This is a genomic window from Corallococcus sp. AB011P, from assembly GCF_003611605.1.
Taxonomy (GTDB): Bacteria; Myxococcota; Myxococcia; order Myxococcales; family Myxococcaceae; genus Corallococcus; species Corallococcus coralloides.
On record NZ_RAVX01000025.1, the window covers coordinates 57222 to 112455 of the forward strand.

Sequence of the window (55234 nt, forward strand, 5' to 3'; positions counted from 1 at the left end):
CGTCATCTGCTCGATGGCGCTGGTGGTCTCCTCCACGCTGGCGGCCATGGCCTGGACGTTCTCCGCCACCTCGTCGTTGGTGGCGGCCATCTCCATGATGGAGGAGCTGCTCTCCTCCGCGCTCTGGTAGAGGACCTCCACGTTCTCCGCGATGCCGCGCAGGGAGGCCATCATCTCCACCATGGAGGAGGACGTCTCCTCCACGCGCGACTGCACGGTGCCCGCGCCGGAGGACACGGTGGTGCCGGTGCGGTGGATCTGCTCGATGACGCCGGCCACCACGTCGGACACGCCGCGCACGCGGCCCAGCGTGTCGCGCCAGGACTGGGCCATGCGGTTGAGGGCTTCCGCCAGCTGGCCCAGCTCGTCCTTGTTGTTGCGCACCTCCGCGCGGCCGGTGAGGTCGGCCTCCGCCAGCTTGCGCGCCATGGTCATCATCGCGTCCAGCGGGTGGAGGATGAACGCGCGCGAGATGAGGAACGCCACCAGGAGGAAGAGCACCAGGCCCACGAGGAAGGCCAGCAGCACCGTGTGGCGCAGGGCCGTGAGCACTCCCTCCAGCCGGGCCCCGTCCACCACCACGACGACCTCGCCGGGAACTCCGCCCGAGAGCGTCACCGGGTCGGAGACCGCCCAGGCGTCGTTGGCGAACTCCATCTGCTCCAGAGGAGGAAGGGGACGCTGCTGGAGGCGGTCCTCCAGGCCCTTCGTGAACCAGGTGGGCGGCGACGCGGGGAAGGTGGCGCGGGGCACGCCCTGGGCATCCAGCACCGCCACGACGCTGAAGTCGTCATCCAGGCGGTAGAGCCCTTCCAGGTTGGGCACTGGCTGGGTGCCCGACTGCCTGTCGACCAGGGCAATGACCTCCTTGGCCTTGTTATGGGCGTGCAGCGCCAGGCGCTCCCTCAGGTGGTTGCCCACCTGGCGGGGAACGACGAAGTAGAGCGTCCCCAGGATGACGGCCAGCGCGAGGCCGAACGAACCCAGGAGGATGCCCCGGAGACCGGGTTTCTTGAGGCGACGTGGCAAGGCCCGCGCACTGTAGGGAGGGTGGCCCATCCAGGGCAAGGAACGGACTTCCCCGCCTGCCAGGGACGGACGCTGGGTTCCCGGGAGCAGGATGCGTAAGGTCCAGGAAATGACCGCGACGCTGCTGCTCACCGACCCGCTCTTCCTCCAGCACGACGCCGGCGAGGGCCACCCCGAGTCGCCCGCCCGCTTGCGGCGCATCCTCCAGATGCTGGCGCGAAACCCCGTCGCGGGCACGGTGATGAGCCATCCCCGCTCCGCCACGGACGCGGAGATCCTGGCGGTGCACACCCCGGCACACCTGGACGCGATGGAGAAGCTGGGAGGCCGCTTCGAGCGCATCGACGAGGACACGGCGGTGTCGCCGGACAGCATCGACGCGGCGAGGCTGGCGGCGGGCGCGGCGGTGCAGGCCGTGGAGGCGGTGATGGCGGGGACGGCGAAGAACGCGTTCGCGCTGGTGCGTCCGCCCGGCCACCACGCGGAGCCGGACCGGGCGATGGGCTTCTGCCTCTACAACAACGTCGCCATCGCGGCGGAGGCCGGACGGAGGCTGGGAGCCGAGCGAGTGCTGGTGCTGGACTGGGACGTGCACCACGGCAACGGCACGCAGGCGGCGTTCTGGGGGCGCAGGGACGTGCTCTACCAGTCGGTGCACCAGTTCCCCTACTACCCGGGCAGCGGCGCGGCGCCGGAGGTGGGGCGCGGAGAGGGCCAGGGCTTCACGGTCAACTGCGGCCTGCCGGGCGGCAACACGGACGCGGACTACGGGATGATCTTCGAGGAGCTGCTGCTCCCCGTGGCCCAGGCGTACCGGCCGGACCTGATGCTGGTGTCCGCGGGGTTCGACCCGCACCGCGCGGATCCGATTGGCGGCATGGACGTCACCGAGCGCGGCTTCGCGGCGATGTGCACCGCCGTGCGCAAGCTGGCGGAGGAGGTCTCTGGCGGGAAGCTGGCGCTGGTGCTGGAGGGTGGCTACTCGCTGGAGGGGCTGTCGAACTCCGTGCACGCGTGCATCGAGGTGCTGGCGGGGCGCGATGACAGCTTCGCGTCCGGCACCGTGAACGCGGACGCGCGGGCGGCGCTGGCGACGAGCCGCGAAGCGCTCAAGCCCTTCTGGGCCAGCGTGCGCTGAAGACCGCTGGCGCAGGGAATGCGCGACGCGGCGTCTTCACCCGCCGCCGGACTGACGGCCTTCAATCGCGCACAGGAGCACCGCCGCGGCGATGCCCAGACGCCGATCCAACCGGCGCTGCGTGTCCACGGAGAAGTCCAGGTCGATCTTCTGGATGAACGGGTTGAAGTGCTGCCGGAAGCTGAACACCTGCTCGCTGCCCAGGGTCCCGGTGAAGGTCTGCGGGATGAGGTTGGTGAGGAAGCGCCGCACGAGCGCCAGCAGCATGCTGTCCTCCTCCACCTTGCCCACCTCCTGCCCGTCCGCGTCCAGGATGAGCCAGGTGTCGCGCAGGATGGAGCTCAGGGCCTTGCGGCGCAGCGCGCCCAGGCGCTCTCCCGTCGCCGCGTCGGTGACATCGTAGGTGGCGCCGAAGTCCAGGATGCTGCGGGCCTGGATGGTGATCAGCTCCTCCTGCATGTCTTCCCCGCTGTAGACGCGCAGGTCCTCCTTCAGCTTGAAGGCCTTCATCTTCGAGTAGAAGGCGACGTTGCCCGCCTCGTCGTAGATGTGGAATGCGCCGCCGAAGATCTTGAAGAACTTCCGGCGGAGCATGTAGCGGGTCTGGCCGAAGCGCCCGGAGGCAAGCTCACTCCGGGGACGGGTCTGGAGGGCGGAGGACATGACTCCCTCCCTAGCGCGAAGCGGCGCGCGAGGCCAGGGACCTACGGAATGCCCTGCTGCTGCTTGCTCTTCGCCACGAGCTCCGCGGCCTTGGCGTGGATGTTGTCGAACTGCGTGCGGTAGACGTCCGAGTGGCTCTTGCCCGTCTTCGCGTCCGGGACGTTCTGGCGCGCCCAGTAGCTGTCGAAGCTGGGGTCCGCGCCCTCCAGCCGCTTGCCGAACCGGTCCATCTCCTTGGGCCAGCCCTGGTTCTGGATGCCGTCCTTCATCACCTCATGGTGGCGCTTGATGCCGTCGTACTCGATGCGCTCCATGCTCTTGGCGAAGTTCTCCCGCCGGGCGGGCATGTCGCCGCCCACGTGCTGCTTGCCCAGCGCCGCGTTGACCTCGTTCTGGAAGGCGTCGCCCGTGACCTTGCTGAACTTCTTCTGCTGGGCGGCGTTCGTCATCTCGAAGGCCATGACGCCAGCGCGCTTGGGGCCCGTAAGGTCCGGCCGCAGGCCAATCTGCTTCGGGCCCGCGTAGAACATGCCGCCCTGGACCTGGTCCTTGGTGACGACATTGAGGGTCTTGCCATCGGACGCCTGCGAGGCGTCATTCGCCAGCGCCGCGTACTTCGGATTCTTCAGCATCTCCTCATGCGCCATCTTGTCGTAGGCGGCGTGCATGGAGGGGTCCGTGGGCGGCTTCTGCACCTGCTGCTGCGGCAGCGTCTCCTGGGTCCGCTGCTTCTTCGCCTGGGGCCCCTCCGCCACCGGCTTGCGGATGGGCGAGGTGAGGTCGTCGTGCTTGCGCTTCGGCGGCAGCGAGGGGCCAGAGCCTGCTTTGAAGATGCCACGGGGCATGGGGGACGCTCCTGGGAGGGGAAACGCAGGATAGCGCGAAATCCCCCTCCCGGACACACCGCGTCATGCCCCGCGCGTCAGGCCTCGCGCCGCTCGTGCTGCTTGAAGACTTCCATCTGCGCGGCCAGCGCGCGCTGGAACGCGGGCCGCGCCTCGCAGCGTTCCTTGTAGGCCTTGAGCGTGGGATGCGCGTCGAGCACGTCGGTGTGCCGCAGGATGCGCAGCACCGTGGTCATCATCAGGTCGCCCGCGGTGAAGCGACCCTCCAGGTACTCGCGGTCTCCCAGCCACGTGGCCAGTTCGCCCAGGCGGTGGTGGATCTGCTTCTCCACGTCGGGCCGGTGGAGCTTCGCCCACTGGGCATCCGGCGAGAACAGGTCGATCTCCGCGAGCTGCTGGACGTAGATCTCCAGCGAGTTCAACGCCGCGAACACCCACGTGAGCGCGCGCGCCCGGCCCGCCTCGTCCGTGGGGAAGAGCACTTCGCTCTTCAACGCGATGTGGACCACGATGGCGCCCGACTCGAAGAGCGTCAGGCCGTCCTCCTGGAACACCGGCACCTGCCCGAAGGGCTGCTGCGCGCGGTAGTCCGCGGACTTCTGAACCTGGGGGTCGATGAGCCGCGCCTCGTAGGGCAGGCCCGCCTCCTCCAGCGCCCACCGCACCCGGAGGTCACGAACCACGCCCTGCGCGAACGGCGGCACCCACTTGAATGCACTGACGGTGATCATGCGCGGCAGCCTCGCGCCAGTCCGGCAGGCATGACCACCATCATGCATGACGCATGTCGCCGGAGTGACTGGACGGATGCGCCACTGCCGTCCCTCTCCACTGGACGATGCTCCTGTCGGGTCGGGTGGCCACCTCGTACGCATGGGCACCCCATGGCTCACCCGCGCCAGCTCCGTCGTCGCTTCGCCGCGGGGCTATGGCGGGACGCGCCTGAAGAAGGACCTGGGCGGGCGCGCTCACGGTGACGGTGCCGCACATCCCGGAGGGCATGGCCTACGCGCGGCTCGCGGGGATGCCTCCGCAGGCGGCTCTGTACTCCACCCCTGCGGCGCTGGCGTTGGATGCGCTGTTCGGCAGCTCATCATCACGGTGTCCGCCAGCGTGTCGGTGCTCTCCGCCGCCACGGAGGGCGCGATGGCGCAGCGGGGCACGCCGCGCTTCGTGGCGCTCACGTGCGCGGGGGCGGTGCTGGCGGGCGTGCTGAAGCTGGGGCGAGTGCCTGGGACGCTGGACCTGGCGGCCACGCAGCGCGAGTCCTCCGCCATCACCCTGCCCAGCCTGGACGTCTTCCGGCCGGAGGAAGGGCTGATCTTCGCCAACGCCACGTCGCTGCGGGACGAAGTGCTGAAGCGAGTGCCCGACGCGAAGGTGCCGGTGCGCGAGGTGTTGCTGGACCTGGAGCTGACGGATGACCTGGACGTGCCGGGCGCCGACATGCTGGCGGGGCTGCACGAGGATCTGTCGAACCGGGGCATCACGTTGTCACTGGCCCGGGTGCATGCGCCGACGCTGCGGCTGCTGGAGCGCACGGGCGTGCTGGCGATGGTGGGACGGGAGAATGTCCATCCGCACGTGCGTGGAGGCGTGGATGTCCTGTACCTGGTGCGCTCGCGCGTGGACGAAGCGGGCGCTGCTGCACGGCGAGGAGCGGCACAGACAGGAGGACCTGCTCATCCGGCTGGATGAAGCGGACACGCGTACGCGTGAGCTGCTGCGGAACCTGCCGCATCCACCGGCCGATGACGACTCGCGGGGGCCCGTGCACTGAAGGGCTCGGCTGGTACTGTTCGAGGGTCCCCTCCTCGAAAGAACGTGGCCATGCAGGGTCGAGCCGCCATCGCGCTTCTGCTTCTTCTCTCGGCGTGCGCGTCGTCAACGCCGGCTCTGCGCGGTTCCGCGGCCGGGAGCACGCGTATCACCAACCTTCAGCGGGCCGCGAAGCTGCCCTGGACGGATGAGGGACGGTGCGTCGTCCAGGAAGCATCCCGCCCCTGGGCCGAGGTGGTGGAGCGGTGCTTCACAGCGCTGGACACCGACCGGGTCCGGTTTCGCGACACGACGGGACAGTGCACCGTGGCCTCCGCGGACGCGGCGGCGCTGGGAATTGGGGTCTGCGTCCTGGCCGCGCCGGAAATCGTCGTGGGCGCGGTGATTGTCGTCGGCCTCGTGGTGGTCGCCGTCGCCATCAAGGAAGAGCTGGACGCGTATGAGTTCCGCCAGCTCTATCCGGAGGAGGTGAAGCCCGTGGTCGGAACGATGGTGGCGCCTCGGGAGACCGTGGCGAAACGAAAGCCGCAGCCAGAGCCCTCGGGCCAGGACCTGCTCCCGCCACTTCCGCCCAGGCACCGCAGGCGCCCCTCCCGCTGCGAGCCCATCCCCGTGCCGCACAGAGGCGGAGACGACGAGCACAACAAGTGCGCGGATCGCATCCCGCCGAACCGGTTTCCCGGCATGGATGCGCTCGTGGATGGGAAGCACTTCGATGCGTTGCAGGTCGGCGTGCCCGTGCTGTGGGAGATCAAGACCGACCAGTTCGACACGTACAGTGCTTTCCTCAAAGTAACGGTCGTTGAAGACCAGGTCAGGACGATGCGCGAAGAGAGGGACATCGCTAAAGCCTGTGGGTATGGCTTCGTCGTGGGAGTGAGCACCGAAGAGCACAAAGAGGCGCTGCTTAGGCAGGACGAACGCCTCCATATCGTTGTCACAGGATGCACCCGATGACCACGCATTCTCTCCTTGCCTTCACCATCTACGCCCCAGCACTGATGCACAACGACGGCCGTCCACTCACGGTTGTCCATGCAATGGAACGAGCGTTCCCAGGCCTGCGCATGGAATGGGAAATCTCCAAGGAAGGGCACCCCATTGCATTGCCGCAACGGGACTCATGGATCGAGGAAGCGGCATCACGCAGGAGACTTCCTCTCCTATGCAACGGCGACGAGAGCTATCCAGTAACGCTCAGCGGGCTGGAGACTCCTGCACGTCAAGCTCCAGGCGGACAGCCCCTTCTCGACATCCATGCACAGCTGCCCCTGGATGCAGTCGCCATCGAGAACGCCACGAACATGCTGGCGGGCATCGCAGAGAGTGCGAGGGGGTTCTGGGGGCATGCGTCTCAGGGGAGCTTCGGTGTGGAGATCTCCGAGCAACTGCGTCGCTCCGCGAATGCGCCGAAGCTGTCGCCTCGGGGACTCCCCATGCTGGAAATGCCATGGCACCTCCGCGCACCCACGATTCCGCATTACCTAGGGTGGCTGAACTACTGGTCCGAAGCCGCCGCGCAGGCCATCGGTTTCCCGGACGCTGCTCGCGACGCGGAGCTGCTGTCTCACTCACGGCGCACGCCTGCTGGCGGATGGGTGGTCCAGCTCACGGAAGCCCCGCTCGACTACGACAACCCCGAGCACATCGAAGCACTCCGGCGGGCCTACGAGCGGTTCCCCGCCATTGGTGGACGCGACTCACGCTGAGCCCTGGAGCTGCCTCCTGGGTGCCCGCCTGCCTCTGCCTCCTGGAACGATGCCCGGGCCGACTTCTGTGAACACCTCGTGCCCAGGAGGTCTCGCATGGCAAGCAAGGCAAAGCCCTCGGGCAACGGACATGGGAAGCAGACGAAGCAGAAGCCCAACATCCTGGTCATCTGGGGAGATGACATCGGCTTCTGGAACATCAGCGCCTACAACCAGGGGATGATGGGCTACCGCACGCCCAACATCGACCGCATCGCGAAGCAAGGCGCGATGATGACGGACTGCTACGGCCAGCAGAGCTGCACCGCGGGCCGCGCGGCGTTCATCACTGGCATGAACCCGCTTCGCACGGGGCTCACCACCATTGGCATGCCCGGCGCGAAGTACGGCCTGCAGGACTCCGACCCCACCATCGCGGAGATGCTCAAGCCGCTGGGCTACACCTGCGGCCAGTTCGGCAAGAACCACCTGGGCGACTCCAATCCCTACCTGCCCACCAACCACGGCTTTGACGAGTTCTTCGGCAACCTCTACCACCTCAACGCGGAGAACGAGCCGGAGTGCCCGGACTACCCCAAGGACCCGTCCTTCAAGGCCCACTTCGGGCCTCGCGGCGTGCTGCACAGCTGGGCCACGAACCGCAAGGACGTCACCGAGGAGCCGCGCTGGGGCATCGTGGGCAGCCAGCGCATCGAGGACACCGGTCCGCTCACCACGAAGCGCATGGAGACGGTGGACGGTGAGTTCCTGAAGGGGTCGCTGGACTTCATGGATCGCGCCGTGAAGGACGGCAAGCCGTTCTTCCTCTGGCACAACACCACGCGCACGCACGTCTGGACGTTCCTCCAGGAGAAGTACCGGAACGCCACGGGCTACGGCCTCTACGCGGACGCGATGCGGGAGCTGGATGACATCGTCGGGGTGCTCCTGGCCAAGCTGGATGAGCTGGGCATCGCGGACAACACCCTGGTGGTCTTCTCCACCGACAACGGCGTGGAGAAGATGGGCTGGCCGGACGGTGGCAACAGCCCGTTCCGCGGGGAGAAGGGCTCCACGTGGGAGGGCGGCGTGCGGGTGCCGTGCCTGGTGCGCTGGCCGGGCGTGGTGGAGCCGGGGCGCGTCATCAACGACATCTTCGCGCACGAGGACTGGATGCCCACGATGGTGGCGGCGGCGGGCGGCCCCACGGACCTGGTGGAGAAGTGCAAGCACGGCCACAAGGTGGGGCCCAAGACCTTCCGGGTCCACCTGGACGGGTATGACCAGAACGGGCTCCTGGCCGGTACGGAGGAGGGCCGCCGGAACGAGTTCATCTACGTGCTCGACAGCGGCGACCTGGCGGCGGTCCGGTACAAGGACTGGAAGATCATCTTCAGCTACCAGGACGGCGAAGGCCCGGACATGTGGTTCAGCGGCAAGCGCTTCAACCCATCGTGGCCCTACCTCATCAACCTGCGCTCGGACCCGTTCGAGTACGGGCCCCACTCCGGCCTGTACACATCCTGGTACGGCGAGCGCATGTTCACGTTCGTCCCCGCGCAGATGCTGGTGAAGCAGTTCGCGGAGAGCCTCATCGAGTTCCTGCCCAGCCAGGCCCCGGGCAGCCTGAGCATCGGGCCGATGAAGGCGCGCGTGAAACAGCAGATGGAGGAGGCGCGCAAGAAGAAGGAGGAGCCCAGCATCAGCGACCAGGTCATGTCCCTGGCCGATGACGTGGAGCACTTCATCCACCGCTTCCAGCAGTCGCACCACTAGCCGTCCGGGGCGTCGGGCCGTGGAGCGCCCAATCCTCCACTGCCCGACACCCGTCCTGTTCCCGGGTGCGAGTGTCATTCCGCCCACCGGGCCGGATGTTCTCCGTTGGAGGACTTCAAGCCATGCACCGGAATGACAGCCTCGACGCCACTGCCAACGCGGAGCCCACGGACACCGCCGCGCGCCCCGGCCGTGCTCCCTTCCCGGACATGGTTTGGATTCCCGGTGGCACGTACTGGATGGGCTCCGACCATCACTATCCGGAAGAGGCCCCTGCCCATCAGGTGACCGTCTCCGGCTTCTGGATGGACCGCTTCACCGTGACGAACGAACAGTTCGCCCGCTTTGTCGAAGCCACCGGCTACGTCACCGTCGCCCAGCGCCCGCTCAATCCCGCGGACTACCCCGGCGCGACACCGGAGACGCTCGTCCCCGGCTCGCTCGTCTTTCGAAAGGCCCAGGGCCCCGTGGACCTGGGCAACGTGGCCAACTGGTGGAGCTATGTCCCCGAGGCCTGCTGGAAACACCCCGAAGGCCGCCGCTCCTCCGTGAAACACCGCCGCGACCACCCCGTCGTCCACATCGCCTATGAAGACGCGGAGGCCTTTGCCACCTGGGCCGGCAAGACGCTCCCCACCGAGGCGGAGTGGGAGCGCGCTGCTCGCGGTGGACTGGACCGCAACGAGTTCTGCTGGGGCAATGAGCTCACCCCGAACGGCGAACACCTGGCCAACACCTGGCAGGGCTACTTCCCGTGGCAGAACCTCCGCGAAGACGGCCACGACGGCACCTGCTCCGTCGGCGCCTTCCCGCCCAATGGCTACGGCCTGCATGAGATGGCCGGCAACGTCTGGGAATGGACCACCGACTGGTACCAGGAGCGCCACCAGGGCAACAAAGGCAAGGCCTGCTGCATCCCCGTCAACCCACGAGGCCCCTCCACCGCGCAGGGCAGCCAGGACCCCTTCACGCCCGCCATCACCATCCCGCGCCGCGTCCTCAAGGGCGGCAGCCACCTGTGCGCGCCCAACTACTGCCGCCGCTACCGCCCCGCTGCGCGCTCGCCCCAGGCCGTGGACAGCGGCGCCAGCCACATCGGCTTCCGCTGCATCGTGCGCCCGTAGCCGCTACGCGTGGCCTGCGCTCGGAGGCACAGGCGAGCCTCGGTCCACCAGGTCGCGCGGCGGCACCACCACCGTGGCGAACACCAGCCCCAGCACCAGTTGGAGCGCCACCAGCAGCACGTTGAACAGCCGGGCGTCCTCCGCGCCCGCGCCGAGCAGCGCGACGATGGCTTCCGTGCCGATGAAGCCCGGCGTCAGCTGCAACATCCCCGGCATGATGACCGTCATGGGCATCCGGTCCCTCCCGCGCCCGTAGAGCAGCCCCGCCACGCCCAGCACGAACGCGGACAACAGCGGGCTGCCCCGGTCCCCGAGCAGCATCTTCGTCAGCACCTGCGTCCCGTAGGCGAGCAGCACCCCGCCTACAATCCACGCGACGTCGCGCGGCCGCCCGGACATGCACACCGACAGCGCCCCCCCGCCCACCGCCACCACGAAGAACGTCAGGAGCGGCGGCAGCGCGTGCTGCTCGAAGTGCGGCGGCAGCGGCCCGCCGAAGCGCCAGAGCGTCCCCGCCGCCGCGATGCCCACGCCCAGCATCAGGAAGCGCAGGAGGCCGTACATGAGCCGGGGCAGGCCTGCCTCCACCGCCCCCAGGGCCAGCTCCAGCGAGCCCAGCGTCACCACCATCGCGGGCACCAGCAGCGTCACCCCGCCGAACAGCGCCCGCACGGCGTTGAAGGGCGGCAGGAGGAGCGTGAGCCCCAACGCCACCAGCGCCCCCAGGAACGCGGCGAGGAAGCTCTTCTGCAGATCCACTCGATGCGAGTTCAGCGTGCCGAAGTGGATGAGGCCCGCGATGAGGCCCACGAAGAAGGCCACGAGCATCTCCCACCACGCCCCGCCCACTCGCGCCGCCACCGCCGCGCCGTAGACGCCGTAGGCCGCGAACACGAGCCACTCGGGGTACGGCGCGTGCGTGGCCACGATGCGGTCCAGCTCCGGGCGAGCCTCGGGCAGCCGCATGCGACCTTCGGCGATGGCGTCCGCCAGCCGCAAGAGCGCCGCGGCCCGGCCCAGGTTCCAGTGCGGGTTGAAGGGCAGCCTCTCGAAGGCCACGTGCGGGCCCCGCGATGACATCACCTGCGTCATCGCCAGGCTCTGGAGCGTGAAGACCTCCACGTCCAGCCCCCACGCCTTCGCGGCCCGGCGCACGCGCGTCTCCACCAGCAGCGACGGCTGGTAGGCCAGGTGCAACGCCTTCGCCAGGTCCAGCAGGAAGGCGGAGGCCTCCTCCTCGTCCACCGCGCCGTCGCGCTCCCGCGTCATGGAGCGTCCGCCTTGGGGACTTCTTCCACCGCGCCCTTTCCGCTCGTGCTCCGCGTGTCCTTGAACGAGAAGCTGGCGCCCACCAGCAGCGTGGCCTGGAAGAAGTGGACGTCCTGGGTTCGCATGGGAGTGGACAGGCCCAGTTGCTGGAGCGTCTCCGCGAAGCGAGCGGTCTGCTTGCTTCCCCACGCCAGGTCGCCGCCCAGCGTGAAGCGGGAGCGGCCCAGCACGAAGTGGATGCCCGAGGCGACGTGGTACAGGTCCCAGCCCCCGACCAGCGCGTTCGTCGCGTGCGTCTGATCCAACGCGCTGAAGTCCGTGTGCCCGCTCAGGTACGCACGCACCCGGTCCCCCAGCGCCTGCTCCACGCCCAGCGCCCCGTTGAGCAGCGGCTTGAGCGCGAAGGCGTAGTCCCCGTCGATGGGCTCGGTGGTGCCGCGCGGCACGATGGGCGCGGCGTCCACCAGGGTGAGGGACGAGACGCGCGCGTAGCCCTCCAGGGACGCGTACACCGCGGTCGACTCGCCGAAGCTCCGGCTGACGCCGAGCGCCGCGGACCAGGAGTTGCGGAAGTGCGCCGGCAGGTCCTCCTGGAAGTTGAACACCGGCGCGGGCGCGTTCGTGTCCAGCCCCTGGGATTGGACGGCGCGCTCGAACCCCACCGAGCCCCGGCCCCAGAGCGCCAGGCTCGGCGTCGTCACGGCGAGCCCCACGGCCCAGGGGCCGTGCTGGTAGCTGGCGCCCACCTTCAACAACACCCGGACGTGGTCGAACTCCAGGTCGCGCCCCAGGGTCGCCAGCAGCCGCTCGCCGGCGGCACCGGAGCCCTGCGCCTGCGTCTGGAAGCGCAGCTCGTGATGCCGGGTCGCGACGAACGGCGTCAGGCCCAGGCCCAGGTGCTCCGTGATGGGGTAGGCCCAGGAGAGGCCCGTCCAGAACTCGCTCACGGTCTGGTCCAGGCGCACGTCCGTGGACAGCATGTCCAGGCCCCGCACGCCGGCCAGGTCCGTGCCCAGCCGCGTGCCGCGCGACTGCAGGCTGTAGGAGAAGCCCTGGCGCGTGAGCAGCGAGTAGGCCATCCGGGACTTCCCCAGGAACCCGAAGCGCAGCGAGCCGGCGATGAGTGACGGCAGCACGTCCACGTTGGAGTCGGACAGGTCAATCCCCTGGCCCTGCCCGTCCTTCACCTTCAGGCGCGTGTATTCGTACACGCTGCCGGTGAGCTCCAGCTCCGGCGCGCCCAGGAGCGCGAGCGCGCCGGGGTTGTAATAGACGGCGCTGATGTCGTTCGGGTTGCCCACGAAGGAGCCTCCCAACAGCCACGCCCGGTTGCCGAACTGCCGCGTGGTGTAGTGCGCGTCCTGCGCCAGCGCCGTCACGGACACGAGCAGTCCCAGCACCGCGCCCGTGACCGCGCCAACTCGGGCCTTGGATTGGATTGGCGTCATGGCGTCAGTGCACCTGTGGCGAGGAGACGGGCTCGCCGCTCCAGGCGGTCCGCGCGTCGTCTCGCGATTCGAGGTAGGCGCGAACGGCCGCGCCCACGGTGGGAAAGAGCCGGTCCTCGCCGATCCGCGCGGCCAGCCCCGAGCGCTTCAACGTCCGGCGCATCGGCGCGCGCGCCTGGGCCACGGCGAAGACGAGGCCTTCGTCCGTGAGCTCGTGGCGCACCTGCTCCAGGCTCTCCGCGGCGGTGATGTCCAGGTCGAACACGGAGGACGCGTCCAGCACGAACCACTGCACCGGGTGGCGCGAGTCAGCCACCAGCCGGCGCACCTGTTCGCGCAGGAAGCGGGCGTTGGCGAAGAAGAGGGGCGCGTCGAAGCGGTAGACGACGAGGCCGGGAATCGTCTCCGCGTCCGCGTGGCCCTCCACGTCGTGCCAGCCGGGCATGCCCTCGCGCTCGCCCAGCACGGCGTCGTGCGGGTGCGCCGCGCGGCGGATGAGGTCCACCAGCGCCAGCGCCACCGCGATGAGGATGCCCTGGAGGATGCCCAGGAAGAGCACGCCCAGCGTCGTCACCACCGCGAGCACCGCCTCCACCGGCCGCACGCGCCAGAGCCGGAGGAGGGGCTTCACCTCCAGCAGGTACACCGCCGCGACGATGACGATGGCCCCCAGCGTCACCAGGGGCAGCTTCGCCAGCAGCGGCGTGAGGAACAGCGAGAACACCAGCACCACCCCGGCCGCGCCCACGCCGACCAGCTGCGTGCGTCCCTTCATGGACACGTTGACCGCCGTGCGTGAGTCGCTGCCCGTCACCGGGAAGCCCTGGGTGAGGCCGGTGAGCAGGTTGGCCGCCGCCTGGCCGAAGAACTCCTGATGGGTGTCCAGCCGGTAGCCGAAGCGGTCCGCGTAGATGCGGCCCGCGAGCACGGAGCTGGCGTAGTTCACCAGCGCGATGCTGAAGGCCGCCGGAAGGAGCGTGCGCACGTCCTCGAAGCGCCACGAGGGCAGGCCGAAGGCGGGCGCCGCCGCGGCGATGGGCCCCACCACCTTCACGCCGCCGTGCTCCAGTTGGAACGCCCAGGTCACCAGCGTGGTGAGCACCACCATCACCAGCGGCGCGGGCCACCGAGGCAGGAAGCTGCGCATGGCCACCAGCGCCGCGACGATGGCCAGCCCCAACAGCAGCGTGGGCACGTGCGTGCGGCCCACGTTCGCCGCGACCTCATGCAACTGCCCCGCGAACTGGTTCGCCCTGCGCTCCAGCCCGAACATCCGGGCCAATTGGCTGCCAATGATGATGAGCGCCGCGCCGTTGACGTAGCCGATGAGGATGGGCCGCGACAGGAAGTCCGCCAGCGCCCCCGCGCGGCACAGCCCGCCCAAGAGGCTCACCCCGCCCACCATCAAAGCGAGGAGCGCCGCCAGGGACGCCAGCCGCTCCGGTCCTCCGCCCGCCACCACCGGGCCCAGCGCCGTCGCGGTGAGGATGGCCGCGCCCGCCTCCGGCCCCAGCAGCAGGTGGCGCGACGGACCGAACAGCGCGTACGCCAGCATCGCGAAGACGCCCGCGTACAGCCCCGCCACGGGACGCACGCCGACAATCTGCGCGTAGGCCAGCCCCTGGGGAATGAGCATCGTGCCCACGGTGAGCGCGGCCAGGAGGTCCGCGCGCAGCCACCGCCGCTCATAGGTCCGCGCCTGCTCGACGCCCGGGAGGAACCGGCTCAGGTCATGGACGGCCGTGACCGCGGTGCGCTTCATGGCCCTTCCCCCGTGCTCCTGGCCTCCTGGACGCAAGGAAGGGTGGAGGCCCTCGGGCCTCACGGCATCACCCACGCGGGTGCGTTGCGCGCATCGGCTTCACGACAGGGAAGGGCTCACGTGCCCGCGGAGGCCCGCCTGCCCGGCGGCAGGGACGGCCCGCCGCCACGCTCGGACGCCTGGTGGCGCTGGTTCCAGAGCAGGTACGGCAGCATGGCCAAGGTGCGGATGAAGAGGTACAGCCCCATGACCCCCAGCAGGCTCTTCATGGGATAGGTGCTGCCTCCCAGGCAGAGGGCGAAGGCGGGGTTGCCGAAGACGGCGGAGATGGCCAGCGCCGTGCGGTCCTCGGGCCGGGGCCGGCCGGCGATGTGGCCCAGGGCCGTGGACCCCAGCGTCACCACCCCCATCGCGATGAACACCCAGACGTGGAGGCGCTTCAACAACGGGAAGCTGGCAACGACCAGCGCCAGCGCGGCCATGGCCACGGCGACGTTGAAGTAGAGCTTCACCGGCTTGTGCAGCCGGTGCGCCCAGGCGGGCGCCACCTTCTGGATTCCGATGCCGAGCGCGAAGGGCACGAGGAACGGGAGGATGACCCGCTCCAGGAGCACTCCATAGGGCGGCGACTGGATGGCCACGGGGAACAGCCGCTCCAACAGGTTCAAGGACAGCGGCATCAACAGGATGGCGATGAGCGACAGGGTGATGGACAGCGCCAGGGCCAGCGACAGGTTGCCCTTCTGCTGCGACACGACGTTGAGCGCCATGGGCAGCCCCGGGCAGAAGGCCATCAGCGCGATGACGCCCGCCGCGACGGGGGCGAGGGGCAGCACCTTCACCACGATGAGGGACAGCAGCGGCACGCCGACGAGGCACACCCCCAGCCCTCGCGCGAACGCCGGCTGCCTCACGCCGTGGCCCAGGTCCGCCAGGCGCCACGACAGGCCCTGCGACAGACCGAGCGCGAGGATGAAGGTCGAAATCATCAGCTTGATGAAGGCGTGCAGGGCGTCCATCAGCGTCCCTCCTCCGGGAAGATGTGCTTCCAGTCCTGGCGCATGCTGACCACGGTCCAGCCGCCCTCGCGCGCGGCCTTCAAGGACGCGTCGTTCTTCTCCTGGTAGGCGAACTCGCGCTCCGCGTCGTCGTGGTTGATGAGCAACGAGAAGCCGGGGCGGGGCTGCTCCTTCGTGTACTGGAGCATCTGGATGTCGCCGCCCGACCGGACATTGCCCGCCGCGAACACGGGCCGCCGCCCGATGTGCTGCTCGATTCCCACCGGCTTGCCGGCCTTGTCGTTGAGGTGGTCCAGGCGGGCCTCGCGCCGCAGCACCGGGTGGCCGTTCCCCTCGTCGAACTTCTCTTTCAGGCGGCTGCCGATGACCTGCTGGGGTGGGATGCCGTAGGTGTCCTCGGAGACGACGCGCATGAAGTCGGCACCGCCGCCCGAGGAGATCCACGTCTGGAAGCCATTGGCGCGCAGGTACTGGAGCAGCTCCAGCATGGGCGCGTAGGCAAGCTGCGTGTACGGCACGCCCAGCTTCGGGTGGCGTGCGGTCTGGAAGAAGGCGCGGGCCTCGCGGGCGAACTCGTCCTGCGTCTTGCCCGCCAGGGTGGCGGCGACCCGTTCCATCAACTGGGGCTCCTCCATGGACGACAGCAGGGCCACGTCCCCTTCCAGCACGGCCTTGAAGGGCTGCCGCTTCGCGAGCGACGCGTCCTCCTTCACGGCCGCCTTGACCTGCTCCAGCAGGAAGGCGCCCTGCACGACAGGCTGCTCCTGCCAGAGCGTGCCGTCGTTGTCGAAGGTGGCGATGCGCTCCTCCGGGGGGATGTAGCCAGGGCCGCCCTCGGTGGTGGCACGGGTGACGAAGTCGAGGATGGACTGCTTCACCGGACCGTCACTCCAGGACGGCAGCGGATCCGCCGCCAATGACTGGAGGGGAACGGCGGCCAGCAGTGCCAGCGCCCACGGCAGGCAGGTCGGGCCCTTCCACGTGCGTCGCATCACGGGCGCCTCCTGTCCGGTGCAATCCCAGACATGAGGTTGGGAACGCGGAAGTCATTCCACAACGCGGCATGGAGGGCGCGGGAGGAGGGCCCGCTGTGCCCGGCCGTCGGAGAGGAGGCGACGTCTGGCGAAGGGGGAAACGGCGCGGCACAGGCCCCCCATGAGTCCGAGCAGCAAGCAACGCGTTCGGACTCCCGCCATCAAGTCCTCCCCCTGCCTGTGCCGCGCCCGGGGATGAAGCTGGTGAGGAAGTGGAGGATGTCGCCACGGAACGCGGGTCGCACGGGGATGTCCTCTGACGCGGGACCGTGCCTGCTGTCACACGAGTTCGCGGCGGCGCAGGGCGCGCCACTCCGCGGCGGCGAGGACGACGAGCACGAGCACCAGCAGCAGGAATGAGCCACGCCAGTGCCTGCCTGGGATGCCGCCCACGTTGACGCCCAGCAGGCCGGTGATGAAGGACAGGGGCAGGAAGACGCCGGAGATGATGGTGAGCATGTAGAGGATGCGCTGGCTGCGGGCGTCCTGCCGGGACTTGACGTCCTCGTGGAGGATGCGGGCTCGCTCCACCAGGGCGTCCATCTCCTTGAGGGCGCCGCTGGCCCGCTCGGCCATCTGGCGCAGCTCCAGTTCCTGGGCGCGCACCCACTTCACGGTGAGCAGGCTGACGCGCAGGATGGCGTCGCGGACCAGGGAGACGAAGCGGCGCTGTTCCACGAGGGTGCGGCGCAGCCGGCGCAGGTCCGTCGGTATGTCGCCGGAGGCCTCGCGCCGCTCCTCGAAGCGGGTCTCCAGGCCAGACAGGGTGTCGTCCAGTTCGGTGGTGCGCAGCGCGGTCGTGGAGAGCGCGGTGGTGGCGAAGGCGAGGAAGAGGTCCGAGCCACGAGGCCCCCGGCCATGGGTGAGCTGGTCGCGGACGGTCACGATGGCGGGCAGGGCCGGAGGCGCCACGGTGACGCAGCGGTCCGCCGTCATCCAGGCGCGCAGCTGACGCGGGGACGACACGTTGGTGGGCGCGGAGTCCGGATGCAGCAGCAGCAGGACGAGCTCGTTCTCATTGAGCACGTCGATGCGCACGCGGCCCGTGTCGGCCAGGAGCGGATCACGCACCTGGGGAGGCAGATGGAAGACGGCTTCCAGCACACGGGGAAGGTCCGGCAGATCCGGAGGCAGGTGGACCCAGAGCATGCCATCCGAAGCCCGCCAGCTCCGCGTCTCCGCCAGGGTGAGCGAGCGTGCACCGCCGCTGCCGTCCAGGAGCAGCGCGAAGGCGTTCTCGAACCCGTCCATGGAAGGAAGGTGGCGATCGAGTGCCCCTGACGCAGCGTCAGAGAACAGCTCGCTCCTTACGCGTGGCGCCAGCGAGAGGACAACACTGTCAGCGCCACGAGCGCGCTGCCTGCTCCCGCGAGCGCCATCAGGGGCCTGCGCAGCCGCTCCCCCAGGGCCTCCAGCGCTCCGGCCGTGACCGCTCGGCTCGTGCGCCGCACGAGGTCCTGGTTGCGTGGAGCCGCTCGCCAGCGGAGCTCCTCCTGCGTGAGCGCGCTCCCCGCTCCCCGGACGGTCGCCGCCGCGGTGCGCTCGGCGAGCTTCGCCAGGGATGCGCCCAGCGCCTCCCCGGAGGCCACCGGATTCGTCGCCAGCTCCTCGTGGAGGCCCGCCGCCAGCCCCCGCACCAACCCCTGCCCTGCCTGCTCCACCAACCCCAACAGCCAGGCGGAGTCCTCGCGCAGCGTGGACTCGACGCCCAACACCAGGCCCCGGCCCACCTTCGAGGCCACCTCCTCCCCCAATGGCACCACGCCGCGCGCGTCCTCCAGGATGGCCGGAAGGCAGTCATGCAGCTGCTCCGTGGCCGCCTTCACCACGCCCCGGGCCATCACCTGGGAGCGCTCGCCCGGCGTGCGGATCTCATCCGTGCGGGAATGGGCGAACGTCACCACTTCGTCGAAGAGGTGGTTGAGCCTCACCATGAAGCCGTGGAGCGGCAGGCCCCCGTCATTCCACTCCTTCTCCAACGCCTTCAGCGCCCCCTCCATGGCCGCAGCCGCCAGCACCTCGGTCGCTCCCGCCGACGCTCCAGGTTCACGCTCGGCGGCCTCGTGTGCCATGCGGCTCAGCACCGTGAGCAGGTCCTGGAGCAAGGTGTGCAACTGACCGTCGCCGTCGGGTGCCTCCTCGCGGAGCCCTTCGGCCGTGCCACGCACCACGCCGGTCGCGATCTCGGTCGCCACCATGCGCTGCAGCGACAACGTCAGGTTGCGCAGCGCCTCGATGGGTCCCGCACGGCCCGCGATTCCCATCGGCACATCCGTCCTTCCACAGGGGGTTCCCCAGGAGGATGAGAACGCCTGTGCGCCGGGGCAATGACATCCAGCCACGCCCTCCGCACGCCACGCCGCTCCCCTGCTGGTTGTCCCCTGCCCGCCGCGTCCCGCTCATCTTCGACCTGCGCGCGGATCCGCTGGAGCGCTCCGAGGACTCCGTCGGCTACTTCTCCTGGATGATCGACCGCGCGTTCGTCCTGGTACCCGAGCAGGCGGTCGTGGGCCGGTTCCTGGCCACCTTCCGGGAGTTCCCGTCGCGCCAGCACCCGTCCAGCTTCTCCATCGATCAGGTGATGGCGACGATGGAGAACGGCGCCGCCCCCGTCCACTGAGGGCGGCCCGGCGCGAAGGTGCGGCCTACGCCTTCGCGCCGCGCGCGGGCTTGGGCATCAGGTCCTTCCAGAGGCCCGAGTACTTCTTGCGGTACTTCGGGTCCTCCTCCAGCTCGATGAGCGAGAAGGCCAGCGGAGGCAGCGCCGGGTCCGGCGTGGCGTCATGCGTCTTCCGCAGGACCTCCAGGATGTCGTAGCGGATGAGCGTCCCGTTCTTCTCCGTGGCGCACTCCTTGAAGCGCTTCTTCAGCTTGTCCGCCACCGCCTTGCGCAGGGCATCGCTCGCCGTGGCCACGCGCCAGAGGCACTGGAGCGAGTGCCGCGCGGTGACGAACTTCTCGTCCTTCGTCGCCGCGATGAGCCGGTCCAGGTCCTTGGGCATCCGCCCTTCGGTGTCGCTCTTGGCCAGGTTCGCCAGCACCTGCGCGGCGATGGCGCGCTGGTGGTTGTCGCCTTCCTTCAGCAGCGCCAGCAGCCCGTCCCAGACCTCGGCGGCCCAGGCCACCTTCGCCTGCGTCACCTCCATCACGTGCCGGAAGGAGGCATAGCGGGAGTCGGCGTCATCGCTGCTCAGGTTGGCGAAGTGGTCCCGGGTGGACTGGTCCATGGACGGTGTTTCTAATCCATCTTCGCGAGGAAACACGCCTTGTGCGTCCCGGGAGTATGAGTCATCCAGGGCCCCTTCCCGGAACCTCGCGACATGACCGTCTCCCCTTCCCCGGACGTGCAGGACGCAGCCCCTAGCGGCAGGCGCTGGCGTCGCGTCGCCCTGTGGGCCTTGGTGGCGGTGGCGGTGCTGGAGGTCGCCATCAACGTCGCGCTCAACACGGGCGTCACCCAGGCCATCATGGGCCGCGCGACGGACCGCACGCAGCTGACGTGGCAGCGCGCGTGGTGGCTGTGGCCCGTGGGCCGGCTCCACCTGCAGGGCTTCACCCTCACCCAGCAGGACTCGGATGTCTGGTGGAGGGTGGAGGTGGACGCGCTGGAGGCGGGCATGTCCCTCACGGGCCTGCTGCGCAAGCGCGTGGACGTGGACGGCATCGACGGGCACGGCGCCAGCTTCCACCTGGAGCCGTCCGGCGCGCCCGAACAACCGTCCGAATCGAGCAGCAAGCCCTGGGTCATCCACCTGAAGGACGTCACGCTGCACGAAGTGCGTGAGCTGGACTTCAGCCGCGTGCGCTTCGTGGGCGCGCTGGACGTCACCGGCACGCTGAACCTCCAGTCCCGCGAACGGCTCCAGGTGGACCTGCCCTCGGTGCGCGTGGCCGAGGGCTTCATCGAAGTGGACGGCAAGCGCGTGGCGCGGCTGGAGTCGCTCGACTCGCGCGCCCGGCTCGACGCGCCCTTCCGGACAGACAAGGGCTACGACCTCTCCCAGGCCCTTGGCGGCCAGGTGAAGACGCGCATCGACGTGCTGCCGCTGGACTGGATCAACGACCTGCTGGGCGAAAGCGCCCCCGTGTCGCTGCGCGGCGGCGCGGGACGGGTGGACCTGGACGTGCGCATGGAGCGCAACACGCTGGAGCCAGGCAGCCAGCTCAAGGCCTCCGGTGAGGCGCTGGATTTGAGAGCCGGGCCCATGCGCGTCCGGGCTCCGTGGAGCCTCCAGGCGTCCATGGACGCGGAGCCGAAGGGACAGCCGTCAGGCTCGCTGCGGCTGGCCTTCGCGCCCGTGCACGTGTCGGGCCCCAAGGGCCACGACCTGGACGTGCCGGAGGTCGCCCTCACTGTGCAGGCCCGGCGGCGTGAAGGTCAGCCCGGCCTGGACCTGAAGCCCGAGCTGCGCGTGGCGAAGAGCAAGCCCCTGGACCTGCGCGTGCTCAATCCGTGGCTGGGCCAGACACTGGAAATCGACTCCGGCCACGTGACGGTGCGCAGCGAGGAGCCGTCCAAGGGCGCGAAGGCGCGCAACGCCCTGGAGCTGCGCATGGACACGGACCTCGTCTCCGGACGCATGGGGCCCAACAAGGTCCTCCTGCGCGCGGAGGTGGAGGTGGATGCACGTCACCTGTCCTGGGACATGACGGAGCTGGGCCTGAGCGGGACGACGCTGCGGCTGAGAGACGTGTCCTCCAACGGCAACGTGCCCATCCGCGCCTGGAGCGGGAACTTCACCCTGCCGCGCGCCAGCCTCTCCCTGTCCCCCACGGTGCTGAAGGCGCGCTTCGCAAGCCAGCTCACCGACACGCAGCCCATCGTCGCGCTGATCACTTCGTCCAAGAAGCTGCCCGGCTTCCTCACGTCCCTGCTCAACATCCCGAAGGTGGAGGTGACGGGGCAGGTGCAGATCGACGAGCGCGGACTCCAGCTGCGCGAGCTGAAGGCGAAGGGCGAGAGCTTCTCGCTCGAAGGCCACCTGGACCTCGTGCAGGGCAACATCACGGGCGCCCTGCTGGCGTCGCTGGGCGCGGTGACGGGCGGCATCGAGCTGCGGCCCGGCGGCAAGCACGACCTGCACCTGCTGAACGCGACGGACTGGTTCAAGAGCCAGCCGGTGCCGCCGTTCCGCTGAGGCCCGTCACTGGGGAGGATGGGCCTGGGAGCCGGCCGGCCTGACGTAGGCCGCCACCGCGCCCAGCAGCACGTCCAGGTCCACGTAGGCCCGGAGCAGGTCCAGGTCGTCGTCCACCACCAGGATGCAGTTCCACCACGCCATGCGTCCCACACTCCCGAAGAGTCCCTTGCCCCAGGGTGTCAACGTGTCGGCGGCAGCACCTCGTCCTCGGGTGGGGGGCAGGTGTTTTGCGTGCCCTCGGACGCGCAACCGTGCGACAAGGCGGGCCGCTGCGACACCCTTCGGAGGACGGCATGGCGGAGATGACCTACCGGACGGCGCTGGTGACTGGCGCCTCGAGCGGCCTGGGACGTGGACTGGCCCTGTGGCTGGCGAAGCACGGCGTGCGCGTCTTCGCGACGGGCCGGCGGCTGACACACTTGCAGGCCCTCTCCGCGGAGGCCCAGGCCGCGGGCGCCGCGGTGGAGCCCGTCGTCATGGACGTCAGCGCCTCGGAGGCCTCCCAGGAGCGCATCCGCGCCATCGACGCGGAGTGCGGCGGGCTGGACCTGGTGGTGGCCAACGCCGGCATCGGCGGGCCCACGCACGGCAAGCGCATGGACTGGGAGCGCACGCGCTCCATCATCGACACCAACGTCACCGGCGCCGCCGCCACGCTGTGCGCGGTGCTGCCGCAGATGGTGGAGCGCCGCCGGGGCCACATCGTCGGCGTGTCCAGCCTCGCGGGGATGCGGGGGCTCGCGGGCCACGCCGCCTACTCCGCGTCCAAGGCCTTCCTCGCCACGTTCATGGAGAGCCTGCGCGTGGACCTGAAGGGCACCGGCGTCCAGGTGACGTGCGTCTACCCGGGCTTCGTGAAGAGCGAGCTCACCGCGAAGAACACCTTCCCCATGCCCTTCCTCATGGAGACCGAGGACGCCGTCGCGCGCATGGGCCGCGCCATCTTCGCGGGCGCCGCGGAGGTGAGCTTCCCCTGGCAGCTGTCCACGCCCATGCGCGTCCTGAAGGTCATGCCCAATCCGCTGTTCGACGCCACCGCGCGCCGGTTGAAGTGAGAGGAGACCCTCCCATGACGACCCCGTCCTTCGCACAGCGCTTCGCGAAGCTCGCCGACGAGCGCTCCCCCTTCTGCCTGGGCCTGGACCCGTCCCGCGACGTGCTCGCCCGCTGGGACCTGCCGGACACGGTGCAGGGCCTGTCCGACTTCTGCGACCGGCTGGCCGACGCGGCCGGTGAGACGCTCGCGGTGGTGAAGCCCCAGAGCGCCTTCTTCGAGCGCCACGGCCCCGAAGGGCTCGTCGTGCTCCAGCGCGTGCTCAAGCGCTTTTCCGCCGCCGGCACCCTCACGCTGCTGGACGTGAAGCGCGGCGACATCGGGTCCACCATGGACGCCTACGCGGAATCGCTGTTCGGCAAGGGCAGCGCGTACGACGTGGACGCCGCCACCTTCACCGCGTACCTGGGCCTGGGCGCGCTCGCGAAGACGGTGGAGCGCGCGCGGGCCCACGGGGCCTGCGCCTTCGTGGTGGTGCGCTCGTCCAACCCGGAGGGCGTGCCCGTGCAGAACGCCTTGGGCGGCGACGGCCGCACCGTGGCCCAGGCCGTGGCGGATGGCCTGCGCGAGCTGAACGAGAAGGCCGGCCCCGGCGTGCTGCCCGCGGGCGCGGTGATGGGCGCCACCCTGCCTCCGGCCGACCGCGACGTGGTGGAGCGGCTGGGCGGCGCGCTGCTGCTCACGCCGGGCATCGGGTCGCAGGGCGCGGGCTTCTCTGACTTGCCCAAGCTCTTCTCCGGCCGCGAGCGGCAGGTGCTGCCCACCGCCGCGCGCTCCGTGCTGGAAGCGGGGCCGGACGTGGCCGCGCTGAAGAAGGCCCTGGAAGCACATCAGGCGCCCTCGCGTGCGTTCCGCGAAGGCGCCTGAAGGGCACTGCGCTGACGATGCGGCGCGCGGCGGTTACTGCGCGCCCATCATGAACTGATCCACGCCGACCTGGTTCTTGTCGGGCACGGCCTCCTTCGGCTCGGTGCCCTTCTTGAAGAACATCAGCTCCGCGCCCTTGGCTCCGGGGCTGGACACCTTGCCCGTCTTCTTGTCGATGTAGAGCCGCGCCAGCTGCATGGACTGCCAGGGGTAGAACTCCGACTGAGGCCGGCCCTCCAGCGCGCGCTTCATGTAGTTGAGCCAGATGGGCAGCGCCGCGCGGCCACCCGTCTCATAGCGGCCCAGCGGGTGCGGGTTCAGGTCGTAGCCCACCCACGCCACCGTCACCAGGTCCTTGGTGTAGGCCGCGAACCACGCGTCGAAGGAGTCGTTCGTCGTGCCCGTCTTGCCCGCCGCCGGCTTGCCCAGCCGCTGCGCGGGACCGCCGGTGCCCTGGAGCACCACGCCTCGCAGGAGGTGCGTGAGGATGAAGCCCGTCTCCGCGCTCATCACCTGCTCGCCCGGCTCGAAGAGGCGCGCGTAGCCCGCGGCCACGCGGTCCTGCAGCGGGGCCCACGCGTCGTCGAATGCCGTATGGTCCTCCAGCGTGCGGCCGAAGCGGTCCTCCACCTTGCGGATGAAGTACGTGGGCTTCTTGCGGCCGTAGCGGTTGAAGGTCGCGTACGCGGAAGCGAGGTCGAACGGGTACACGCAGGACGAACCCAGCGCCGCGGAGAAGTCCATGTTCATGGGCGTCGTCAGGCCCAGCTTCTTGGACCAATCCGCCATGTTGTGCACGCCCACCGCGCCGAACGTCTTCACCGCGGGGATGTTCATGGAGTTCACCAGCGCCGTGCGCAGGAGCACGTCACCCACGAACTCCTCGCTGTAGTTGGCCGGCTTCCACGACACCTTGTTGTCCGGGTCGTGCTCCACGATGGGCGAGTCCACGATGACGGTGGCCTCCGTCCAGTTCAGCTGCTCCAGCGCCGCCGAGTACACGAAGGGCTTGAAGGACGAACCCGGCTGACGGCACGCCTGGAACGCGCGGTTGAACTCGTTGTCGTCGAAGTCGTAGCCGCCCACCATCGCGGTGAGGTACTGGCGATGCGGGTCGATGGAGACCAGCGCGCTCTGCGCCTCCGGCGTCTGCTCCAGCCGGAAGAGCTTCACGCCCTCCTCGGGGATGTCCTCCGCCAGCTTCTTGTCCCACTGCTCCTTGTCGTCCGTGAGCTCCTTCTTCACCACGTGACGAAGGACGACGACGTCACCTACCGCCACGGCCTTCTTGACGGAGGTGATCATGCTCGCCGGGTAGTAGCTCTCCGGGTTCACCTTGCGCGCCCAGCGCATGCCCAACAGCGGCAGGCGTCCCTGGTGCGGCCCCACCTGCACGTCCGAGCCCTTGCCGTCGTCGTCGATGCGGGTGACGACGCCCACGTAGAGGCGGTTCTCGACGAGCTCCTCCTTGCCCATGGCCTTCTTCGCCTTGGTGATGAAGGCGCTGCGCTCAGGCTCGGTGGCCAGCTGCATCACCGGGCCGCGCCAGCCCTGGCGCTTGTCCACGGACATCAGGCCGTCCAGCACGGAGTCCTGCGCCGCGCGCTGGCGCTCGCTGTCCATGGTGGTGAAGACCTTGAGGCCTTCCTTCAGCAGCACGGGGTTGCCGTAGCGGTCCACCACGTCCTTGCGCACCTGCTCCACGAAGTACGGGGCGAACTCGTGGAAGACGTCCTCCACCGGGTACACCTTCACCGGCTCCGCGTTGGCCTGGTCATGCTCGGCCTTGGAAATCATGCCCTCCGTCAGCATGCGGCCCAGCACGTACGAGCGGCGCTTCTTCGCGGCCTCCGGACGCAGGAAGGGCGAGTAGCGGCTGGGCGCCTGGGGCAGGCCCGCGATGAGCGTCATCTCCCCCAGCGTCAGGTCGCGCACGTCCTTGCGGTAGTAGTTCTCCGCCGCGCTCTGCACGCCGTAGCTGTGGTGCCCGAGGAAGACGTTGTTCAGGTAGAGATAGAGGATCTCTTCCTTCGTCAGCGCCTGCTCCAGCCGGAAGGCGAGGATGGCCTCGCGAATCTTGCGCTTGGGCGTCTTCGCGGTGGCCTCCTTGTAGCCCTCCGCGGAGATGAGGACCGCCTTCGCGGTCTGCTGCGTGAGCGTGGAGCCGCCCTGCACGCCGCCGGCGCGCAGGCCCAGCTTCGTCATCACCGTCTTGGAGACGGCGCGCGTGGTGCCCAGCACGTCCACGCCGAAGTGGTCGAAGAAGCTGGAGTCCTCGCTGGCGATGAACGCCTGGACGAGCCGCTTGGGGATGCGCTCGTAGGGCACCACCTTGCGCCGCTCGTTGTAGAACTCGCCCGCGAGCACCGCGTCGTCGGTGTAGACCTCCGTGACGATGGGCGGCCAGTACTCGTCCACCTTCGGGATGGCGGGCAGCCCGTCGGAGAAGACGTAGTAGGCGCCCACGACGGCGAGCACGCCCGCGGTGGCGCCCATGAGGCCCAGCACGGCGACGAGCTTCATCAAGCGCACGAGGATGTTCCGCTTGGGCGGAACGCCGTCGAGCACCAGCTTGGAGCGGCTGCGGTCAATCTTCGGGTCGGCCATGCGTGTTTGTGTCGAGTCCTGGGCTCAAGGCTTTAGAGGAGCGCCGCCCGCTTCAGCACGTCCTTCAATTCGGGTGGCATGGGGGTCTCAACGACGACCTTCCTGTCATCCTCGGGGTGCGGAAATTCGATGCGCTCGGCGTGCAGGAACAGACGTTTGAGCCCCCAGCGCGCCCGCACATCGCGGTTGAAGGCGAAGTCTCCGTACTTCTTGTCACCCGCCACCGGGTGGCCCACGGCGACCAGATGCCTTCTTATCTGATGCGTGCGCCCGGTCTCGATGGTGCAGGAGAGGAGGGCTGCCTCGCTCGACTGGCGCACGACCTTCCACCGGGTGACGGCCTCCTGCATGTTCACTCCCCGACGGGCCTTGGATTCGGCCGTCTGCTGGTGCTCGGCGAGCGGCAGGTCGATGACCCCGGAATCCTTGGGCATCTTTCCCTTCACCAGGGTCAGGTAGCGCTTCTTCGGGTGGCCGTGGGTGAAGATTTCCGTGAAATGCACCATCGCCGGGCGCCGCTTGGCCACCAGGATGACGCCGGAGGTCTCCCGGTCCAGGCGGTGGGCGGGTGAGGCGGTGAAGTCGTTCCGGGTGGCCTTGGGGCCCAGGTAGGCGCGCACGTAGTCCACCAGGGTGCCCCCGGTGATGCCGCTACCGGTATGGACGGCCATCCCGCTGGGCTTGTCCACGGCCATGAGCCAGTCGTCTTCCAACAGGATGACCAGCCGGGAGGGGTCTACCGGTGGCGGCGGGGGGGGCGGACGGTCCGATTTCGGACGCTCCGCGAGGGTGAGCTGCTCTTCGGTGCCGCGGATGGTGAGCACGTCTCCTTCGACAAGCAACTGCTCCGGCTGCGCGCGCTTGCCGTTCACCCGCACCTTCTTGGTGCGGATCATCTTGAAGAGGTGGCTGACGGGGACGTTGGGCATCCGCTTGCGCAGGTGCTTGTCCAGTCGCATCCCGACTGTGTCGGCTTCGATTCGGTACTCGATCATTTGTGCTGGCGCCTGGACCAGACCACACGAATAATTCGCGGTCCATGCCGAAAGCCCCAACTATCGAGAAGCTGCTGCAGAACGGTTCCGCCGAATGGAACAAGCTGCGCAAGTCCGGCCAGGCGCCCACCGGCCAGACGGGCGCCACGTTCACGCAGCTGTTCTCCGCCAACGCCGACCTCTCCGGACTGGAGCTGGTGGGCTCCGAGTGGGAGCGCTGTGACCTGTCGAAGATGAACTTCCGGGACACGGACCTCACCAACGCCTACTTCCACGGGGGCCGCCTACAGGACTGCGACTTCCGCGGCGCCAACCTGGAAGGCTGTGTCTTCGAGAAGCTCAAGCTCCTGCGCTGTGACTTCACGGGCGCCAAGGGTCTGGAAGACCTGGAGATGGACGACGTGGACATGGACCGCGTGACGGGCCTGGACGGAGAGGAAGCCCCGCCGCCCCCGCCCCCGCCGGTGCAGGGCATCACGGCGTTCACCCGTGAGCAGCGCGAGAAGATGCTCGGCCAGTCGCACCTGGGCGGCGCGATGGACGGCGCGGCGTCCCCGCACCCGGACGAGCTGCCCCCGTTCCGGCCGCAGGATCCGCCGGGCTCGCTCTTCTTCCGGGCGCTCAAGCACGTGGGCGCGCCCCCGCTCTGGGTGCTGGACGTGCCGGGCCTGCGTCCGCTCTTGCCGCAGCGGCTGCCCCCGGGCAGCTCCCTGGAGACGCTCTACCGCGAGGCGGTGAAGACGCGGCTGGAGAACAAGAAGCCCGCGGCGGACCCCGGCGCGGTGGAGCGCGCGCAGAAGGCGCTGCGCATGGGCGGCAAGGAGGCCAACGTCGCGGCGGTGTACCTGCGCGAGGTGGGCGTGCTGCCCCTGTTCCGCTTCGCCGCGGCGAAGCAGCTCAAGGCGGAGCTGCGCACCGAGGTGGAGGTGGACGACCTCACGGGCTCCGTGGATCCGCGCACCACGGGGGCGCTCTTGGAGCTGCGCCTGACGCACGAGGTGGTGGAGCACCTGCACGAGGTGCGTCGCCGGCTGGCGGCCGCGCAGCTATACACGTCGCTGCTGGAAGCGGGCTTCAACCCGGAGAACAACTGGGACGAGGCGCTGGAGTCGGCGGACGCGTCGCTGGAGCTGGCGAACGCGGCCACGGGCGAGGACCGGCAGGCGCTGCTGGAGGGCTTCCAGGTGTTCGCGGCCCTGCCGGAGGAGGCGCGGCTGCGCCGCCTGGCGTACCTGGCGGAGTCCGTGACCAACCTGGAGCTGCTCAGCCGGCTGCCGGAGGGCATGGAGCCGCAGTGGCTGTCCGGCCCGGAGGTGCGCGAGTGCCACGAGCGCGAGATGACCTACGTGCAGTCGCTCAAGGCGCAGGACATCCCGGCCAAGGTTCCGGCGCTGGGCAAGGCGGAGCTGGGCGTGCCCGAGGGCGAGGTGCCCGAGGAGAGCGACGACGACCTGTTCGTGCACGTGCGGTGCGACGTGTGCGGCAAGGAGAAGCTCATCGTCCAGTCGCCGGAGGCGTAGTGCCCCGCCTCCCGTGACGCGGGAGGCGAAAGCAGGAGAAGGCCCGGCCGGAGCGCCTCGCGCGCATCCCGCCGGGCTTTTTCATGTCGCGCGCCACCTGTGTGCAGCAAGCCGTGCCTCTCTCATCCCCGGGGGAGGCGGGGTTTCATCCCGCGCCCGGCTCCCTACCTTCAGGTCACGCGGCGTGGCACCGCGAGCGAGGGTGCGACGGGCGGGATATGGGGCGAGGCAGGCGCGGACGGAGGCACGGCCAGAGCAGAAGCCCGTGGCCTCTGGGGGGCGCGCTGTTCGCCTGCGGACTGCTGCTGGGCGGGCCGGCCTTCGCGCAGGAGGAGCGGTGCGAGGACACCCCTCCACCTCCCCCTGACGCTCCCGTGCGGGCCGGGCCGCCAGCGGATGCCCCGCTGAACGAGGAGACCGTCCGCGAGGACGCGTCCCGGGAGAAGGTCCACCCGTGGCTCGCGGTGGGGGAGATCACCGCCATCAACCTGTTCGTCTGGACGTGGGACCGGGTCCTCGCGAACAAGGAGTGGGCGCGGGTGGGCCCGGACTCGTGGAAGGAGAACCTGAGCACGGGCTTCGTCTGGGACGCGGACGGCTTCCTCACCAACCAGTTCGCGCACCCGTACCACGGCAGCCTCTACTACACGGCCGCGCGCGACAACGGCGTGCCCTACCTGGCCACCCTGCCCTTCACGCTGTTTGGCAGCGCGCAGTGGGAGCTGTTCGCGGAGAACGAGCACCCGTCCGCCAATGACTTCATCAACACGTCCGTGGGCGGCATGGCCATTGGCGAGGGGCTCTACCGGCTGTCCTCGCTGGTGCTGGACACGGAGTCCCGGGGCGGAGAGCGCTTCGTGCGCGAGCTCACCGCCGCCGCCATGAGCCCCGTGCGTGGCTTCAACCGCGTGGTGCGCGGCGACGTGACGCGCCAGGAACCCACGCCAGCGGAGTGGCGGCCGCGCGAGCTGTCCATCTGGGGGGCCGTGGGCTACCTCAAGCTGGGCGACGGCCAGCCCCTGATCTGGGGCGAGAACCAGTTCTTCCTCCAGCTCGACATGCGCTACGGCAACATGTACCAGGGCGACTTTCACCGCCCCTTCGACGCCTTCAACGCGCGGGTCCAGTTCACCACGGAGGAGAGCAGCCTCATCAGCCACTCGCGGCTCCAGGGGTTGATCGCCAGGTCGTCACTCTGGAGCACGGAGAAGGACGAGCTGCGCCTGGGCTTCCTCCAGCAGATCAGCCACGTGGACACGAACGCGTACGAGCTGGGCGGACAGTCCCTGCAGTTGGGCCTGCTGCACGAGCGCCATTTCAACGCGCGCTCGAAGCTGAGGACCGCGCTGCTCGTGGACGGGAGCCTGCTCACCGGCATCTCCTCCGAGCACAGCGGCAAGGCGAACCGCAATTACGACTACGGCCCCGGCGTGGGCTTGAACCTCCAGATGACGTACATGCGCGGCGCCTGGCAGGTCCTCACGCTGGAGGCGAGCACCTCCCACTTCGTGGTGCTGGACGGCTCCGACGGCTCCCACCAGGTGTTCACCGGCCAGCTCCAGGCGGACGTCCCGGTGTTCAAGCACGTGGGGCTGGGCTCGGAGCTGAACTGGTTCCGCCGCCACAGCCGCTTCGACACCTACCCGGACGTGCAGAAGGACGCGTACCAGTTGCGCCTCTTCGTCTCCGTGCACTACTAGCCCACCGCGTCGCCCGCGCGGATGAGACCCGGGGGCGCTTTCCAACACATGACTGCTTACCTTCCGGGTGCGCGGCATGGGGCCGTGCGCGGAGGGGCGGGCGGACCGGATGGGGCACGGCGGGCGGGGGCCATGGCGCGGCGGACTCCGGGAGCCGTGGCTGCCGCGAGGCGTGGCGCTGGCGTGCGCCCTGCGCGCCTTCGTCGCGTTCGCGGACGGTTCGCCACAGGACATGGTGCGCTTCGTTCCGGACAGCGTCATGGGCCTCTGCGCGGCGCGGTTTTCGCCCGGCCAGGAGACCCAGTGGGCCCCCTGCCCTCCCGCGACCGAGGAGAACCCCTCGCTGCCGGCGGATGCGCCGCTGACGGAGGACTCCATCCGGGACAACCCCGGGCCCCACCCGTGGATTGCGGTCGGGGAAGTGACCGCCATCAACCTGTTCGTCTGGACGTATGACCGATACATCGCGAACAAGGACTGGGCGCGGATAAGCCCTGCCGTATGGAAGGAGAACTTCCGCACGGGCTTCGTCTGGGACCAGGACGGCTTCTCCACCAACCAGTTCGCCCACCCGTATCACGGCAGCCTCTACTACACGGCCGCGCGCGACAACGGCCTGCCGTTCCAGGCCGCGGTGCCGCTCACCTTCCTGGGCAGCCTGCAGTGGGAGCTGTTCGCGGAGAACGAGCCGCCATCCGCCAATGACCTCATCAACACGACCGTGGGCGGCGTGGCCATGGGCGAAGCCCTCTACCGGCTGTCCTCGCTGGTGCTGGACACGGAGGCCCGGGGCCGCCAGCGCTTCGTCCGCGAGCTGACCGCCGGTGTCATCAGCCCCGTGCGCGGCTTCAACCGGGTGCTGCGCGGCGACGTTTCCCACCATGGCCCCTCGCCGACGGAGTGGTGGCCGGATGACATCGCGGGCTGGGCCTCGTTGGGCTACCTCAAGCTGGGTGACGGCAGGTCCCTGGCCTGGGGCGAGGATCAATTCTTCATCCAGGGCGCCCTGCGCTACGGCGACATGTACCGGGGCGCGCACCACCGCCCCTTCGACTCCTTCGACGCGCGCGTCCAGTTCACCTCGCGAGAGAACAGCCTCGTCACCAACGCGCGGCTGCAGGGGTTGCTCGTGAAGTCCACGCTCTTGCGCACCGAGCGCGACGAGCTGCGCCTGGGCCTGCTCCAGCAGCTCGATTATACGGACACGCTCGCGTACGAGGTGGGCGGCCAGTCCCTGGACGTGGGCCTGCTGCACGAGCACAAGTTCCTCAACCGCTCCCGGCTGAGGACCGCGCTGCTCGTGGACGGCAGCCTCCTCACCGGCGTCACCTCCGAGCACACCGACAGCGAGGGCAACGAGGGCCGCGACTACGACTACGGCCCCGGCCTGGGCTTCCAGCTCCAGATGGCGTACCTGCGCGAGGACTGGGAGGTCGTCACGCTGGAGGCGGGCGCCGAACACGTGGTGGTGGTGGATGGCTCGGGCGGCTCGCACCGGGTGCACCAGGCCCAGCTACAGGTGGACCTCCCCGTGCACAGGAACCTGGGGATGGGCTCGCAGCTGAATTTCTTCCGGCGCCACAGCCGCTTCGACGCCTTCCCGGCGGTGACGAAGGACACCTGGCAGCTGCGCATCTTCCTGTCCGTGCACTGAAGGCGGGGACGCTCAGCCCACCGCCTCCGATTCGGTGGGCGCGGAGGGCAGCGAGTACGTCACCGGCTGCGGCAGCATTACGCGCACGGCGTCGCCCGCGCGGATGAGGCCCGGGCGCTCCACCCAGCCCACCAGCCCGCGCTTCTGCCACGCGGCCTTCACGAAGCGGCCCGCGAGCCCCTTCAAGTCCGGGTGGTGCGCTTCAATCACGCGACCCGGCTGCACGCAGGGATGGTTCTCCCCTTCCATCACCAGCGTGGCCTCTTCCGGGAAGAACAGCCGTGTCCCCGGCGGCAGGTGCGTCAGCCGCGGCACGCCCACGAGCTCCAGGTTCGCGCCCAGCCACGACGCCAGCACGTGCGGCACGCCCAGCGTACGCGCCACCTCCACCAGCTCCTCGCGAGACACGATGGAGAGCTGCCGGGTGTTGCGGATGAGCGTGCCCTTGGGGAACCACGGCACCCGCACGTCCGCCTTGCGGGTGAGGCCCGCGTGCCGGTCCCCCACGATGCCCGCGAAGTCGACCGTCACCTCGGGGACCTCCCGGGTGACGAAGCGCTTGGGTTCAGCGTCCGTGCACAGCAGCACGTTGGCCAGGTGTCCAGTCAGCGAGGGAGCAGGAGTGGGCATAGCGGGCGCCCGTTCCAACACGCCAGCGCGGTGAAATCAAAACAGGGTCATCTGCTGTGGCTTGCCCAGCGGGCGGGCGTCCGTGCCCGCGTCGCGCAGCGCCTGGGCCAGCTCCTCCGCGAAGCCGTGGCAGGTGATGACGTCCCGCGCGCCGGTGTCCTTCACGTAGCGCAGGAGGGACGGGAAGTCCGCGTGGTCCGACAGCGGGAAGGCCACGTCCGCGCCGTAGCGCCGCGCGCCGCCCGGGTCCATGGCCCAGCCAGTGAGCACCGCCGTCGCCCGGGGCCAGTGCGGCGCCAGGGCCCCGCCCCGCGCCAGGTGCGGCGGGAAGAAGAGCACCTCGCCCGGCTCCACGCGGCCGTCGTAGCGGCGCAGGTTCTCGATGGGGACACCCAGCTCCGCGTACAGCTCCGCGACCTCGAAGATGGACGGATGCGCCACCAGGTGGAAGCCGCGCAGGGCCAGCTGCTTCATCGCCTCCTGGCTCTTGCCCAGCGGGTAGCCCAGCAGCACCGGCGTCACGCCCCGGTTGAGCTGCGCGCGCAGCCACGTCTCCACCTGCCCCAGCACCTCCGGGCGCGGCGGGAAGCGGTAGCGCGGGTGCCCGAAGGTGGACTCGATGACCAGCGTGTCGCAGGCCGCGACCTCCGTGGCCTCCGCGGTGAGCGACGGCGCGGTGTTCAGGTCCCCCGTGTAGACGATGCGCTTGCCATCCGCGCGGGTGACGCGCAGCTGCGCGCTGCCCAGGATGTGGCCCGCGGGCAACAGCTCCAGCAGCAGCGGGCCCAATTCGAACGGACGGCGGAAGGGAACGGACAGCGGGGACGCCACCGGCCCCAGCCGGTGCGCCATGAAGCGCAGCGTGGCGGCCGTGGCGATGGTGCTCTCGTGACGGGCGATGTGGTCCGAGTGCCCGTGACTGACGAAGGACAGCGGCGACTTGCGCTTCGCGTCCAGCGACAGGGGCGTGCCCGTCAGGTGCAGGCCGTTGCGTCTCAGCTCCACGCTCATGGGATGGGCGCTGTCTATAGCGCGGCCCGGGCGCTCGCGCTCCCGGCCGCGGCACCCCATCCCGCGCGCCGGATGCTCAGGCGGCGGGCGTGCGGCCCCGTGCCCGCCATCCGTCCCACACCGCCGTGCCCAGCTCCGACGCGAAGACACCCACGACGATGAGCGCGCCGCCCAGCCACTCCTTCGGGCCCAGCACCTCGCGGCCCACCGCCACGGAGTAGGCCGAGGCGAACACCGGCTCCAGCGCGAAGATGAGCGCCGCGCGCACCGCGCTGGTGCGCGCCTGGCCCCACGTCTGCACCAGGATGGCCACCGCGCTCGCGAGCACGCCACACGCGAGCACCGCCCCCACGAGCGGCGGGGTCCACTCCAGCTTGCGCTCCACGAAGGGCAGGCCCAGCGCGGACAGCACCGCCACGCCGACCAACTGCACCGCCACCAGCCCCACGGCGTTGTCCTTCGTGGCGAAGCGCTCGGTGAGCAGGATGTGCCCCGCGTACGCCACCGCGCACCCGATGGACAGCCAGTCCCCCAGGCGGAAGCCCCCCACGTCCCCCGGCAGGGCTTCCTCGGTGGGACGCGTCAGCCAGTACAGCCCCACCGCCGCCAGCACCACGCCCACGGTGGTGCCCCACCGGGGCATGCGCCTGAGCAGCACCATGGACATCAGCGGAACGAAGAGGACGTTGAGTCCGGTGAGGAACGCCGCGCGCGACGGCGTGGTGTCCGTCAGCCCCACCGTCTGGAGCGCGAAGCACAGGAACAGCACCACCGCCAGCAGCAGCCCCTTGGGGACGATGCCGGGCGCGAACATCCGCCCGCGCGCGATGAGCGCCATCACGGTCGCGCCCACCACGAAGCGCAGGGTGAGGAAGGTGAAGGGGTCCGCGAACGCGAGCGCGTCCTTCACCACCACGAACGTCAGTCCCCAGAAGACGGTGAGGAGCACCAGCGCCCCGTCCGCCTTCCACTGCGCACCCTCACGCCCTTCAGACACCGGATCCACCCTTCCCTGCCCACAGCAGAACGCCGCACCGTTTGGCCCAGCCACCGGAGAAGCGCAACCCCCGTCGGGAGTCAGGCCGGAAGCGGGCGGACCAGCACGACCAGCCGCTTGCTTCCGCCCGCCGCGTCCCACTGCTGGTTCGTGGCCACTGTCAGCGGATCCGGTGCGGGGCGGAACCCCAGGCCGGAGAAGGTCCGCAGGGAGGCGGTGTTGTCCTCGTCGATGTCCGCGTGGAGCCGGTCCGCGCCCTGCCGGTGGATCTCCTCCACCAGGCACCGCACCAGCGCGGTGGCCACGCCCATGCGCCGCACTTTGGGGGACACCACCAGCGAGCGCACCCAGAAGCCGTCCAGGGACAGCCCCTCCTGGTGGTAGTCGTCCGCCCAGGCGAAGCCGAGCAGGTGCCCCTGCGCGTCGAAGGCGCCCGCCGCCGCGCCCACGCGCTTGTCTTGCGGCAGGCCCCACCGGTCGCGCAGTTGGCGGCGCAGGAAGGTGCTGGACACCACCAGCCGCTCCGTGGCGAAGGCGAGCAGCGCGTCCAGGTCCTCCGGGCGCACCAGCCGGATTTCGAGCGGGCCCACGAACTGGCGGCGCAGCGGCTTCGTCCACCCGGAGAACAGGTCGCGCAGGTGGCGGAACACCGCCCGGGACGCGGGCTTCGTCCACACCCCGGACAGGGTGCGCTGCAGGACGAACAGCGCCGGCCGCGTGGGCCGGGGCAGCCGCATCACCCACCGCCCGCGCTTGAGCGCGATGATGCGCCCCACCAGCTCCCCGCCCGCCACGTCCGTGCCGCCCAACAGTGACTCCGTCACCCAGGGTTGTGTGGAGAGCACCACCTGCGCGGCCAGCCGGGGCCCGTGCCGCACCAGCGCCACGTCCCCGCGCGCCAGCCGCTCCGGCCCGCAGCGCAACAGCCGCACCGCGTCCCCGCTGCGCAACAGCGGATAGAGACACCGCCCCATGCCGCGCACCCACAGCCGGTGGCCGAAGGGCAGCGCCGCAAGCAGGTCCGCGAGCTCGGCCGTCGAGACGCCACCAGAGGGCATGACACCCACTCTGTCATGAAGGCGCCCCCGAAACCCGCCCCCGGTGCAGGCCCACCCCCGCTTCGTCCGGAACCGGCTATGACACGGCCCCAGGTCCAGGCCAGGAGGGCCCCATGCCGCCGACAATGCCCGAGGGTGACTACGCACCCGTGCCCCGCCAGGGGTGGTGGAGCCGCAACTGGAAGTGGGCGGTGCCCGTGGGCTGTCTGGGGATGCTGGGCTCGTGCTTCTGCTTCGCGGCCATCGCCGTGGGCTGGGGCTACTCGTCGTTCAAGGACATGGGCGCGTACACGGACGCCATCACGGAGGCCCAGGAGGATCCGCACGTGCAGCAGGCCCTGGGCGGCTCCTTCAAGCCGGGCTTCCCCAGCAACACCCAGGTGAGCACCCGCAACGGCCGCACCCACGCGGAGTTCACCGTCCCGCTGGACGGCCCCAAGGCGGACGGCAACCTCCACGCCGTGGCCGACAAGAACGGCGAGGCGTGGATCTTCCGCACCCTCTACGTCCAGGTGGAGGACGGACAGCGCATCAACCTGCTCGACACGGGCGAGCTGCCCCCGGAAGCACCGGAGCCGGAGGTGCCCCACGAGCTGGAGCCGGAAGTCCCCGAGCCGCCCGCGCAGAAGAAGCCCGGCAACGACACCGACATCGAGCTGTAGGCGCGGAAGCAGGCTCCCCCAAAGCCCCCAGACGCGACGAAGGGCGCGCCCCCGGGAAGGTTCCCGGTGACGCGCCCCACGGTGTCACGGCCCGCCGTCAGGACGGCGGAAGCGGACTACTTCAGCTTCTGGATGCCCTCGCGCAGCGCGGGCAGGACCTTGAAGAGGTCGTCCACGAGGCCGTAGTCGGCCACCTGGAAGATGGGCGCCTCCGGGTCCTTGTTGATGGCGACGATGGTCTTCGAGGACTTCATGCCGGCCAGGTGCTGGATGGCGCCGCTGATGCCCGCGGCGATGTACAGCTGCGGCGCGACGACCTTGCCCGTCTGACCGACCTGCAGGTCATTGGGAACCCAACCCGCGTCGCACACCGCGCGGGACGCGCCCACCGCGGCGCCCAGCAGGTCCGCCAGCGCTTCGACTTCCTTGAAGTCGCCCTTGGTGCCGCGACCGCCGGACACCACCACGCGGGCCTCGGTCAGCTCCGGACGGGCGCTCTTCACTTCGTTGAACGACACGAACTTCGTCTTGGAGGCCTCCAGCTTCGGCTGGAAGGACTTCACCTCCGCGGACGCGCCCGCGCCAGCGACCGGCGTGAACTCCGTGGCGCGGATGCTGATGACCTGCACCGGCGTGTTGAGCTTCACCTCGGCGAACACGTTGCCGGCCCACATGGGACGGGTGAACGTGATGTCCGCGCCACTGCCGTTGATGGCGGTGATGTCGGTGGCCATGGCGGCCTTCAGCCGGGCGGCGACGCGCGGCAGCAGGTCCTTGCCCTGCGCCGTGGAGGCCGCGCCCACGAAGGTGGCCTTCAGCTCCTGCGCCAGCCCGGCGACGACGGGGGCGTAGACCTCCGCCAGGTAGTGCTCGAACTCAGGAGCGGCGGCGGTGTGGATGGCCTTGGCGCCGGAGCCCTTGAGCTCCTCCGCCAGCTTGGACGGGTCCTTGGACAACAGGACGAGGTGCAGCTCGGCGCCGGCCTTGTCGGCCAGCTGCTTGCCGGCGGCGATGGCGTTGAGGGAGGCCTTGCGCAGGTTCCCGTCCGGCTGCTGCTCGGCGACGATGAGGACGATGGACATGGTGTCTGTCTCCGGAATCGTTGGAAGGGTTGGGAGCGCGGTCAGACGACCTTCGCCTCGTTGTGCAGCTTCTCCACCAGGGTGGCCACGTCCGGCACCTTGATGCCCGCCTTGCGCGCCGGGGGCGACGCCAGCTTGAGCACCTGGATCTTCGGGGCCACGTCCACGCCCAGCTTCTCCGGCGTCAGCTCCTCGATGGGCTTGCTCTTCGCCTTCATGATGCCCGGGAGGCTGGCGTAGCGCGGCTGGTTCAGGCGCAGGTCCGTGGTGACGATGGCGGGCAGCTGGACCTCCAGGGTCGCCAGCCCGTTGTCCACTTCACGCACCACCTGGACGCTCTTCTTGTCCGCGGACACCACCACCGCCGGGACCTTGTTCTTCTCCTGCTCGCTCTCCAGCGACTCCACCTTGGAGGCGAACGTGGCCTGACCCCAGCCCAGGAACTCGGCCAGGTACTGGCCCACCTGGTTCTGGTCGTCGTCGATGGACTGCTTGCCCAGCAGGACGATGTCCGGCTTCTCCTTCTCCGCGACCTTCTGGAGCAGACCCGCGATGCCCAGCTGATCCAGCGGGCCCGTGTGGTTCACCCAGATGGCCCGGTTGGCGCCCATGGCCAGCGCGTGGCGCAGCTGCTCCTGCACCTCCTTGCCGCCGATGGAGACCACCACCACCTCGCCGGTGTGCTTCGCCGCGAGGCGCAGGCCCTCTTCCACGCCGATTTCATCGAAGGGGTTGATCTTGTACTTCAACCCCTCCTTCACGATGTCCGAGCCGTCCGGCTTCACCTTGATCTTCGACTCGGGATCTTCCACGCGCTTGGCGGTGACGAGAATCTTCACGGCGGGCTCTCCTCAGTGGGGAGTGTTTGGAAATTCGGGCGGCTTGACGCGTCGCGCATCAAGGCCGGAGTAATAGACATCCGCACACGGCGGCGGCAACGGGAAAGCCCCGCCGGGCACAGTTTTGCTTTTCTACCTGAACAGTTCCTTCGCGATGACCAGGCGCTGCACCTGGCTCGTGCCCTCGTAGACCTGGATGAGCTTGGCGTCGCGCATCAGCTTCTCCACGGGGTATTCCTTCATGTAGCCGTAGCCACCGAACACCTGCACGGCGTCCGTGGCGACCTTCATGGCCATGTCCGCGGCGAAGCACTTCGCATAGCTGGACTGGAGGGTGTTGCGCTGTCCCTCATCCAGCACCTGCGCGCTCTCGTAGGTGAGCAGGCGCGCGGCGTGGGTGTTCATGGCCATCTCCGCCAGCATGAACTGGACGGCCTGGTGCTCACGGATGGGCTTGCCCATCGTCTGGCGCTGCGCGGAGTACTCCAGCGAGTGCTCCAGCGCCGCGCGGGCGATGCCAATGGAGATGCTCGCGGTGAGCGGGCGGCTGTTGTCCAGCGTGGCCATGGCGATCTTGAAGCCCTCGCCCTCCTCGCCGATGCGGTTGGCGACAGGGACACGCACCTCGTCGAATGTGACGGTGGTGGTGTTGCTGGCGCGCTGGCCCATCTTGTTCTCGTGCTTGCCGGTGGTCAGGCCCTGCGGACGGCCCTCCACGACGAAGCAGGTGATGCCCTTGTGCTTCTTGCCCTTGTCCAGCGTGGCGAACACGGTGAACTGATCCGCGTAGCCGGCGTTGGTGATGAAGCACTTGCTGCCGTTGAGGACGTACTCGTCACCCTCGCGGCGCGCGGTGGTGCCCATGGCCGCCACGTCCGAACCCGCGGCGGGCTCCGTGAGACAGAAGCAGCTGAGCTTGAGCTTCTCCCCAAAGGGGGCCAGCAGGCGCTTCTTCTGGTCGTCCGTGCCGTGGAGGATGATGGGCAGGTTGGCCAGGTCGTTGGCGATGAGGGACGTGGCCACGCCCGCGCAGCCCCACGCCAGCTCCTCGCACACGATGACCTGCTCCAGGTGCGTCAGGCCCACGCCGTTGTACTCGGACGGGATGGCCATGTTCAGCAGGCCCAGCTCGAAGGCCGCGGAGATGAGGTCCTTGGGGAAGTCGGAGGTCTCGTCGTAGTGGGGGGCCTTGGGGCGCACCACGTCACGGGCGTACTTGCGAGCGGCGTCCTGCAAGGCGCGCTGGTTTTCGCTGAGCTGGAAATCCATGGGCGGGGCTCCGAAAGGGTTGATTCAAATATCAATCCGCTTCCCCTGCCATACCGCTCCCGCCGTCCTGGCGCCAGCCCCCGCGAGGGCCCCCCCGTCGTTCCAGGGACACCGGAACGGCAGGGGGACGGCCGGGTGGCTACTTCCCGGCGGGCTTCGCCTGCTTGGGGACCTTCTCCCAGTCCGCGAGGAACTTCTGGATGCCCGCGTCGGTGAGGGGGTGGTTCGCCAGTTGGGTGATGACGTTGTAGGGCAGCGTGGCCACGTCCGCGCCCAGGCGCGCGGCCTGGAGGACGTGGACGGGGTTGCGCACGCTGGCCACCAGCACCTGCGTGGTGAAGTCGTAGTTCTGGTAGATCTCCAGGATGTGGGCGATGAGCTCCATGCCGTCCTGGGAGATGTCGTCCAGCCGGCCCACGAAGGGCGACACGTACGTGGCGCCGGCCTTGGCGCACAGCAGGGCCTGGTTGGCGGAGAAGCAGAGGGTGACGTTGGTGCGGATGCCGTCGGCGGTGAGCGCCTTGACGGCCTTCATGCCCTCCACGCCCATGGGGATCTTCACCACGACGTTGTCGTGGATCTTCGCCAGGCCCTGGCCTTCCTTGATGAGCTCCGGGGCCGTCAGCGAGACGCACTCGGCGCTGATGGGACCGTCCACGATGGAGCAGATCTCCCGGATGGTCTCCTCCAGGTTCCGGCCGACCTTGGCCAGCAGTGACGGGTTGGTGGTGACGCCGTCCACACAGCCCATCTCGTGGGCCTTGCGGATTTCGCCGACGTCCGCGCTGTCGATGAAGAACTTCATGCCGTCCCCTTGGTTTCCGGTGGTGAAGAAGATTCCCCCGACCACGGGCGGCCGGGCGAGCAGGCCGTAGCCCAGGCCCCCCCATGCGTCAAGGATGGCCGCCCACGCGGCGGCGGAGTAGAGGTAGCGCCCAGCCATGGCCCGCGCCCCCCGCTCCACCGCGAAGAAGCAGCCCCGCCTGCGCGCCCTCCCCGGCCGCGCGCCCTCCCCGGCCCCCGTGCGCGCGGAGTCCCGCAGTGCAGACGACGAGGCCGCGCTCACCTACGCGCGCGGCGTGCTGGAGGCGGAGGCCCGCGCCATCCTGGGTGTCACGGACCGGCTGGGGGACGCGTTCCTGCGCGCGCTGAAGCTCGTGCGCGACTGCCCGGGGCAGGTGGTGGTGACGGGCATGGGGAAGGCGGGCCACATCGGACAGAAGCTGTCCTCCACGCTGGCGTCCACCGGCATCCGCTCCGTGTTCCTCCACCCCGCGGAGGCCGTGCACGGTGACCTGGGCCGCGTGGGCTTGGGCGACGTCATCCTCGCGCTGTCCAACAGCGGCAGCACGGAGGAGCTCTTGCGCCTGCTGCCCCTCTTCAAGCGCATGGGCACGCCGGTGGTGGCGCTCACCGGAGACGCGGACAGCCCGCTGGCGAAGGGCGCGGAGGTGGTGCTGGACATCGGCCGGATTGAAGAGGCGTGCCCCATGGGCCTGGTCCCCACCGCGTCCACCGCCGCGCTGCACGCCGTGGGCGACGCGCTGGCGATGACGCTCTTGCGCTCACGCCCCTTCGGACGGGACGACTACGCGCTCTTGCACCCGGGCGGGAAGCTGGGGCGCTCCGTGCTGCGCGTCTTCGAATTGATGCGCACGGGCCCCGCGAACCCGCTGGTGCTGGACACCGCGCGGCTGTCCCTGGCGGTGGTGGTGATGACCAACACGCCGGGCCGGCCGGGCGCCGCGTGCGTGGTGGACCGCGACGGGAAGCTGGAGGGCATCTTCACGGACGGCGACCTGCGCCGGCTGGTGGAGAAGGGCCACACGAACTTCGAGGTGCCGGTGCGTGAGGTGATGGGCAAGCGCCCGCGCTGCATCACCCCGGACACGCTGGTGCTCACCGCCGCCACGCAGATGCGCGAGCTGAGGGTGGACCAGCTGCCCGTGGTGGACGTCGAGGGCCGCGCGGTGGGCCTGCTCGACGTCCAGGACCTGCTGGCGGCGAAGTTCGTCTAAGTAAGCCGAGGGCTACTGCGACAGCTTCGCCTGGAGCGCGGCCTTGTTGGGGTAGTTGGGCACGTCCTGGGCCAGCTTCTCCCAGAGGGCCTTGGCGCCCTTCGCGTCGCCCTTGGCGAGCAGCGTGTCGCCCAGCTTCTCCACCGCGCCCGCGTCGGACTCCAACGCCACGCTCCACACGCGCGCGCCCATGGGACGGCCCAGGCCCACCAGCGCCCAGGCCATGCCCGCCTTGGCGCGGCCGTTCTCCGGCTGGAAGGGCACCACGCGGGTGTAGTTGGCCAGGGCCTCCTGGTAGCGGCCGCGCGCCAGGTGCTCCTCGCCCTCCTCCACCAGCTTGGTGAGGCCCGCCTCCAGCTCCGGCGTGCGCTCCGTGTTCTTCACCGCGTCCACCATCTCCGGCGACAGCGGGCGCGGCGCGTCCGACGGCATCGCGGCGGCCTGCGCGGTGGACTGGGACAGGCGCACCTTGCGGTCCGCGGCGCGCGTGGCGAGCCACTTCTTCCGGCCGCCCGCCTTCGAAATCTCCGCGATGCGCACGCTCAGCTCGCGGGCCATGGGCGCGCGCTGGGATTGCGGGTACGCCGTCGCCAGCGCGTCGAAGCCCTGGCGCGCGGCCCCGAGCGCCTGGAGGTCCTCGCCCTGCGTCTCGAAGAGCAGCGCGGAGTGGGCGTAGAGCGCCTCCTCGTGGCGGGGCTCCACCTCCAGCACGCGCGCGTACGCCTTCAGCGCGTTGGCGGTGTCACCGCCCAGGTACAGCGCGTTGCCGCGCAGCGTGTCCACGTCCAGCGCGGGCACCAGCGCGGCCAGCGCGCACGCGGCGGCGCCGGCGGAGTCCCCGGACTTCGCGCGGGCCTGCGCCACGGCCTCCATGGAGTCCAGCGCCTGGCCCGGCGTGAAGCCGCAGTTGGCGGCCTCCGGGGTGGGGATGGCGGCCTTGCCCAGCTTCTTGCGGGACGCGAGGAACAGCGAGCGCACGCCGTCCGCCTTGGCCTGCGCCTGGCCCAGGTAGGCCAGCGCCTCCGCGTTGCGGCCGTTCATGTAATAGAGCCGGCCCAGCGACGAGGCGATCTCGAAGGTCTTCTCCCGCTCGCGCAGGCCCTCGGACGAGTCGAGCTGCTTCATCAGCTCCTCGGCGGAGGGCGGCAGCTTGTTCGTGTCCACCGTGGGGTGGCCCGACGGCAGCGGCGTGCCCGGCGCCACGGGAGAGCCCGCGGGCATCGTGGGGTGGCCGGGAGGCAACGCGCCGTTGGCGGCATTGGAGCCAGGGCCCGAGCCCGTGCCCATGGCGGGGGAGGCCTGGGTACCAGGGGGAATCGTGGGGTGGCCAGGAGGCAGGGAGGTGGGCTCGGCCGCGAGCAGCGCGGTCGTGGCCAGGACGAGGGACAGGCTCATAGTTCGTGGACGGGGAAACGGGCGCCCATGTCGGGCCAGAAGAGGGCCTCGCGCTTGCGGACGTCCTGGGGGGCGAGCTTCGCGAGCAGCTCCTGCACCGTCACGCCCAGCACTGGATGGCGGGCGTCGGGGGCCAGCTCCGCCAGGGGCTCCAGCGCGAAGCGGCGCTTGTGCAGTTCAAGGTGGGGCACCTGGAGGTTCGCGTCCGCGACGACGCAGTGGTCCTCCTCGTCCCACAGGAGGATGTCCAGGTCGATGGTGCGCGGGCCCCAGCGCTGCATCCGGCGGCGGCCCAGGTCCTGCTCGATCCGCTGGAGGATGCACAGCAGGCGCTGCGGCGTCAGGTCGCACTCCAGCGCCACCACGGCGTTGAGGAAGCGCGGCTGCGCGGGCCCCACCGGGGCCGTGTCATAGAGGGAGGAACAGCCCAGCACCGACACCGCGTCGATGCACGAAATCGCGGCGAGGGCGGCCACGAGGTGGGACTCGCGGTCGCCCTCGTTGGAACCCAGTCCTACATAGACGGTCGCACTCAAGGCTCCATCTCAACCGGGTTCACCAGGGTTCCGATTCCCTCCAGCTCCACCTCCACCGTGTCCCCGGCCTTCAGCGCGCCCACCCCGGACGGAGTGCCCGTGCTCACCAGGTCGCCGGGCAGCAGCGTCATGATGTGGGAGATGAAGGAGACCAGGCGGGCGGGGCTGAACACCATGTCGGACGTGCGGCCATCCTGGCGCACCTGTCCGTTCACCCGGCACACCACCCGCAGGTCCGCGGGGGACAGGCCCGTCACGGCCCAGGGGCCCGCGCAGGCGAAGGTGTCATAGCCCTTCGCGCGAGTGTGCTGGATTTCCTTGCGCTGGATGTCGCGCGCGGTGACGTCGTTGAAGCAGGTGAGGCCCCAGATGGCGCGCGCGGCGGTGGCCTCGTCGGCGTTCTTCAGGCGCTCACTGATGACGAGCGCCAGCTCCGCCTCGTAGTGGACCTCCTGGCTCGCCTTGGGGAGGCGGATGGGAGAGCCGGGGCCGTTGAGCGCGGTGGAGGGCTTGGTGAAGATGAGCGGCTCCGTGGGGATGGGCTTGCCCATCTCCTCCGCGTGCTTGCGGTAGTTCTGGCCAATACAGACGACCTTGGACGCGTCCGACGGCGTGAGCAGCGTGAGCCCCTGGAGCGAGCGGCGCAGGCCGGTCTCCTTGCCGCCGGCCCACGGCGCGGCGGTGAGCACCACCACCTCGTTGCCGTCGACGCGGCCGTAGCTGGCGCGGCCCTCGACCTGGAAGCGGCAGTAACGGGCGGTCATGTCTTCCCCTGGAGGCCGAGCACGTCGGCCATGTCATAGAGTCCCGGCGCGCGGCCCGCCACCCAGCGCGCGGCCCTCAGCGCACCTTGCGCGAACTGATCACGGTTCGTCGCGCGGTGGGTGAGCTCGATGCGCTCGCCCTCTCCGAAAAAGTAGACCGTGTGCTCGCCCACGACGTCCCCGCCGCGCAGCGCCTGCACGCCAATCTCACCCGGCGGGCGGGCCCCCGTCTGCCCCTCGCGCGCGAAGGTGAGGTCGTCCTTCGTGCGGCCCAGCGCGTCCACCAGCACCTCCGCCAGCTTGAGCGCGGTGCCGCTGGGCGCGTCCTTCTTCATGCGGTGGTGCGTCTCCAGCACCTCCACGTCGAACGATGGGCCCAGCACGCGCGCCAGCTCCGCCGCCATGCGGATGACCAGGTTCACGCCCACGGACATGTTGGGCGCCGCGACGATGGGAATGCGCTTCGCGTGCTCCTCCAACTGCGCACGCCCCTCCGGCGTGAAGCCCGTGGTGCCCACCACCAGCGCCACGCCGCGCTCGGCGCAGACGCGCGCGTGATGCAGCGTGGCCTCCGGGCCGGTGAAGTCCACGACGACGTCCGCCTTCGCGCCGTCCAGCGCGCGGCCCAGGTCGTCGTGAGCAATCACGTCCAGCGGCGCGCCCAGCCGGGCCACGAGCCCCGCGTCCTGCCCGGAGAGGGGATTGCCCGGGCGCACCGTGGCGCCCACCACCGGAAGGTCGCTGGCGGCCTTCGCCAGGCGCACCAGCGTGCTGCCCATGCGGCCGGAGATGCCGGTGATGACGGTGCGGGTCATGGCGCTCTTTTCCCTTCAGGCCTTCAGCAATCCCAGCCCGGACAGCTCGGCCTTGAGCTTCGCGGCGTTCGACTCGCCCATGGGCACGAGCGGCAGGCGGATTTCCGGACCGAACAGGCCCATCAGGTGCAGCGCCCACTTCACCGGGATGGGGTTGGACTCCACGAAGAGCAGCCGGTGCAGCGCGTTCATCCGCACCTGGAGGCCGCGCGCCTTCGCGATGTCGTTGCTCCGCGCCGCCGCCACCAGGTCCGCCATCATGCGGGGCGCGACGTTGGAGGACACGGAGATGACGCCCTTGCCGCCGCACGCGATGAAGGGCAGCACCGTGAAGTCGTCGCCGGACAGGAACGTCATCCGGTCGCCGCACTTCTCCACCAGGTCCACCGCGCGGATGAGGTTGCCCGTGGCCTCCTTCAGCGCCACGACCTCCGGGATGTCACACAGCTGGAGCACCGCCTCCGGCAGCAGGTCCACGCCCGTGCGGCCCGGCACGTTGTAGGCGATGAGCGGGAAGCCCGGGTGCGCCTTCGCGATGGCGCGGTAGTGCTCCACCAGGCCCGCCTGCGTGGGCTTGTTGTAGTAGGGCGTGACGATGAGCGCGCCGTCGGCGCCCACCTCGCGCGCGCGGCGCACGGACTCAATGGTTTCGCGCGTGCTGTTGCTGCCCGCGCCCGCCACCACCGGCACCCGGCCCTTCACCTCGTCCACGACGACGGCGATGGCGCGCGCGCGCTCGTCCGCGTCCATGGTGACCGCTTCGCCGGTGGTGCCCATGGGCAGCAGCACGTTCGTGCCGCCGTCCAGCTGGTAGCGCACCAGGGCTCGGAAGGCGCCCTCGTCCAGCGCGCCGTCGTGGAACGGAGTAGCCAGCGCCGTCATGGAGCCTTCGAAGGTCTTCATGCCGGCGCTTATACGTTCAGGCCCGCTCACCGCGCCAGAGGTCCTCGACGCGCTCGCGCTCCCGCACGACACGCCAGGCCGCTCCGTCCACCAGCACCTCCGCCGGCCGGGGCCGCGAGTTGTAGGTGGAAGCCATGCTCATCCCGTAAGCCCCGGCGCTCATGAAGGCGTACAGGTCGTCCTGGCGCGGCAGCACCAGGGGGCGCGCCCGCGCGAGCACGTCCGTGGACTCACACACCGGCCCCACGACGTCCACCTCCACGTCCCGGCCGCGGCGCTTCACCACCGGCTGCAGGTCGTGGTGCGCTTCGTAGAGGGCCGGGCGCATCAGGTCGTTCATGCCCGCGTCCACCACCACGAAGGTGCGCGCTTCCGTGGGCTTCCGGTACAGCACGCGCGTGAGCAGCACCCCCGCGTTGCCCACGAGCGCCCGCCCCGGCTCCAAGAGCAGCGTGGCCCCGGTGCCTTCCGTCGCGTTCAGCACCGTGCGCGCGTACTCCTGGGGGCTGGGCGGCGTTTCATTCGAATAGGTGATGCCCAGCCCGCCGCCCACGTCCAGGTACTCCAGCGCGTGGCCCCGGGCCTTGAGCATGACGTAGAGGTCCGCCACCTTGCTGAGGGCGGCCTTCATGGGGGCGGTGCGCGTGAGCTGCGAGCCGATGTGGCAGTCCAGCCCCAGCGCCTTCAGCCCCTTCAGCTTCTTCGCCTTCGCGTAGAGGGCGACCGCCTCCTCGAAGGGCACGCCGAACTTGGACGTCTTCAGGCCGGTGGAGATGTAGCGGTGCGTGCGCGCGTCCACGTCCGGGTTCACACGCAGGGCGAACGGCGCGCGCTTGCCCAGCTTTCGCCCCACGGCATCCAGCGCCTCCAGCTCCTCCGCGCTCTCCACGTTGAAGAGCAAGAGGCCCTGGGACAGCGCCTGGGCCATCTCGTCCGGCGTCTTGCCCACGCCCGCGAACACCGTCCTGCCCGGTTCGCCGCCGGCCTGCTTCACGCGCGCCAGCTCGCCGCCGGACACGATGTCGAAGCCGCTGCCCAGCCTGGCGAAGAGGCCCAGGATGGCCAGGTTGGAGTTGGCCTTCACCGAGTAGCAGATGAGGTGCTTCTGCCCCTGGAACGCCTCCGTCACCGCCTGGAAGCGCTCCGTGAGCGCGGCGGTGGAGTAGACGTACGTGGGCGTGCCCACCGCGTCCGCGATGGCGGGCAGCGGCACCTGCTCGGCGTGCAGCACGCCCTTCTGGTGGTGGAAGACGCTCACTCGGGCAGCCCGGCGTCCAAGGTGGACGGAGGCACCGTGGGGCCCGAGGGCTCCACGGGTCCGCGCTGCTGCTGCTGCGCGGGCACCGTCTCCGCCGTGGGCGCGGGCAGCGGCGCCGGCCGGGGCGCGCGCGGGCTGCCCTTGATGCCGCACGCCACCAGCGCGAGCGTCAGGCTGGTGGCGGCGCACAGCCGCGGGAGGGAGGAGCGCATGGACTAGAACCGGATGGCCAGCATGCCGCGGATGGCGTGCGCGGTGCTGAGCTCCTGGCCCGGCAGGTTCAGGTCCTTCAGGCCGTCCAGGGGGAAGAGGATGCCGTAGTCGATGCCCGCCACGAAGCCGTCTTCCGTGATGTAGCGCGCGCCGATGTCCGCCTCCAGGCCCAGGCTCTTGCTGATGTAGGACGGCGTGGACTCCGCGTAGAACGCCTGCGAGTAGATGACGCTGCCGTAGACGTCGAAGCCCTCCGCGATGGAGTACTTGAGGCCCGGCTTCACGTAGAACGCGTCCGTGACGCCATTGAGGATGGACCGCCACAGGATGAGGTCCACGCGGTAGTCGCGGTTGAAGCGGAAGTTGCGGATGGCGTTGTCGCTGCAGCCGCCGTTGTCGCAGCGGTACTGACGGCCCTCCACGTCGCCCGGCGCGGTGTTGCCGTCCGAGCCCGTGCCCTGGCGGCCCGGGTAGTTGCCGAAGCCCGGCGCCTTGTCACCGGACGCGAAGCCCATCTCGATGCCCAGGTGCAGCTTGTTCTCGATGACGTGGAACTCCGTCTGGAGCACGCCGCCGAACTGCGCGATGCGCAGCGCCTGGGTGGTGGGGTCGTTGGCCGTGAGCGCGCGCCCGTCGATGGTGCCCAGCTGCGCGGCGAACTCCGCCTCGATGCGGAACTTCTTCTCCTCGTACTTGAACCACAGGTCCGGGATGTAGAGCGTGCCGCCGCGCGGGACGAACGTCGGCGTGGTGACGTAGATGGGGATGGAGGGGTTGGCGTCCTCGAACGGGACGCCCGTCTCCGTCAGGGTGGAGTACCGCTGCGTGCGGTAGGTGAAGTACAGGCCGTAGTTGAGGACGCCCTGGTTGTTGTCCAGCTTGGCCCTCTGCTGCTGGTCGGTGTCGCGCCGCGCGATGGCCAGCACCAGGCTGTGCGCGTCGTCGGACTGGGTGAGGTCCACCGGCTCGCCCAGGGTGTTGGCCTTCTCCGTGGACAGCCCCTCCGAGTTGAAGTCCAGCATGGGCGTCACGTACCAGCCGGCGAACGGCTCCGTGACGAACTGGATGCGGTCCACCGTGTCGCCGTAGTCGCAGTCCAGGCAGTTGCCGTCGTTGCGCAGCATGCCCAGGCCCCAGTGGCTGCCCATGCGGCCGAAGCGCAGGATGCCCACCGGCGTCGTCACCTCACCGTACGCGCGCCGCACGATGACGGAGTCCTTGAACGCGTTGACGGCGGAGTTGGACGGGGACTCGTTCTCCGAGAAGAGCGTGAAGTTGTTGCGCCCATCCCCGCTGTAGGCGCTGTCCGGGTTGGAGCCCAGGAGGACGTTGTCCAGCGCGTCCACCTGCGCCTTGATGCGCACGTCCTCGGAGATGTTGAAGGACGGGTCCAGGCGGAAGCGCATGTTGGCGCCCGCCTGGGTCTGCTCGGTGGCGGAGCGCGGCGAGCGCGTCCACAGCTGGCGGCCCAGGGGCGTGCCGGAGGGCAGCGGGGGCTTGCCCAGGTCGAACTTGTAGAAGAGCACGGGGCGCACGCGCAGGTAGCCGTCCAGCGTGAACAGCTCCAGCTTGCGCTTCTCCTCCGTCCACTCCTCCTGCCAGTCGTTGTTGGCCACGGCCTGGGTGGCCGTCTGGGCGCGGATGTCCTCGCGCAGCTCCTGACGCGTGGCCTCCAGGCGCTGCTCCAACTCCTCGCGACTGACGGAGCCTTCTGCGGTGGGGGCGGGGGAAACGGCGGCCGGAGCCGCGGGAGTCGCGGCGGGAGCCGACTCCTGGGGTGCCGAGGGCGTGCCACCATCAGGCACCGGCGTCTGCGCGGTGGCCGTGGACGAGGCGACGAGCAGCGCCGCCAGCAGGACGTGAGACATGGTCAACGGTCTCCGGGGCCGCGATATGACGCGGCCGGGTGTAAAGGGCGGGCGATTCAAGCCATGCCCCCCTGGGGTGTCAACGTCTACGGGATCGGGGTTTCGGGCCGGCAACGGCGGGAGCCGGCCCCTTCCCCGCCGCCGTCCCCTTCCGGGACGCGCGGACAGCAACCGTGGAGAGCGGCTGACATTTCGGACAGAAATGCGTGGTGCGCCCACCCTGGGTGAAGGACTTCACCGTCGTTCCACACTTCGAGCACGGCCCTTCCGCCCGCCCATAGACACGGAAGCGGTTCACGGAGCCTGCTTCCTCCAGATAGGTGATGTCCTCGCCCTCCTGCTCCTTGAAGGCGAAGTCGAACGCGGCGTGGATGGCCCTGGCCAGGTGCTTCCAGTCATCCGGAGTGAGGGTGCCGGGCTTGCGCGCCGGGTGGAGCCCCGCGCGGAAGAGTGCCTCCGCGGCGTGGATGTTGCCCAGGCCGGCGACGCGGCCCTGGTCCATCAGCGCCACCTTCAAGTCCTGCTTGGAGTCCCCCACCGCCTCCTGGAGCTGGGGGCCGGTGAGCCCTTCGGTCAGGGGGTCGCGTCCCAGGGCCTTCACCGCGGGCAGCTCCCATAGCACCTTCGCGGGCACGGGCTCCATGCGGCCGAAGAGGCGTGGATCACTGAAGTGGACCACGTGGCCGTCCTCCAGGTGGAAGCGGGCGCGGCTGTGGGGGACGGGCTCGCCTTCCTTGCGGCGCACGAACTTGCCCGTCATGCCCAGGTGGGCCATCAGGCCGTGGCCGCCCTCCAGGGTGAGCAGCAGGTACTTCCCCTTGCGCTCCAGGGCCGTCACCCGCCCGGTGAGCCGGGTGAAGTGGGGCAGCTCCGCGCCCCGGAAGACGCGGGTCGCGTCCGCTTCCGCGCGCACGATGCGGTGGCCCTTGAACCAGCGCTCCAGGTTGCGCCGGGCGATCTCCACTTCCGGTAACTCAGGCATCTGAGCGCCGGGGCATACCACCGGACTGTCTCCGGCGCATGTCCCCCGGTGGATGGGGCGTGGGGAAGACGCTTGCCCGGGACATGGGGGTGTGGCTACGACGGGCCGAGAAAGCCTCCAACCCCTACTCGAAGGACGACTCGCCCATGCAACGGATGGTCACCGCACTGCTGACCCTCACCCTGGCCTCGGGCCTCTCCACGGGCTGCACCAAGCAGCGCGTGGGCGCGGAGAAGGCGATTGCCAGTGTCCTCATCTCCGACGAGCAGGAGAACCAGCTCGGCCTCCAGGTGAAGAAGGAGCTCGAGACGAAGGAGAACATCAAGTACGTGGAGGACCCGGAGGTGCTGGCGTACGTCCGGAGCATCTCCCAGCCCATCCTCGCGCAGGCCAACAAGGACCGCTCCGGGGTGAAGTGGAAGGTCAACGTCATCAACGACCCGAAGACGGTCAACGCCTTCGCCACGCCGGGCGGCTTCCTCTACGTGTACACGGGCCTCTTGCTCGCGGCGGACACGGAGGCGGAGCTCGCGGGCGTGATGGCGCACGAGGCAGGCCACGTGGTGGGCCGGCACTCCGCGCGCGCCATGGTGAACGCCTACGGCCTGCAGGCCATCACCCAGGTGGCGCTGGGCCAGAACCCGGGCACCGCCGCGCAGATCGCCGCGCAGCTGGCGGGCGGCGGGCTGCAGCTGGCGCACGGCCGCGGCGAGGAGACGGAAGCGGACGAGTACGGCGCGAAGTACGCCTCCGCCTCGGGCTTCGACCCGAACGGCCTCATCACCTTCTTCCAGAAGCTGCAGAAGGAGCAGGGCTCCACGCCGGGCGTGCTCAAGTGGCTGTCCACGCACCCCACCAACGAGGACCGCATCGCGCACCTGCGGAAGATCATCGCGCAGCAGGGGCTCAAGGGCGACCGCAACACCGCGGGTGGGCTGACGGCCATCCAGGCGAAGCTGCCCAAGCAGTAGTCACCCCTTCGGGTTCCCCGGCGCTTTCAGTGCACGGACGGGTTGTCGCTCCCGTCCGGCACCAGGCCCGGGGGCTCCGGATCCTTGCCTTCCGCCACGCGGCGCTTGCGCCTGAACAGCGCGAGCCGCGTCTTCCGGGCGCTGGCGGCGCTCTTGGCCGCGCCGGGCGTCTTGAGGGGCGGCTCCAGGGGCGCGGGCTGGCCGAAGTCCCGCGCGCCCTTGGCCTTCCCCTGCGCGGAGGCGTGTTCGAGGATGGCGTTGAGCTCCCCTCCGAGGATGAAGATGAGCCCGGAGATGTAGAGCCACAGCAGCAGCACCACCACGCCACCGATGGAGCCGTAGGTGACGTCGTACTTGCCGAAGTGCTCCACGTACTGGGTGAAGCCCCAGGTGCTGCCCAGCCACGCCAGCGTGCCAATCACGGAGCCCGGGGTGATGTACTTGAAGCGCTGCTTCACGTCCGGCAGCAGGTAGTAGCAGAGCGACAGCATCAGCATCACCAGCGCCGCGGTGAAGGGCCAGCGCAGCCAGGACCAGACGAGGTGGAACTCGTCGATGAGCGCCAGCTTGTCCGCCACCCACGCCCCCATGCGCCCGCCCAACAGCAGGATGGCGAAGGACAGCGGGATCAGCAGGCCGCCCATCAGCGTCACCAGCAGCGCCAGTCCCTGCGTCTTCCAGTAGGGCCGGGACTCCGACACGTCGTAGGCCATGTTGAGCGCCTTGCGCAGGGCATCCACGCCGCGCGACGCGGTCCACAGCGCCACGACGAGACCCACGGTGAGCAGCCGGGGGCGCGTCTCCCCGACGATGGAGGTCAGGTGCTGGCTCACCACACCCAGCGCGTCGCCGGGCACCAGCGGGCGGATGCGCTCCATCATCGCGTCCACGGCGCCGGGCGCGAACGGCATGTACGCCACCAGCGTGACGAGGAAGAACAGGAAGGGGAACAGGGAGAAGATGAAGTAGTAGGACAGCTGCGCCGCCACGTCGGTGACGGTGTCCTCTTCAATCTCCTTCCAGAAGCGACGCGCGAACTCCCTCCACGTCAGGTACTTGAGCCGTGGCAGCCCCATGTGGTTCCCCCTCCGGGTCTGTGGGGAGCCAATGTGTGGACGGCCCGGCCATTCGGCAGCAGGCGGCCAGCCGGGCGCTCGCGGTGGGACGTGCCGGGTGTTGAACGCTAGACGAGCCCGGAGGGCAGGTAGCGGCCCAGCAGCGGGCGCAGGCGGCTCTTCACGTCGGCGGGGATGCGGGTGCGGTCGGTGAAGATGGCCAGCGCGAGCGCGCTGGCGCAGCGGCAGGTGGTGGGCGTGCTCGCGATGCGGGGCAGCGCGCGGCGCAGGAGCGCGGCGCCGTGGGCGGTGACGGCGTCCAGCCGCTGGGTGAACTGCGGCAGGAGCGCTTCGGGTTCCTGGCCCGCGGGCTGCGAGCGCCAGGAGTCATGGTCGGTGGGCAGCGCGATGAGCGCGTAGTGCAGCTCCGCCTCGCGGGCGAGCCGCGCCTCCGGCATGGCGGTGAGCCCCACCAGGTCCCCGCCCCACGTGCGGTACAGCTGGCTCTCCGCCTGGGTGCTCAAGGAGGGGCCCTCGATGCAGACGTAGGTGGCGGAGGGGTGCACCACGGTGTCGCTCGCCGTGTCGCTCTTGGGGGCCGCGTCGGTGAGCGTCTGGCGCAGGGTGGCGCAGAAGGGCTGGGCCAGCTCCACGTGCACGGCGACGTCGTCGTAGAAGGTGCAGGGGCGGCGGTAGGTCCGGTCGATGACCTGATCCGGCAGGGCCAGGTGCAGCGGCTGGATGGCGTCACGCAGGCTGCCCACGGTGCCGGTGGCGATGACGTGGGTGACGCCGAGCGACTTCAGGGCGAAGAGGTTGGCGCGGTACGGGGCGCGGGTGGCGTTGTGGACGTGGCCCTGGCCGTGGCGGAAGACGAAGACGATGGGGACGCCGTCCAGCTCCGTGGCGATGAGTGGGGCGCTGTGGGGCCCGAAGGGCGTCTCCACGGAGAGGTGTTCGCCGCGCCCCTGGAGTCCCAGGGCCTGGTAGAGGGCCTGGCCCCCGATGATGCCCACCTTGACCGCCGCCATGCGTCTCCTCTCGCCCGGTCGCCGGGCGTAGGCCTGACGATATCGCGGGGGGCTCGCCCAGGAAGCGCGGAAGACTGGTAGCTTTCACATTTGCCATGCGTCTTCTTCCGCGCCTCGTCGTCCTCAGCGTCCTGTTTGGAACCCCTGCCCTGGCCGGTCCCGTCCCGCCCGGTTGCGAGGAGGACGCCACCACGTGCAAGGAGGACTGCACCATCGAGTACGGCGGCAACGGCGCAGCCCTCAAGAAGCTGACGCGCTGTTTCGACGGCTGCCTGCAGACGCGCAGCCAGTGCACCCGCCAGTTCAACGCGGTGAACAACCGGGCGCCGGACGCACCGGAGGCCGCGCCCGAGCGCCGGGGGAGCAAGACGGAAGCGGCCAAGCTGCGCGAAATCCAGGAGAAGGACCGCCGCCGCGACGAGGACCCGTTCGGCGACGACGAGGACAAGCAGCCGCGCGCGAGGCCGGTGCGCGACTCCTACGATGATCCGCCGGAGCCGCCCCCGGAGCGCACGGGCTACCGCGCGTCGGACGAGAAGCCCGCGAGGAACAACGGGAGGCAGCAGGCGGCCGTCCCGGCGAAGGCCCGGGAGCCCGCGCGCACGCCGCCCCCGCCCTCTCCCGCCGTGGCGCCAGAGCCGGAGCCCCAGCGCTCGGAGACGCCGGACATCGAGGCCTTCGCGGAGCCGCCGCCCCGCGCGGATCCGCCCCCGCGCAAGCCCGAGCCGAAGCCGGTGATGGCCGAGCCCGCGCAGCCGAGCCGCTCGGATGACGATGACCTGCCGGCCCCGCCGCCTCCGCCGGTGGCGAAGAAGGAGCCGCCGCCCCGCATCAAGGAGCCGCCGCGTCCCGTCATTCCGGTGGAGCCCGCCCGGAAGGACATCTCCGAGTGGGACCCCAACGGCGACTGACGCCGTCTCCCGCACAGCAAGCAGCCACAAGCCCTCCGCGAGGCAGCCTGCCTTCGGAGGGCTTCTTTCTTCAGCCCGCGCGCTCGCGCTCCAGGTCCAGAACGCGCTGCCAGAGCGCGAAGGGTGACACGCCCACGTAGCCGCTCTCCTGGCCGTCATTGCACTCGATGACGATCCACCGGCCGGACACCTCCTGGGCCACGTCGACGACGAGGAACGGGAGCGCGACCCGGCGCGCCGCTTCGCCCGCGAGCGCCAGCGCGTCCCGCTCTTCTCCGGGCGTCAGCGCGTACGGCGTCCCCTGCCACCAGTAGGGACCGAAGCCCACCAACTGCTGCCGCCACCAGAACGTGCGGAACTCGAACGAGCGGGGCAGCGCGTCCGCGCCCTGCGTGTCGTCCACGCGCCGCAAGGGCCGCAGCTCTCGGCACACCACCTGCTGCCAGTGCAGGATGTCGTCCTGCGCATAGGCGTCCATCGCATGACGGAAGGCCTCCGGGCCCTCGATGATGGAGAGGGACCTGCGATGGCGGCTCGTCTGCCGCGCGCCCTTGAGGAACACCGGCCAGCCCAGCTGCGCCTCCACCGTGCGTGCATCCGGAGGCGTGTCGAACCAGAGGCTCCGGGGCGTCAGGTCCTCCAGCAGCGGATACCAGTGCGGCAGCTCCGTCGCGAGCAGGTGCTGCTCCGGTGAATGCACCAGCCGCACTCCCTGCGCCTCCAGCTCGCGGTAGCGCTCCGCGTAGTCGGGCCACGCGCCCGCGCGCGCGACGACTTCGAGGGACTCATCGGGCAGCACGTACGGCCGGCGGCACGCGAAGAACCGGTCGAAGGCGAAGTCATAGACGCCCTTC

At 69.9% G+C, this 55234-nt stretch carries 53 protein-coding genes (2 of these 53 only partly in view); 18 read left to right on the forward strand and 35 right to left on the reverse strand.

Going from position 1 to position 55234, the window contains the following annotated elements; genetic code table 11:
• Positions 1-1029, reverse strand: partial view of a HAMP domain-containing methyl-accepting chemotaxis protein gene (locus D7X30_RS36580; protein WP_120567672.1) — the 5' portion only. Its footprint begins 1035 nt before the window's first position; 1029 of the gene's 2064 nt are visible here — the first part of the coding sequence; the start codon lies at positions 1027-1029; its stop codon lies beyond the left edge, outside the window.
• Positions 1030-1138: 109 nt separating this feature from the next.
• Between D7X30_RS36580 and D7X30_RS36585 the strand changes: the two genes are divergently transcribed.
• Positions 1139-2167: a histone deacetylase gene (locus D7X30_RS36585; protein ID WP_233592026.1), complete on the forward strand. Its 1029-nt coding sequence runs from the start codon at positions 1139-1141 to the stop codon at positions 2165-2167.
• A 36-nt stretch (positions 2168-2203) separates the two neighbouring features.
• Here D7X30_RS36585 and D7X30_RS36590 read toward each other — a convergent pair whose 3' ends face one another.
• From D7X30_RS36590 to D7X30_RS36600, 3 genes are all read right to left on the reverse strand, one after another.
• Positions 2204-2830, reverse strand: a complete 627-nt coding sequence (locus D7X30_RS36590; RefSeq protein WP_120567611.1) for a hypothetical protein — start codon at positions 2828-2830, stop codon at positions 2204-2206.
• 41 nt (positions 2831-2871) lie between these two features.
• Complete coding sequence (locus D7X30_RS36595) at positions 2872-3675, reverse strand: hypothetical protein (RefSeq protein ID WP_120567612.1); 804 nt, start codon at positions 3673-3675, stop codon at positions 2872-2874.
• 77 nt (positions 3676-3752) lie between these two features.
• A complete protein-coding gene (locus D7X30_RS36600; RefSeq protein WP_120567613.1) occupies positions 3753-4406 on the reverse strand; it encodes a glutathione S-transferase family protein in 654 nt (217 codons plus the stop codon).
• Between the two features lie 269 nt (positions 4407-4675).
• On the opposite strand from D7X30_RS36600, the gene D7X30_RS43895 reads away from it, so the two are divergent.
• From D7X30_RS43895 to D7X30_RS36630, 6 genes are all read left to right on the forward strand, one after another.
• A complete protein-coding gene (locus D7X30_RS43895; RefSeq protein ID WP_370052015.1) occupies positions 4676-4891 on the forward strand; it encodes a hypothetical protein in 216 nt (71 codons plus the stop codon).
• Positions 4789-5373, forward strand: a complete 585-nt coding sequence (locus D7X30_RS36610) for a sodium-independent anion transporter (protein ID WP_233592028.1) — start codon at positions 4789-4791, stop codon at positions 5371-5373. The genes D7X30_RS43895 and D7X30_RS36610 overlap by 103 nt, the downstream gene beginning before the upstream one ends.
• A 132-nt stretch (positions 5374-5505) precedes the next feature.
• A complete protein-coding gene (locus D7X30_RS36615) occupies positions 5506-6411 on the forward strand; it encodes a DUF6310 domain-containing protein (RefSeq protein ID WP_120567616.1) in 906 nt (301 codons plus the stop codon).
• Positions 6408-7163, forward strand: a complete 756-nt coding sequence (locus tag D7X30_RS36620) for a DUF5953 family protein (RefSeq protein ID WP_120567617.1) — start codon at positions 6408-6410, stop codon at positions 7161-7163. The genes D7X30_RS36615 and D7X30_RS36620 overlap by 4 nt, the downstream gene beginning before the upstream one ends.
• 96 nt (positions 7164-7259) lie before the next feature.
• Positions 7260-8918, forward strand: coding sequence for an arylsulfatase (locus D7X30_RS36625; RefSeq protein WP_120567618.1), 1659 nt, complete (start codon positions 7260-7262; stop codon positions 8916-8918).
• A 122-nt stretch (positions 8919-9040) separates the two neighbouring features.
• On the forward strand, positions 9041-10042 hold the full coding sequence (locus D7X30_RS36630) for a formylglycine-generating enzyme family protein (RefSeq protein ID WP_120567619.1): 1002 nt from the start codon (positions 9041-9043) through the stop codon (positions 10040-10042).
• Between the two features lie 3 nt (positions 10043-10045).
• Here the strand turns inward: D7X30_RS36630 and D7X30_RS36635 are convergent, their stop codons facing one another.
• The 7 genes from D7X30_RS36635 to D7X30_RS43735 all read right to left on the reverse strand — a co-directional run bounded on the left by D7X30_RS36635 (position 10046) and on the right by D7X30_RS43735 (position 18838).
• The gene (locus D7X30_RS36635) at positions 10046-11311 is read right to left on the reverse strand and encodes a threonine/serine exporter ThrE family protein (RefSeq protein ID WP_120567620.1); all 1266 of its coding nucleotides are present in this window, start codon (positions 11309-11311) and stop codon (positions 10046-10048) included.
• Positions 11308-12759, reverse strand: coding sequence for a hypothetical protein (locus tag D7X30_RS36640; protein ID WP_120567621.1), 1452 nt, complete (start codon positions 12757-12759; stop codon positions 11308-11310). The genes D7X30_RS36635 and D7X30_RS36640 overlap by 4 nt, the downstream gene beginning before the upstream one ends.
• A gap of 4 nt (positions 12760-12763) precedes the next feature.
• A complete protein-coding gene (locus D7X30_RS36645) occupies positions 12764-14521 on the reverse strand; it encodes a SulP family inorganic anion transporter (protein ID WP_120567622.1) in 1758 nt (585 codons plus the stop codon).
• 116 nt (positions 14522-14637) lie between these two features.
• Positions 14638-15540: a bile acid:sodium symporter gene (locus tag D7X30_RS36650; RefSeq protein WP_120567623.1), complete on the reverse strand. Its 903-nt coding sequence runs from the start codon at positions 15538-15540 to the stop codon at positions 14638-14640.
• Complete coding sequence (locus D7X30_RS36655; protein WP_120567624.1) at positions 15540-16532, reverse strand: HAD family phosphatase; 993 nt, start codon at positions 16530-16532, stop codon at positions 15540-15542. Before D7X30_RS36655 ends, D7X30_RS36650 begins: the two co-directional genes overlap by 1 nt.
• A gap of 321 nt (positions 16533-16853) precedes the next feature.
• The gene (locus tag D7X30_RS36660) at positions 16854-17825 is read right to left on the reverse strand and encodes a CorA family divalent cation transporter (protein WP_120567625.1); all 972 of its coding nucleotides are present in this window, start codon (positions 17823-17825) and stop codon (positions 16854-16856) included.
• Between the two features lie 56 nt (positions 17826-17881).
• Entirely contained in the window at positions 17882-18838 is a 957-nt protein-coding gene (locus D7X30_RS43735) for a hypothetical protein (protein WP_120567626.1), read from the reverse strand.
• A 38-nt stretch (positions 18839-18876) separates the two neighbouring features.
• Here D7X30_RS43735 and D7X30_RS36670 point away from each other — a divergent pair, with 38 nt between their 5' ends.
• A complete protein-coding gene (locus D7X30_RS36670; RefSeq protein WP_199724651.1) occupies positions 18877-19194 on the forward strand; it encodes a hypothetical protein in 318 nt (105 codons plus the stop codon).
• A 25-nt stretch (positions 19195-19219) separates the two neighbouring features.
• Here the strand turns inward: D7X30_RS36670 and D7X30_RS36675 are convergent, their stop codons facing one another.
• Positions 19220-19801, reverse strand: coding sequence for a hypothetical protein (locus D7X30_RS36675; RefSeq protein ID WP_120567627.1), 582 nt, complete (start codon positions 19799-19801; stop codon positions 19220-19222).
• Positions 19802-19894: 93 nt separating this feature from the next.
• Between D7X30_RS36675 and D7X30_RS36680 the strand changes: the two genes are divergently transcribed.
• On the forward strand, positions 19895-21712 hold the full coding sequence (locus D7X30_RS36680) for a hypothetical protein (RefSeq protein WP_120567628.1): 1818 nt from the start codon (positions 19895-19897) through the stop codon (positions 21710-21712).
• 6 nt (positions 21713-21718) lie between these two features.
• Here the strand turns inward: D7X30_RS36680 and D7X30_RS42115 are convergent, their stop codons facing one another.
• Entirely contained in the window at positions 21719-21856 is a 138-nt protein-coding gene (locus D7X30_RS42115) for a hypothetical protein (RefSeq protein ID WP_158619456.1), read from the reverse strand.
• A 152-nt stretch (positions 21857-22008) separates the two neighbouring features.
• Between D7X30_RS42115 and D7X30_RS36685 the strand changes: the two genes are divergently transcribed.
• Positions 22009-22770 carry an SDR family NAD(P)-dependent oxidoreductase gene (locus tag D7X30_RS36685; RefSeq protein ID WP_120567629.1) on the forward strand — a complete coding sequence of 254 codons (762 nt, stop codon included), beginning with the start codon at positions 22009-22011 and terminating at the stop codon, positions 22768-22770.
• A gap of 14 nt (positions 22771-22784) precedes the next feature.
• Positions 22785-23636: an orotidine-5'-phosphate decarboxylase gene (pyrF, locus tag D7X30_RS36690; RefSeq protein ID WP_120567630.1), complete on the forward strand. Its 852-nt coding sequence runs from the start codon at positions 22785-22787 to the stop codon at positions 23634-23636.
• Positions 23637-23669: 33 nt separating this feature from the next.
• On the opposite strand, the gene D7X30_RS36695 is transcribed toward pyrF, so the two are convergent.
• Together D7X30_RS36695 and D7X30_RS36700 are read right to left on the reverse strand one after the other, a co-directional pair.
• Positions 23670-26243 (reverse strand): penicillin-binding protein 1A, encoded by a 2574-nt coding sequence (locus tag D7X30_RS36695; protein WP_120567631.1) that lies wholly within the window; start codon positions 26241-26243, stop codon positions 23670-23672.
• 32 nt (positions 26244-26275) lie between these two features.
• On the reverse strand, positions 26276-27238 hold the full coding sequence (locus D7X30_RS36700) for an RluA family pseudouridine synthase (protein WP_120567632.1): 963 nt from the start codon (positions 27236-27238) through the stop codon (positions 26276-26278).
• 44 nt (positions 27239-27282) lie between these two features.
• Here D7X30_RS36700 and D7X30_RS36705 point away from each other — a divergent pair, with 44 nt between their 5' ends.
• The 3 genes from D7X30_RS36705 (at position 27283) to D7X30_RS36715 (ending at position 32112) form a co-directional block, all read left to right on the forward strand.
• Complete coding sequence (locus D7X30_RS36705) at positions 27283-28758, forward strand: pentapeptide repeat-containing protein (RefSeq protein ID WP_199724652.1); 1476 nt, start codon at positions 27283-27285, stop codon at positions 28756-28758.
• A 374-nt stretch (positions 28759-29132) separates the two neighbouring features.
• Positions 29133-30458, forward strand: coding sequence for a DUF3943 domain-containing protein (locus D7X30_RS36710; RefSeq protein WP_233592031.1), 1326 nt, complete (start codon positions 29133-29135; stop codon positions 30456-30458).
• A 172-nt stretch (positions 30459-30630) separates the two neighbouring features.
• Positions 30631-32112, forward strand: a complete 1482-nt coding sequence (locus D7X30_RS36715; protein WP_233592032.1) for a DUF3943 domain-containing protein — start codon at positions 30631-30633, stop codon at positions 32110-32112.
• 12 nt (positions 32113-32124) lie between these two features.
• Here the strand turns inward: D7X30_RS36715 and D7X30_RS36720 are convergent, their stop codons facing one another.
• The 4 genes from D7X30_RS36720 to D7X30_RS36735 all read right to left on the reverse strand — a co-directional run bounded on the left by D7X30_RS36720 (position 32125) and on the right by D7X30_RS36735 (position 35808).
• The gene (locus D7X30_RS36720) at positions 32125-32742 is read right to left on the reverse strand and encodes an MOSC domain-containing protein (protein WP_120567635.1); all 618 of its coding nucleotides are present in this window, start codon (positions 32740-32742) and stop codon (positions 32125-32127) included.
• A 36-nt stretch (positions 32743-32778) separates the two neighbouring features.
• A complete protein-coding gene (locus tag D7X30_RS36725; protein ID WP_120567636.1) occupies positions 32779-33753 on the reverse strand; it encodes an MBL fold metallo-hydrolase in 975 nt (324 codons plus the stop codon).
• A 76-nt stretch (positions 33754-33829) separates the two neighbouring features.
• On the reverse strand, positions 33830-34750 hold the full coding sequence (locus D7X30_RS36730; protein ID WP_233592033.1) for a DMT family transporter: 921 nt from the start codon (positions 34748-34750) through the stop codon (positions 33830-33832).
• Between the two features lie 80 nt (positions 34751-34830).
• Positions 34831-35808, reverse strand: a complete 978-nt coding sequence (locus D7X30_RS36735; protein WP_199724653.1) for a GNAT family N-acetyltransferase — start codon at positions 35806-35808, stop codon at positions 34831-34833.
• Positions 35809-35921: 113 nt separating this feature from the next.
• Between D7X30_RS36735 and D7X30_RS36740 the strand changes: the two genes are divergently transcribed.
• Positions 35922-36470: a cytochrome c oxidase assembly factor Coa1 family protein gene (locus tag D7X30_RS36740; RefSeq protein ID WP_120567638.1), complete on the forward strand. Its 549-nt coding sequence runs from the start codon at positions 35922-35924 to the stop codon at positions 36468-36470.
• 116 nt (positions 36471-36586) lie between these two features.
• Here D7X30_RS36740 and D7X30_RS36745 read toward each other — a convergent pair whose 3' ends face one another.
• From D7X30_RS36745 to fsa, 4 genes are all read right to left on the reverse strand, one after another.
• A complete protein-coding gene (locus tag D7X30_RS36745; RefSeq protein ID WP_120567639.1) occupies positions 36587-37552 on the reverse strand; it encodes an electron transfer flavoprotein subunit alpha/FixB family protein in 966 nt (321 codons plus the stop codon).
• 41 nt (positions 37553-37593) lie between these two features.
• Positions 37594-38391 carry an electron transfer flavoprotein subunit beta/FixA family protein gene (locus D7X30_RS36750; RefSeq protein ID WP_120567640.1) on the reverse strand — a complete coding sequence of 266 codons (798 nt, stop codon included), beginning with the start codon at positions 38389-38391 and terminating at the stop codon, positions 37594-37596.
• A 132-nt stretch (positions 38392-38523) separates the two neighbouring features.
• Entirely contained in the window at positions 38524-39660 is a 1137-nt protein-coding gene (locus D7X30_RS36755; RefSeq protein WP_120567641.1) for an acyl-CoA dehydrogenase family protein, read from the reverse strand.
• Between the two features lie 139 nt (positions 39661-39799).
• Complete coding sequence (gene fsa / locus D7X30_RS36760) at positions 39800-40465, reverse strand: fructose-6-phosphate aldolase (protein WP_120530299.1); 666 nt, start codon at positions 40463-40465, stop codon at positions 39800-39802.
• Between the two features lie 136 nt (positions 40466-40601).
• Between fsa and D7X30_RS36765 the strand changes: the two genes are divergently transcribed.
• Positions 40602-41678: an SIS domain-containing protein gene (locus tag D7X30_RS36765; protein WP_120567642.1), complete on the forward strand. Its 1077-nt coding sequence runs from the start codon at positions 40602-40604 to the stop codon at positions 41676-41678.
• Positions 41679-41690: 12 nt separating this feature from the next.
• Here D7X30_RS36765 and D7X30_RS36770 read toward each other — a convergent pair whose 3' ends face one another.
• The 9 genes from D7X30_RS36770 to mutM form a co-directional block, all read right to left on the reverse strand.
• A complete protein-coding gene (locus D7X30_RS36770) occupies positions 41691-43073 on the reverse strand; it encodes a hypothetical protein (protein WP_120567643.1) in 1383 nt (460 codons plus the stop codon).
• Entirely contained in the window at positions 43070-43609 is a 540-nt protein-coding gene (folK, locus tag D7X30_RS36775; protein ID WP_120567644.1) for a 2-amino-4-hydroxy-6-hydroxymethyldihydropteridine diphosphokinase, read from the reverse strand. The genes D7X30_RS36770 and folK overlap by 4 nt, the downstream gene beginning before the upstream one ends.
• Positions 43606-44373 carry a fumarylacetoacetate hydrolase family protein gene (locus tag D7X30_RS36780; protein WP_120567645.1) on the reverse strand — a complete coding sequence of 256 codons (768 nt, stop codon included), beginning with the start codon at positions 44371-44373 and terminating at the stop codon, positions 43606-43608. The genes folK and D7X30_RS36780 overlap by 4 nt, the downstream gene beginning before the upstream one ends.
• On the reverse strand, positions 44370-45188 hold the full coding sequence (gene dapB / locus D7X30_RS36785) for a 4-hydroxy-tetrahydrodipicolinate reductase (protein WP_120567646.1): 819 nt from the start codon (positions 45186-45188) through the stop codon (positions 44370-44372). Before dapB ends, D7X30_RS36780 begins: the two co-directional genes overlap by 4 nt.
• A gap of 15 nt (positions 45189-45203) precedes the next feature.
• A complete protein-coding gene (gene dapA, locus D7X30_RS36790; protein ID WP_120567647.1) occupies positions 45204-46091 on the reverse strand; it encodes a 4-hydroxy-tetrahydrodipicolinate synthase in 888 nt (295 codons plus the stop codon).
• Between the two features lie 16 nt (positions 46092-46107).
• Complete coding sequence (gene lysA, locus D7X30_RS36795) at positions 46108-47349, reverse strand: diaminopimelate decarboxylase (protein ID WP_120567648.1); 1242 nt, start codon at positions 47347-47349, stop codon at positions 46108-46110.
• Entirely contained in the window at positions 47346-47561 is a 216-nt protein-coding gene (locus D7X30_RS36800; protein ID WP_120567649.1) for a hypothetical protein, read from the reverse strand. Before D7X30_RS36800 ends, lysA begins: the two co-directional genes overlap by 4 nt.
• A 3-nt stretch (positions 47562-47564) precedes the next feature.
• Positions 47565-49430 carry a TIGR04551 family protein gene (locus D7X30_RS36805; protein ID WP_233592034.1) on the reverse strand — a complete coding sequence of 622 codons (1866 nt, stop codon included), beginning with the start codon at positions 49428-49430 and terminating at the stop codon, positions 47565-47567.
• A 79-nt stretch (positions 49431-49509) separates the two neighbouring features.
• Complete coding sequence (gene mutM, locus D7X30_RS36810) at positions 49510-50412, reverse strand: bifunctional DNA-formamidopyrimidine glycosylase/DNA-(apurinic or apyrimidinic site) lyase (protein ID WP_120567651.1); 903 nt, start codon at positions 50410-50412, stop codon at positions 49510-49512.
• A 146-nt stretch (positions 50413-50558) separates the two neighbouring features.
• On the opposite strand from mutM, the gene D7X30_RS36815 reads away from it, so the two are divergent.
• The gene (locus tag D7X30_RS36815) at positions 50559-51383 is read left to right on the forward strand and encodes a M48 family metallopeptidase (RefSeq protein WP_120567652.1); all 825 of its coding nucleotides are present in this window, start codon (positions 50559-50561) and stop codon (positions 51381-51383) included.
• Positions 51384-51409: 26 nt separating this feature from the next.
• On the opposite strand, the gene D7X30_RS36820 is transcribed toward D7X30_RS36815, so the two are convergent.
• Positions 51410-52459 carry a YihY/virulence factor BrkB family protein gene (locus D7X30_RS36820; RefSeq protein ID WP_120567653.1) on the reverse strand — a complete coding sequence of 350 codons (1050 nt, stop codon included), beginning with the start codon at positions 52457-52459 and terminating at the stop codon, positions 51410-51412.
• 107 nt (positions 52460-52566) lie between these two features.
• Positions 52567-53469, reverse strand: a complete 903-nt coding sequence (locus D7X30_RS36825; RefSeq protein WP_120567654.1) for an MTAP family purine nucleoside phosphorylase — start codon at positions 53467-53469, stop codon at positions 52567-52569.
• Between the two features lie 95 nt (positions 53470-53564).
• Between D7X30_RS36825 and D7X30_RS36830 the strand changes: the two genes are divergently transcribed.
• Entirely contained in the window at positions 53565-54380 is an 816-nt protein-coding gene (locus D7X30_RS36830; RefSeq protein WP_120567655.1) for a hypothetical protein, read from the forward strand.
• A 70-nt stretch (positions 54381-54450) separates the two neighbouring features.
• Here the strand turns inward: D7X30_RS36830 and D7X30_RS36835 are convergent, their stop codons facing one another.
• On the reverse strand, positions 54451-55234 hold the 3' portion of the coding sequence (locus D7X30_RS36835) for an ATP-grasp domain-containing protein (RefSeq protein WP_233592035.1). It continues 98 nt past the right edge of the window; only the last 784 of its 882 coding nucleotides appear in the window; its start codon lies beyond the right edge, outside the window; its stop codon occupies positions 54451-54453.

Coding starts and splice junctions, on each gene's coding strand:
- D7X30_RS36630 (WP_120567619.1), top strand. CDS start 9,041: ATGCACCGGAATGACAGCCTCGACGCCACTGCCAACGCGGAGCCCACG.
- D7X30_RS36620 (WP_120567617.1), top strand. CDS start 6,408: ATGACCACGCATTCTCTCCTTGCCTTCACCATCTACGCCCCAGCACTG.
- D7X30_RS36755 (WP_120567641.1), bottom strand. CDS start 39,660: ATGGATTTCCAGCTCAGCGAAAACCAGCGCGCCTTGCAGGACGCCGCT.
- D7X30_RS43895 (WP_370052015.1), top strand. CDS start 4,676: ATGGCCTACGCGCGGCTCGCGGGGATGCCTCCGCAGGCGGCTCTGTAC.
- D7X30_RS36660 (WP_120567625.1), bottom strand. CDS start 17,825: ATGGACGGGTTCGAGAACGCCTTCGCGCTGCTCCTGGACGGCAGCGGC.
- D7X30_RS42115 (WP_158619456.1), bottom strand. CDS start 21,856: ATGGCGTGGTGGAACTGCATCCTGGTGGTGGACGACGACCTGGACCTG.
- D7X30_RS36745 (WP_120567639.1), bottom strand. CDS start 37,552: ATGTCCATCGTCCTCATCGTCGCCGAGCAGCAGCCGGACGGGAACCTG.
- D7X30_RS36770 (WP_120567643.1), bottom strand. CDS start 43,073: ATGAGCCTGTCCCTCGTCCTGGCCACGACCGCGCTGCTCGCGGCCGAG.
- D7X30_RS36720 (WP_120567635.1), bottom strand. CDS start 32,742: ATGCCCACTCCTGCTCCCTCGCTGACTGGACACCTGGCCAACGTGCTG.
- D7X30_RS36700 (WP_120567632.1), bottom strand. CDS start 27,238: ATGATCGAGTACCGAATCGAAGCCGACACAGTCGGGATGCGACTGGAC.
- D7X30_RS36635 (WP_120567620.1), bottom strand. CDS start 11,311: ATGACGCGGGAGCGCGACGGCGCGGTGGACGAGGAGGAGGCCTCCGCC.
- D7X30_RS36830 (WP_120567655.1), top strand. CDS start 53,565: ATGCGTCTTCTTCCGCGCCTCGTCGTCCTCAGCGTCCTGTTTGGAACC.
- fsa (WP_120530299.1), bottom strand. CDS start 40,465: ATGAAGTTCTTCATCGACAGCGCGGACGTCGGCGAAATCCGCAAGGCC.
- D7X30_RS36780 (WP_120567645.1), bottom strand. CDS start 44,373: ATGACCGCCCGTTACTGCCGCTTCCAGGTCGAGGGCCGCGCCAGCTAC.
- D7X30_RS36600 (WP_120567613.1), bottom strand. CDS start 4,406: ATGATCACCGTCAGTGCATTCAAGTGGGTGCCGCCGTTCGCGCAGGGC.
- D7X30_RS36705 (WP_199724652.1), top strand. CDS start 27,283: ATGCCGAAAGCCCCAACTATCGAGAAGCTGCTGCAGAACGGTTCCGCC.
- D7X30_RS36740 (WP_120567638.1), top strand. CDS start 35,922: ATGCCGCCGACAATGCCCGAGGGTGACTACGCACCCGTGCCCCGCCAG.
- D7X30_RS36615 (WP_120567616.1), top strand. CDS start 5,506: ATGCAGGGTCGAGCCGCCATCGCGCTTCTGCTTCTTCTCTCGGCGTGC.
- D7X30_RS36675 (WP_120567627.1), bottom strand. CDS start 19,801: ATGGACCAGTCCACCCGGGACCACTTCGCCAACCTGAGCAGCGATGAC.
- dapB (WP_120567646.1), bottom strand. CDS start 45,188: ATGACCCGCACCGTCATCACCGGCATCTCCGGCCGCATGGGCAGCACG.
- D7X30_RS43735 (WP_120567626.1), bottom strand. CDS start 18,838: ATGGGAATCGCGGGCCGTGCGGGACCCATCGAGGCGCTGCGCAACCTG.
- D7X30_RS36825 (WP_120567654.1), bottom strand. CDS start 53,469: ATGGCGGCGGTCAAGGTGGGCATCATCGGGGGCCAGGCCCTCTACCAG.
- D7X30_RS36655 (WP_120567624.1), bottom strand. CDS start 16,532: ATGCGACGCACGTGGAAGGGCCCGACCTGCCTGCCGTGGGCGCTGGCA.
- D7X30_RS36735 (WP_199724653.1), bottom strand. CDS start 35,808: ATGCCCTCTGGTGGCGTCTCGACGGCCGAGCTCGCGGACCTGCTTGCG.
- D7X30_RS36640 (WP_120567621.1), bottom strand. CDS start 12,759: ATGACGCCAATCCAATCCAAGGCCCGAGTTGGCGCGGTCACGGGCGCG.
- D7X30_RS36685 (WP_120567629.1), top strand. CDS start 22,009: ATGGCGGAGATGACCTACCGGACGGCGCTGGTGACTGGCGCCTCGAGC.
- D7X30_RS36650 (WP_120567623.1), bottom strand. CDS start 15,540: ATGGACGCCCTGCACGCCTTCATCAAGCTGATGATTTCGACCTTCATC.
- D7X30_RS36815 (WP_120567652.1), top strand. CDS start 50,559: ATGCAACGGATGGTCACCGCACTGCTGACCCTCACCCTGGCCTCGGGC.
- D7X30_RS36805 (WP_233592034.1), bottom strand. CDS start 49,430: ATGTCTCACGTCCTGCTGGCGGCGCTGCTCGTCGCCTCGTCCACGGCC.
- D7X30_RS36800 (WP_120567649.1), bottom strand. CDS start 47,561: ATGCGCTCCTCCCTCCCGCGGCTGTGCGCCGCCACCAGCCTGACGCTC.
- D7X30_RS36670 (WP_199724651.1), top strand. CDS start 18,877: ATGAGAACGCCTGTGCGCCGGGGCAATGACATCCAGCCACGCCCTCCG.
- D7X30_RS36725 (WP_120567636.1), bottom strand. CDS start 33,753: ATGAGCGTGGAGCTGAGACGCAACGGCCTGCACCTGACGGGCACGCCC.
- D7X30_RS36765 (WP_120567642.1), top strand. CDS start 40,602: ATGGCCCGCGCCCCCCGCTCCACCGCGAAGAAGCAGCCCCGCCTGCGC.
- D7X30_RS36645 (WP_120567622.1), bottom strand. CDS start 14,521: ATGAAGCGCACCGCGGTCACGGCCGTCCATGACCTGAGCCGGTTCCTC.
- D7X30_RS36585 (WP_233592026.1), top strand. CDS start 1,139: ATGACCGCGACGCTGCTGCTCACCGACCCGCTCTTCCTCCAGCACGAC.
- pyrF (WP_120567630.1), top strand. CDS start 22,785: ATGACGACCCCGTCCTTCGCACAGCGCTTCGCGAAGCTCGCCGACGAG.
- mutM (WP_120567651.1), bottom strand. CDS start 50,412: ATGCCTGAGTTACCGGAAGTGGAGATCGCCCGGCGCAACCTGGAGCGC.
- D7X30_RS36820 (WP_120567653.1), bottom strand. CDS start 52,459: ATGGGGCTGCCACGGCTCAAGTACCTGACGTGGAGGGAGTTCGCGCGT.
- D7X30_RS36625 (WP_120567618.1), top strand. CDS start 7,260: ATGGCAAGCAAGGCAAAGCCCTCGGGCAACGGACATGGGAAGCAGACG.
- D7X30_RS36595 (WP_120567612.1), bottom strand. CDS start 3,675: ATGCCCCGTGGCATCTTCAAAGCAGGCTCTGGCCCCTCGCTGCCGCCG.
- dapA (WP_120567647.1), bottom strand. CDS start 46,091: ATGAAGACCTTCGAAGGCTCCATGACGGCGCTGGCTACTCCGTTCCAC.
- D7X30_RS36680 (WP_120567628.1), top strand. CDS start 19,895: ATGACCGTCTCCCCTTCCCCGGACGTGCAGGACGCAGCCCCTAGCGGC.
- D7X30_RS36695 (WP_120567631.1), bottom strand. CDS start 26,243: ATGGCCGACCCGAAGATTGACCGCAGCCGCTCCAAGCTGGTGCTCGAC.
- D7X30_RS36590 (WP_120567611.1), bottom strand. CDS start 2,830: ATGTCCTCCGCCCTCCAGACCCGTCCCCGGAGTGAGCTTGCCTCCGGG.